This is a genomic window from Variovorax sp. YR216 (assembly GCF_900107745.1).
Classification (GTDB): domain Bacteria; phylum Pseudomonadota; class Gammaproteobacteria; order Burkholderiales; family Burkholderiaceae_C; genus Variovorax.
In genome coordinates, this window is record NZ_FNRO01000002.1 from 730059 (window position 1) to 786176 (window position 56118).

Genomic DNA, 56118 nt, shown 5'->3' on the forward strand with positions numbered 1-56118 from the left:
CGTAGCCTTCTTGAAGATGTAGAAGTTGCCGCCGCCGGTCGGCGAGCCCTTGCGCTTGTTGGCCGGGATCATGCCGACGCCGAAGTCGAACTTGGCGTTCGCCTTGATGTTGGTCAGGTTGCCGGTGGTGGTGTAGATGATCGCGGCCTTCTTCTCGAAGAAGTCCTTCGGCGTCGTGCCCCACTCGACCACGCCGGGCGGGTGCACGCCGGCCTTGCCGAGATCGACCCAGTATTGCAGCGCTTCGACCACCTTCGGGTCGTCGAACTTGACCGCGGTGCCGGCGTCGTTGGCGAGGATCGCGTCGTTCGGCGTGGTCAGCGTCTGGAAGAGCCAGTACGGGAAGCCGCTCGACGGAATCTGAACGCCCCACTGCGTGACCTTGCCGCCCGAGTCCTTCTTTGTCAGCTTGGCGGCGGCGTCCTTGAGCTCGGCCCAGTTGGCCGGGGCCTTGTTCGGGTCGAGGCCGGCTTCCTTGAACAGTTCCTTGTTCCAGTACATCACCACGGTGGAGCGCTGGAACGGAATGCCCCAGGTCTTGCCGCCGGTCTGGCTGTTCATCATGAAGGCCTTGTAGAAGCCGCCCAGCCACGCCTTGTCATCCGCGGTCTTCACGAAGTCGTCGAAGGGCACGATCGCGTCTTCGTCGATCAGCGTGAACATGTCGGTCGACAGCAGCACCGAGGTCACCGGCGGCGTGCCGGACTTGTGCGCGGTCAATGCCTTGACGATGGTTTCCTGGTAGGTGCCCGCGTAGATCGGCGTGACCTTGATGCCGGGGTTCTCCTTCATGAAGCCGGCGGCGAAGCCATCGATGATCTTGGCGATCGGGCCACCCACGGCGACCGGGTAGTAGAACTGGACTTCCACCGGCGCCTGCGCATGGAGCGTGCCGGATGCGCCGGCAAAAAGGCCGCCGGCAGCGATGAACTGGGCGGCGAGCGCCCGGACGAACGTCTTGCGTTGCATGGTCTTCTTCTTCCTCTTGGGTGTGGAGTCAACTAAATCAGTGCTTCTCGGCGATTCGTTGGAAACGCAGCGTATGAATCCGGTGCAGCCATGGCCAGGAATCCCGCGGAACCGGCTTTGCCGGGCCGCTGGGATTGCCCCCGGAGAGGGGGTGCCCGAGCCACACGAAGTGGGCGAGGCTGGGGGCGAGTGTCATAGTCGCTGTCCCGCGGCGTCGAAGCCGTGGGCATCTTCCCGGGCCCAGCGCAGGCCCACGTGATCGCCGGCGTCGGCGTGGTGCCGGCCGTCCACCCGCACCAGCAGGCTCTGCGTGCCGATCCGGCAGGCGAGGACGAGGTCGGCGCCGAGGTATTCCACGCTCTGCACCGTGGCAGGGATGCCCTGTGGATCGAGCGCGATCGCTTCGGGCCGCACCCCGAGCGTGGCCGCCTGCAGGCCGGTGTCGGCGTCGCTGCCGGCGATGCGGCTGCTTTCGAGCGCGACCAGGTTCATCGGCGGCGTGCCGATGAAGCGCGCCGAGAAAGTCGTCGCCGGCCTGGCATACAGGTCGCGCGGCATCCCGGCCTGCTCGACGCGGCCCTGGTGCAGCAGCACGACCTGGTCGGCCATGCTCATCGCCTCGGCCTGGTCGTGGGTGACGTACACGACGGTGAGGCCCAGTTGTCGCTGCAGCTCGCGCAGTTCGCGCCGCATGTCCTGGCGCAATTGCGCGTCCAGGTTGGAAAGCGGCTCGTCCATGAGGCAGACCTTGGCCTGCGCGACCAACGCGCGGCCGAGCGCAACGCGTTGCTGCTGGCCGCCGGAAAGCTGCCCGGGCTTGCGTTCGAGCAGGGCGCCAAGGCCGAGCAGATCGGCCGCGTTTCTCAGGCGAAGCGCGGTTTCGGCGGCGGGCACCTTGCGCACCGACAAGCCGAAGGTGATGTTGTCCGCCACGCTGAGGTGCGGAAACAGCGCGTAGTTCTGGAAGACCATCGCAATGCCGCGCTGCGCGGGCGGGAGCGTGGTGACATCGCGCCCATCGATCAGCACCCGGCCGGCCGTGGCCGTCTCGAGCCCGGCCACGATGCGCAGGGTGGTCGACTTGCCGCAGCCCGAGGGGCCGAGCAGCACGCAGAACGACCCGGGTTCGATCTGCAGGTTCACGGCGTGCAGCGCGGTGCTGTCGCCCCAAGACTTGGCGATATCGATCAACGCGATGGAAGACATCAAATCAGTATATGGATCGGTTGTGACACCCGGTTGCATTGAGGGGTCAGTGTTTTCCTGACGCGAAGTTGGTGAGAAACTTCGATAAAGTGACCAACGCCTGTTCAGGCTTCACCTATAAGGAACACTCATGAGCAAGAAAGTCGCATACGTCACCGGAGGCATGGGAGGCATCGGAACAGCCATTTGCCAACGCCTTCACAAGGACGGGTTCACCGTCATCGCCGGATGTGGTCCGACCCGGGACCACGCCAAGTGGCTCGCTGAGCAGAAAGCCGAAGGCTTCGACTTCCACGCGTCGGTCGGCAACGTCGGGGACTGGCAATCCACGGTCGAAGCCTTCACCAAGGCCAAGGCAGAGCACGGGCCCATCGACGTGCTGGTCAACAACGCGGGCATCACGCGCGATCGCATGTTCGTGAAGATGACCCCCGAGGACTGGAGCGCCGTCATCGAGACCAACCTCAACAGCATGTTCAACGTGACCAAGCAGGTCGTCGGCGACATGGTGGAAAAGGGCTGGGGCCGCATCATCAACATCAGCTCGGTCAACGGTGCGAAGGGCCAGGCCGGCCAGACCAACTACTCGGCCGCCAAGGCCGGCATGCACGGCTTCACGATGGCCCTGGCGCAGGAACTCGCCGGCAAGGGCGTGACGGTCAACACGGTGAGCCCAGGCTACATCGGCACCGACATGGTGAAGGCGATCCGCCAGGAAGTGCTCGACAAGATCGTCGGCACCATTCCGGTCAAGCGATTGGGCGAACCGGGCGAGATCGCCTCGATCATCGCGTGGCTCGCATCCGAGGACGGCGGCTATTCCACCGGCGCGGACTTCTCCGTGAACGGCGGATTGCACATGCACTGAGGAGGTGCGCAGCCTCGATGAAACGAAGACCCGCCCTGGCGGGTCTTTTTTGTTGGGAGGGCAGGAGCCAGACTATGGGCAAGCGCGCAGCAGTCGCGCCGATCCACAACACGCAATCAAGGAGTTCCTTCATGACCCCCGAAGCACCGGCTCGCAAGAAGCCTCCGATCTATAGATCCCTCTACGCACAGGTGATCACGGCCGTGATCGTCGGCGTGCTCCTCGGGCACTTCTTCCCGTCGGTCGGCGAATCCATGAAGCCGTTGGGCGACGCCTTCATCAAGCTGATCAAGATGCTGATCGCCCCGATCATCTTCTGCACCGTTGTGGTCGGCATCGCGGGCATGGAGGACATGAAGAAGGTCGGCAAGACCGGCGGCCTCGCGCTGCTGTACTTCGAGATCGTGAGCAGCATCGCGCTGGTCGTGGGGCTGGTGCTGGTCAACGTGTTCAAGCCCGGCGCGGGCATGAACATCGACCCGGCCTCGCTCGACACGCGGGCGCTCGCGGCCTACACCGGCCCGGGCAAGATGGAAGGCACGGTCGACTTCCTGATGCACATCATCCCCAACACCGTGGTCGACGCCTTCGCCAAGGGCGAGATCCTGCAGGTGCTGCTGATCGCCGTGCTGTTCGGCTTCGCCCTGCACCGTTTTGGCGGGCGTGGCACGCTGGTGTTCGACATCATCGAGAAGGGCTCGCACGTGCTCTTCGTGATCATCAACTACATCATGAAGCTCGCGCCCATCGGGGCATTCGGCGCGATGGCCTTCACGATCGGCAAGTATGGCATCGGCTCGCTGTTCCAACTCGGCAAGCTGATGGGCACTTTCTATCTGACCTGCCTGCTGTTCATCTTCGTGGTGCTCGGGCTGATCGCGCGTTTTCACGGCTTCAGCATCTGGAAGTTCATCAAGTACATCAAGGAAGAGCTGCTCATCGTGCTCGGCACCTCGTCTTCCGAGTCGGTGCTGCCGAGGATGATGGAGAAGATGGAGAACCTCGGCGCCAACAAGACGACTGTCGGGCTGGTGATCCCGACGGGCTACTCCTTCAACCTCGACGGCACTTCGATTTATCTGACGATGGCGGCTGTTTTCATCGCGCAGGCGACCAACACGCCGATGACGCTGATGCAGGAGGTGACGCTGATCGGGGTGCTGCTGCTGACCTCGAAAGGCGCGGCAGGCGTCACCGGCAGCGGCTTCATCGTGCTCGCGGCGACGCTCTCGGCGGTGGGCCATGTGCCGGTCGCTGGCCTTGCACTGATTTTGGGCATCGACCGCTTCATGTCCGAGGCAAGAGCACTCACCAACCTGATTGGCAATGGCGTTGCGACCCTCGTGGTCGCCAAGTGGACGGACGAGCTCGACATGGAGCGGCTCAAGGCTGGCCTCAACAACGAGACCTGGGAGGAGGCACAGGAGCCGGAAGAACTCGTGAACGCCCGCGACGGAAAAATGGCCACCTGAATCCGGGGCAAAAGCATCGCTCTGCAGAATGCAAGGCGATGCCCCACAGCGTTTCACTGATCAACACCCTCGCCGCCGGCCTCGGGCTGGCGCTGCTGCTTGGCTTCCTGGCGGTGCGGCTGCGGTTGCCGGCGCTGGTCGGCTATCTCCTCGCCGGAGTCATCATCGGGCCGTTCACGCCCGGGTTCGTGGCCGATGCGGGTATCGCGGCCCAGCTTGCCGAGATCGGGGTGATGCTGCTGATGTTCGGCGTCGGGCTCCACTTCTCGCTCGACGACCTGCTCGCGGTGCGCAAGATCGCGGTGCCCGGCGCACTGGTGCAGATCGCGGTGGCGACGGTGCTCGGCGGCGCGCTCGCGACGTGGTGGGACTGGAACCTCGGCGCCGCGCTGGTCTTCGGCCTGTCGCTGTCGGTCGCGAGCACGGTGGTGCTGCTGCGCGCACTGGAAAGCCTCGGCATCCTCGATTCGTTGACCGGCCGCATCGCGGTGGGCTGGCTGGTGGTGGAAGACCTCGCGATGGTCCTCGTGCTGGTGCTGATGCCGCCGCTCGCGAACGCCCTGGTCGGGGTCGACCCCGGGCAACGGACCGAGCCGATCTGGCAGACGCTGGGTCTCACGTTGCTGCAGGTCGGGGGCTTCGTCGCGCTCATGCTGGTGGTGGGGCGGCGCTTGTTCCCGTGGGTGCTGTGGCAGGTGACGCGCACCGGGTCGCGCGAGCTCTTCACGCTTTGCGTCGTGGCGGCGGCGGTGGGCATCGCGTTCTCGGCGGCCGCGCTCTTCGGCGTGTCCTTTGCGCTAGGCGCTTTCTTCGCGGGGATGGTGATGCGCGAGTCCGAGTTCAGCCATCGCGCCGCGCAGGAATCGCTGCCGCTGCGGGATGCCTTCGCGGTGCTGTTCTTCGTCTCGGTGGGCATGTTGTTCAACCCGATGGTGCTGGTTGAACGGCCGCTGCAGGTGCTGGCGGTGGTGCTGGTGATCGTCGTGGGCAAGTCGGTAGCGGCGTGCGCGCTGGTGTTGCTGTTCCGCTATCCGCTTGGCACCGCGCTCACGGTGAGTGCGAGCCTCGCGCAGATCGGCGAGTTCTCGTTCATCCTGGCTTCGCTCGGTGGAAGGCTGGGCCTGCTGCCGGTCGAGGGACAGAGCCTGCTGCTCGCGGCGGGGCTGATTTCCATCGCCACCAACCCGCTGTGGTTCAGTCTGATCGCGCCCATCCAGAAATGGCTGCACGCGCATTCGTCGTTCGCGCGCGGGCTCGAGGCGCGCGACGATCCGCTCGCCGAGCTGCCGATGAGCACGGCCGCGAAGTACCTCTCCAGGCAGGTCGTGCTGGTCGGCTACGGGCGGGTCGGCCGGCGCATCGCCGCGACGCTGTCCGCACACGACATTCCCTTCGTCGTCGCCGAGCAGAACCGCGAGCTGGTCGAAAAGCTGCGGGCCGAGGGCATGGCGGCGGTGTGGGGTGATGCGGCGGAGCCGGGTGTGCTGATCCAGGCCCACATTGCCCGGGCGCGCGTGCTGGTGGTGGCGACGGCGGATGCGATCAACGTGCGTCAGATGATCGAGGCGGCGCGCACGCTCAATCCGGCCATCGAGACGGTCATCCGCAGCCACAACGAGGACGAGGCCCGCCTGCTCGCGCAGGAGGTGTCAGCCACCGTGCTGCTGGGCGAGGACGAACTGGCTCAGGCGATGGCGCGTGCGGTGATCTCGCACGCTGCCTAGAGGTCCTCGATCACGAGCGTGCGGTAGCGCTGCGCGATCGAGTAGGGCACCGTCCGCACGAAGGTCATGAGCCTGTTCGCCGCCTCTTCGTTGCGGGTGCGCACGAGCAGGGCGGTGTGGCCTTCCCGCGCGAGCTTGGTGAAGGCGCGGACCGTGGCCGCATCCGTGCCGGCGGAAGGCAGCGGGTTGGCGTCGTCGCGGATCGTGGGCGTGATCTGCTCGATGATCACGTGCGGCGGGATCAGGTAGATCTCGTCGCCGCTGAAGCCGTTGTCCAGGAGCTGGTGGCCGATGCGGTTGGCGTCCTGCGCATCAGGAAACATCACCATGGAGTGACCGCTCGGGTAGAAGGCGCCTCCGACGACGGCGGTCATGTGAGGATCGAGATTGAAGTGCTTCATGTCTCCTCCTGATGGTGGATGGGACAAGACTGAGCCTAGGTTCGGCGCACGTCAAGAGCTGTAGGAAAGTTTGGTGACCGGGCCCTGCAGCCGAACATCCCTTCGCCCTCGGGGTATTCGGACTTGCCAAAAGTAAATCTAATGGTGACATTTGTGTCTAATCGTGAAATTGTGCGTAGGCGTTGTTTGAACGAGTTGACTAGCATCGGGTGTCCAACGAAGACCCGTGCCTAACCCCATGTCGCAATTGCGAAATATCGCGCTGACCGTTCAAGAACTCGAAGAGGGCGAGTTCTACTGGGTGTTGCTGGAAGCCACCGACTACGAGATGGATGACGCGCTGCCTTATCTGCCGATCGAGGCCGCGACCGACCCGTACGTCACCTATTCCAACGCCCTGGTCGCGGGTGTCGCCGCGATCCGGAAACTGTTCGGCAAGGACGGCCCGCGAAGCTGAGCGGGAAGCCGTCGATCCCGGGGGGAAGCATGCGGAAACTTGGAGGCGCGGCGATCGGGGCCGCTATCGGATGCCTGATCGTGGTGGGCTGGATCTTCCGGCCCGCGACCTCGGGCGAATGGGCCGCGTGGGTGCAGACCTTCGGGGTGCTGGTGGCCATCCTCTGGGCCGTGCGGCTGCAGGTGACGGCGTCCCGCCAGAGCCTGCGGCAGGCCGGGCAGGTTGCCGCGATGTTCGCCAGCCACATGCACTGGGTCTTCCGCGAACTCAACGACGCCTGCATCAAGCGCAGCTGGGAAGACTACAGCGTGCATCGCCGCATTCTTCAGGAAGTCCTCATGCAGGGCCGCGAGGTGACTCTGCAACTGCTGGACGGCCGATCGCTCGCGATGGTGAGCAGCCTTCGCACGATCGCGGTCGAGGCGCTCGAAAAGACCGAGGGCCATACCAACACCGGCAACTGGATGCACTTGCAGCTCTATTTCGATCGCCGCCTTCCGAGCATCGCCGCCTGGCTGTCGGCGACCGGCAACCCGCCCGAAAGCAGCGGGCCGACCGACTACGCGGGGCTTCGCACCTCGTTCGGGCCGATGGGTGATCTCTGAAGCTCAGGCGCCCGCTGGGTCAAAGCTGGAGCGCAGCGCGGCGTACAGCGACTTGAAGCGCAGGTGCCGCGCGGCGAACATGTCCGGCAGCGAAATGTTCGGTTCGAAGCGTTGCCGCACGGGCGGTTGAAGGCACACATCCGCCTCCTGGCCGCCATCCGCCAGCCACGCGAGCCGCGCCGCGCCCAGCGCACCGCCGGCTTCGCCGCCTTCGCACACTGCGAGCGGCACCTGGAGGATGTCGGCGAGCAGTTGCGCCCACCAAGCGCTGCGCGCACCGCCGCCGACCAGCATCAGGTCGCCGGTGGGCTTCTGGAGCGTGTCCAGCCCATCGCGAAGTCCGAAGCTCACGCCTTCGACCACCGCATAGGCAATCTCCGCCGGCCCGTGCGCATGCGTGAGGCCGAACAGCACGCCCTGCGCGTTCGCGTCGTTGTGCGGCGAGCGTTCGCCCGACAGGTAGGGAAGAAAGAAGGGCGCCCGTCGCCGGCCGTCCGTACTGACGGTCGCCGCCGCGGCGAGCAGCGCGGCTTCGTTGCCCAGGCCGAAGCTGCGCGCGGCCCAGCTCACCGCGCTCGATGCCGACAGCATCACCGACATCTGGTGCCACCGCCCCGGCAGCGCATGGCAGAAGGCATGCACCGCCCGCGCCGGATCGGGCGCGAAGCGGTCGCCGCAGACGAAGATCACGCCCGAAGTGCCGAGGGACACGAAGCCTTGCCCAGCCGACACCAGGCCCATGCCGACCGCGCTCGCCGCGTTGTCGCCGCCGCCTCCGGCGATCGGGATGCTGGCGGGCAGTCCCCAGCGCGCCGCCAGTTCCGGCTTGAGCCGGCCTGCGACGGCGCTGCCTTCGACCAATTCGGGCATGTGCCTGCGGCCGAGTCCGCACGCGGCGAGGATCTCGTCCGACCAGTCGCGCGCCGCGACGTCGAGCCACAGCGTGCCCGAAGCGTCGGACATGTCGCTCGCACGCGTGCCGCTGAGCATGAACCGCAGCCAATCCTTGGGCAGCAGCACCGAGGCCGTGCGCACGAACAACTCCGGCTCGTGCGCCCGCATCCACAGCAGCTTGGGCGCGGTGAAGCCTGGCATGGCGAGATTGCCGGTGATGTCGGTGAGATGCGGCACGAGCGCGGCCAATTCATCGCATTGCCCGGCGCTGCGGCCATCGTTCCAGAGGATCGCGGGGCGCAGCACCTGCCCGCTCGCATCGAGCGCGACCGCGCCGTGCATCTGCCCGGAAAGGCCGATGGCGCGCACCGCCGAAAGCGCATCCGCATTGCTGCGCCGCAATGCCGCCATCGCGGCTTCCAGGGCTTCCCACCATTGCGCGGGCAACTGCTCCGACCACAGGGGATGCGGCCGGCTCACCGCGAGCGGCGCGCGGGCGAGCGCCACGATGCGGTGGTCGTCGGCCAGCAGCAGCGCCTTCAGCTCCGAGGTGCCGAGATCGAGCCCGAGGTACACGGCGATCCTTCAGGCGTGGTTGCTATAGCGGCTGTCGCTCTGCCGGCGGAACTCGGTTGGTGTCATGCCCTTGATTTCGAGGAAGCGCCGGTTGAAGTTGGCGACGTTGTTGAAGCCGACCTGGTAGCAGATGTCCGTCACGTAGTGGTCGGTCTGCATCAGCAGATGGCAGGCGCTGTTGATGCGCACGCGGTTCACGAAGTCGGTGAAGCTGTTGCCGGTCGACCGCTTGAAGAACCGGCTGAAGCGGCTTTCGCTCATGCCCAGTTCGGTGGCGATGTCGGACATCACGATCGGCTCTGCGAGGTTCGACGTGATGCGGTTCACGATCACGTTGATCTGATCGACCTCGGCATCGCCCTCCACGCCCTGCATCTGCACGTTGGAGAGGAGCCGGTAGTCGGTGCACTTCACCAGCTCGGCCAGGTATTCGAGGAAGCGCGCGAGGCGTTGCAATCCATGCGCGGCCTTGACCGCTTCCCAGTGTTCGAGTGCGCGGTCCGCGATGCCGAAGAACTCGATGCCGTGGCGCGAGCGCTCCAGCAGTTGCAGGACTTCGCGCAGCTCGGGGATGTCCGATGCCGCGCTCTCGATCGGCTCGTGCCGGAACTGGATGACCCGGTCGCGCTCGGCCACGCCACCTTCGGGCGCATCGAGGGACAACCAGTTGTGCGGCAGCCGGGGCCCGCACAGCACCAGATGGCCGGGCTGGAAGGGGCCGATCCAGTCGCCGACGAAGGCCCGGCCGGAGGTTTCGGTGATGAGGTGCAGCTCGTACTCTTCATGGAAGTGCCAGCGCACGAGCGGGCTCGGAATGCCATGCGCAAGGCACCGCACGAGGCCGGATTCCTCCGGCGCTTCGTAGCCGAGCGAGGGCGAGCGCGTGATCTCGCGCTCCAGCTCGGGCTCGCGGTGGCGGGGCAGGTGACGTTGGCGCGCCGATGTCATGGAACGTTCCCTGGCAGGACCTTCATCAGCTCATCACGTTACCACCGTCGACGTTGAGTGTCTGTGCGGTGATGTAGCGCGCCTCGTCGCTGGCGAGGAAGACGGCGGCGCTCGCAATGTCATCAGGCAAGCCCATGCGCCCGAGGGGGACTTCGAGGCCCACCTGCCGCTTCTTTTCACCGGGCTGGAGGTTCTGGTACTTCGCGAAGAGCGAATCGACATGGTTCCACATCGGCGTATCGACCACGCCGGGCGAGATCGCGTTCACGCGGATGCCGTGCGGCGCCATCGCGAGCGCGGCGCTCTGCGTGTAGCTGATGACCGCCGCCTTGGTCGCGCAGTAGTGCGACACCAGCGCCTCGCCCCGCCGGCCGGCCTGAGAAGCCATGTTGATCACCGAGCCACCCTGCACACCCTCGTCGATCATGTGCTGCAGCACGCGCTGCATCACGAAGAACATGCCTTTGACGTTGACCGAGAAGAGGCGATCGAACGAGGCTTCGTCGCTTTGCAGCAGCGGCGCCATGTCGAAGATCGCGGCGTTGTTGATCAGCGTGTGGATCGGCCCATGTGCCGCGCGTGCCGCGAAAAGCATGCCGCCGACCGAAGGCGCCTGCGTGACGTCGGTCTCGACATAGGCGAGCGCCTCCGGATGCTTGCGGCGCAGTTGCTCCACGCCTTCTGAGGGCTTTGCCGAGAGGTCCGACAGCGTGCAGCGCGCGCCTTCGGCGAGGCAGGCCGCGGCGATCGCGAGCCCGATGCCGCCGCCGGCACCGGTGATCAGCACATGGCGTTGCGCGAGACGGCCGGTCATGACGTGCGCCCCTTGATGAAGTCCTGGACCCGCTCAAACGCCTTCTGCAGTGCCTCGATCAGTCGCGCGTCGTTGGCGGTATCGCCCCACAGCGTGCGGTTGGCGGCCAGCGCCGCGACCGGGTCGGCCGAACCGCAGATCGCATGTGCCGCGGCTTCGTCCATCCCCTGGTCCTGATAGACGTACGGCAGCACGCCCTGGTGCCAGCGTTGCAGAAAGGCGAGGAACAGCGCCGGCAGCATCGCAACGCTGCCGATGCTTTCGTTGCGCGAGAGCCGCTCGCGCACCGTCGGCGCGATGAAGCCGGGGATCTTCGAGAAGCCATCCATCGCCACCCGCTGGTTCGTGTCGCGGATCGCCGGATTGCCGAAGCGTTCGAGCACCACGTCACGGTACGCCGGCAGGTCGACCGGGCTCGGGCGGTCCGGCGAATGCAGGCAGGGGATCACATCGTCCGTCACATAGTCGAAGGCCATGCGGCGGATCTGCGCATCGTGCGTGCCTTCGTGGATGTACTGGAAGCCCGCAAGCGTGCCGGCCCATGCGATGCAACTGTGCGTGGCGTTGAGGATGCGGATCTTCGCCTCCTCGTACGGCGCGACCGACTCGACCAGTTGAACGCCGACGCGGCCCCAGTCGGGCCGGCCGTTGGCGAAGTCGTCCTCGATCACCCACTGGATGAAGCTCTCACCCGTGACTGGCGCGGCGTCGTCCCAGCCGGTGGCCTGCAGCACGCGCTGCCGCAGTTCGGGCGGCGGCCTGGGCGTGATGCGGTCGACCATCGCGTTGGGGCAGGTCGTCTGGGTGCACACCCACTCCAGTAGTCGTCTGTCGCCGGTCTTCTCGATGAAGGCGAGCAGCCCCTTGCGGAAGCGCTCGCCGTTGTGTCGCAGGTTGTCGCAGTTCAACAGCGTCACTGCGCCGCCGTTGGCCGTGCGCCGTGCGCGCAGGATCGCGCAGACAGCGCCGTAGATCGTGGTACCGGCTTCTCCGCGTCGTGCGCGATCGAGATCGGCGGCGAGATCGGCCGCGCCGAAGTCGAGCCGGTCCGTCGGGTCGAGGTAGTAGCCCGCCTCGGTCACGGTGAACGAGATCACCCGTGTGCGCGGATCGGCGCCGCGCGTGATCACGGCCGCGAGCGTGGGGTCGAAGGGCAGCACCTCGCGTATCGATTCGATGCGCTGGTAGCGGTACTCGCCGGCCGGCGACACGGTTTCGAGCGTGTAGCGGCCGCCTTGCCGGATGAGTGCGGATTCGACCTCGGCCATGTCGGTCCGCAGGTTCGCGCCCGCGAGCGACCAGCGCGTGTCGCCGGCATCGATGAGCGCTTGCAGGTAGACGGCCTGGTGCGCGCGATGAAAGGAGCCGAGTCCGAGGTGGAGCACCACGGATTCAGACGAAGCAGGGTGGGCCATTGCTGCGACTCAGGCGGCGACGGCACGGCCGTCGCGATTGAAGAAGTGGAGCACCGATGGGTCGAGTTCGACGCTGACCGCATCGCCGGGCTGGAGCGCGGTGCGCTCGTTCTGCCGTGCGATCAGCGGAACGCCATCGACGCTGACGTGGATCAGCGTGTCCGCGCCGAGCGCCTCGATGAGATCGACCTGTGCCAACGCGCCACCGCCATGGCCGTTGCGGTGCACGTGCAACTGCTCGGGTCGCACGCCGAGGAAGCCGTCTGAAGGCAGCCGCCCGCCAGTGAGCGCCGAGAAGCTCGGAATCGCGGTCGCCTGCACCATGTTCATCGATGGCATGCCGATGAACTGCGCGACGAACTGGTTCGCCGGGTGGTCGTAGAGCTCCATCGGCGTGCCGACCTGCTCGATGAGCCCGTCGCGCAGCACCACGACGCGATCGGCCAGCGTCATCGCCTCGACCTGGTCGTGCGTGACGTAGATGCTGGTCGCGCCGAGCGCGCGGTGCAGCTTGTGGATCTCCACGCGCGTGTTGCCGCGCAGCGCCGCGTCGAGGTTGGAAAGCGGCTCGTCGAAAAGGAACACCTTGGGCGCCCGCACGATCGCGCGGCCGATTGCGACCCGCTGCCGCTGGCCGCCGGAAAGCTCCTTCGGCGTGCGGCCCAGGTACTGCGTGAGATTGAGCGTCTTTGCCGCGTACTCCACCTTGCTCTTGATCACGTCCTTCGACACCTTCGCGAGCTTGAGTGCGAAGGACATGTTGTCGTACACGCTCATGTGCGGATAGAGCGCATAGCTCTGGAACACCATCGCGAGATCGCGCTTGCCCGAGGGCGTGTGCGTGATGTCCTTGCCGTCGAGCAGGAGCTTGCCGCTGGTGATCGATTCGAGCCCCGCGATCAGCCGCAGCAAGGTCGACTTGCCGCAGCCCGAGGGACCGACGAAGACGATGAATTCGCCTTTGTCGATCTCCAGGTTCACGCCCTTGATGACGTGCGTGTCGCCGAAGCTCTTCTGGATGTTGTCGAGTTGGAGGTAGGCCATCTTCATGTCCTCTCTGATTCGTTACTTCACTGCGCCGAAGGTGAGGCCTTGGACGAGTTGCTTCTGACTGAACCATCCGAATACCACGATCGGCGCGATCGCCATCACCGAGGCAGCCGAGAGCTTGGCCCAGAAGAGGCCTTCAGGGCTCGAATACGAGGCGATCATGGTCGCCAGCGTTCCGGCCTTGGCGGAGCTGAGGTTGAGCGCCCAGAAGGCCTCGTTCCAGCTCAGGATCAGGCACAGCAGGCCGGTGGAGGCGAGCCCGCCCACCGACAGCGGCAGCACCACGTGCCGGAACTCGGTCCACAGGTTCGCACCGTCCATGCGCGCGGCTTCGAGGATCTCGGGCGGGATGTCCTTGTAGCTCGTGTAGAGCATCCACACCATGATCGGCAGGTTCGACAGCGTGAAGACCACGGTGAGCGCGGTGCGCGTGTCGAGGAGGCCCGCGGTCTGCGCGATCACGTAGATCGGCACCAGCGCGCCGACGGCCGGCATCATCTTGGTGGAGAGCATCCACATCAGGATGTCGCGCGTGCGCTTCGTGCGGAAGAAGGCCATCGAGTACGCGGCCGGCGCGGCGATCGCGAGGCCGACGATCGTGGAGCCGATGCTCGTGATCAGCGAGTTCTTCGCGAACAGCAGATAGTCGCTGCGGCGCTGTACCTCGGTGAAGTTGTCGAGTGTGGGCTCGAAGAAGAAGAGCGGCGGCACGTGGATCGCCTGCAGCTCGGTCTTGAACGAGGTCAGCACCAGCCAGCCGAGCGGGAAGAACAGCAGCAGGGTGACGATCCACGCGCCGACGGTGCGCAGGATCAGGGGGAGGCGGCTTTCGTCCATGGCGTCCGTCCCTTCAATCGAGGTTCTTGCCGATGATGCGGATCAGGAAGGCCGCCACGATGTTGGCCAGCACCACCGCGAACAGCGCGCCTGCGGAGGCCACGCCCACGTCGAAGTTCATCAGCGACTGCTTGAAGATCATGTACGTGAGGTTCGTGCTCTCGTTGCCGGGGCCGCCGGCGGTGGTGATCGCGATCTCGGCGAACACGGAGAGCAGGAAGATCATCTCGATCATGATCACCACCGCCATCGGCCGCGCGAGGTGCGGCAGCGTGAGATAGCCGAAGCGCTGGACGGCGGTCGCACCATCCATGCGCGCGGCTTCCATCTGCTCGCGGTCGAGCGACTGCAGCGAGGTGATGAAGATCAGGCAGGCGAAGGGCAGCCACTGCCACGCGACCATGATGATCACGGAGAAGAGCGGCAGGTCGGTGAGCCAGTCCACCGGCTCCGCGCCGAACGTGCGCCACACGTCGGCGAGGACCCCGTAGATCGGGTTCATCATCATGTGCTTCCACAGCAGCGCGTTCACCGTGGGCATGACGAAGAACGGCGAGATCAGCAGCACCCGCACGATGCCGCGCCCCGGGAAGGGCTCGTTGACCAGCAGCGCGAGCGCGACGCCGAGCACCACCGTGATGACGATCACGCTGCCGATCAGCACCAGCGTGTTCCACACCGCGGGCCAGAAGTCCGGGTCGGTGACGAAGTAGTGGAAGTTCTCGATCCCGTTGAACGTGCGCTCGCCGGGCTGCATCAGGTTGTAGTTGACGAACGAAAAGTAGATCGACATCAACAGCGGCGCGAGCATCCACAGCACGAGGACCGCGACGGCTGGCGCCATCAACGCGCGAGGCAGCAGGCGGTTCATGGACGAGTCCCTTGGCTCGGTCGGGAGCTGCCGCGGAACCGGCTTCGCCGGTCCGCTGGCTGCGCCCCCAGCAGGGGGGTGGAGGAGCGACATGAAATGCGCGGAGCCTGGGGGGTTACTTGTAGTACCCGGCCTTCTTCATCTCGCGCTCTGCGGTGGTCTGAGAGGTCTTCAGCGCCTGGTCGACCGTGACCTTGCCCGAGAGCGCCGCGCTCATCTGCTGGCCGACCGCAACGCCGATGGCCTGGAACTCCGGAATCGCCGCGTATTGCACGCCGACGTACGGCGACTTGGGCAGCGTGCTGTCGTTCGGGTTGGCGGTGTCGATGGCCTTCTTCTCGGCTTCGGCGAAACGCGCGGCCTTGATGAACTCCGGCGTGGCGTAGGTCGACTTGCGCGTGCCGGTCGGCACCGAGCCCCAGCCCTCTTCCTTCGCAACCAGCTTGATGTAGTCCTTCGATGTCGCCCACTTGATGAAGGTCTGTGCCGCATCGACTTTCTGCGAGCCGGCCGGAATCGCGAGCGCCCAGGCCCAGAGCCAGTTCGCGCCCTTCGGCGTCACGGCGGTCGGCGCCTGCGCGAACGCGACCTTGTCGGCCACCTTCGACTGCTTCGGGTCGCTCACGAAAGAGGCCGCGATGGTCGCATCCACCCACATGCCGCACTTGCCCTCGTTGAAGAGCGCGAGGTTCTCGTTGAAGCTGTTGGCCGATGCGCCGGGCGGGCCGTAGGCCTTCATCAGGTCCACGTAGAAGCTGATCGCGTCATGCCAGGGCTTGCTGTCGATCTGCGGCTTCCAGCTCATGTCGAACCACTGGCCGCCGTTGGTGTTGACCATGGTGGTCAGCAGCGCCATGTTGTCGCCCCAGCCCGGCTTGCCGCGCAGGCAGATGCCGTAGACACCATTCTTCGGGTCGTGGATCTTGCCGGCGAGCTCTTTCACCTGAGTCCAGGTGGGCTGCTCGGGCATCTGGAAGCCGACCTTGTCCGCGAGGTCCTTGCGGTACATGAGCATCGAGCTTTCGCCATAGAACGGCGCGGCATAGAGCTTGCCGTCGGCGGAGAGGCCGTTGCGCATCGCCGGCAGCAGGTCGTCGACGTCATAGGCGGCGTCGGTGGCGATCGGAACCAGCCATCCCTTCTTGGCCCAGATCGGCGTTTCGTACATGCCGATGGTCATCACGTCGAACTGACCGCCCTTGGTGGCGATATCGGTCGTCACGCGCTGGCGCAACGTGCCTTCCTCCAGCGTGACCCATTTGAGCTTGATGTCGGGATTGGCCTGCTCGAAGAACTTGGTGAGCTTCTGCATCTCGATCATGTGGCCGTTGTTCACGGTCGCGATGACCAGTTCGGTGGCGGCATGCGCCAAGCCCGTGCCCGCAATCGCGAGCGCCAGGCCCGCCTTCAGAAAACGCTTCATGTTTGTCTCCTTGGGTTCGCGACGACGGCGGGTCGCCGTGACCGGATTCTGGAGACTGCGAATTGCGGGCTTGGTACTCGGATTGCCTCTATCGATACTCAGATGCACCGATTGATTGGTGACTTCCCTAGCACGAGCAAGCAGGGATGTACCAAAGACTCGATCGTCGGCGTCAGGCGGCTTGCAGGGAAGGCGAGCGGTCGCCCAGGCGGCTGCTCCATGCGGCCAGGGCCAGCGCGCAGAGCGTGATGGCGGCGCCTGCCCACGGCAGATCCGCCAGCGGCGTGCCGGCCGCGAGCATGCCGCTGCCGATCCAGGCGCCGGTCGCATTGCCGAAGTTGAAGGCGCCCTGGTTCAAGGTGGAGGCGAGATTGGGCGCGGCGCTCGCATGCTGGACGATGAGCGTCTGCAGGAGCGGTACGAGCGCGAAGGACAGCGTGGTCCACAGCAGCATCATCACGACCGTCGTTGCGCGCATCGGCAGCACGAAGTGCATCAGCGCGAGCACCAGCGCGTTGAGTCCCAGCACCAGCAGCAAGGAAGGCACGAGTCGGCGGTCGCCGAGCCGTCCGCCGACGGTGCTGCCGATAGTGAGTCCGACGCCGAGCAGAAGCAGGATCGGTGCAACCGCCGCCGTCGAGAAGCCGCTCACCTGCGTGAGCAGCGGCGCGATGTAGGTGAAGACGACGAAGAGGCTCGCCGAGGCCAGTGCGCTGGTCGCGAGCGCCAGCAGCACGCGGCCGTCCGCCAGCACGGCGAATTCGCTCAGGATGTTGCCCTTCTGCATCTCGATGTGCCGCGGCAGCAGTGCAACCAGCGAGACGACCGCCGCCAGTGCGATCAGCACGATGGCCGCGAAGGTCATGCGCCAACCGTAGTGCTCGCCGATGATGCGTCCGAGCGGCACGCCCAGCACGTTGGCGAGCGTGAGGCCGGTGAACATCAGCGCGATGGCCTGCGCGCGCTTGTTGGGCGCGACCAGCCCGGCGGCGACGACCGAGCCGATGCCGAAGAAAGTGCCGTGGGCGAGGGCGGTGACCACGCGCGCGGCCATCAGCAGCCCATAGTTCGGCGCCAGCGCGCACAGCAGATTGCCCAGCACGAACAGCGAGGCCAGCGCAATCAGCGTGGCCTTGCGGGGCAACCTGGCGGTTGCCACCGCGAAGATCGGCGCGCCGACGACCACGCCCATGGCGTAGCCGGTGACCAGCAAGCCCGCCTGCGAAAGCGTGACGCCGAGGTCGAGCGCCATGTCGGGCAAGAGCCCCATCACGACGAATTCGCTGGTGCCGATCGCGAAGGCCGCGGCGGCGAGCGCCAGCAGGGCGATGGGCGTGCGGGAAGAAGGGGTGGGCGGCGTCTCGGCGGGGGCGGTCATTCGGTCGGGCTAACTAGGGTTAACCCTGATTATCCCGGGAGCCGCTCCGATGTGGCTGGCAAAAGGGCATTCCGGCGGAACTCCGTTGCATAAAACAACAGCGCGACCACCGCGAAGCCGCCTCCCAGCAGGCTCAGCCCGTTCCAGCCATGGAAGGCATAGACGGCCGCTGCCAGCCCGGAGGCCACCGCCGCGCACAGAAAGATGAAAGTGAGAAAGAGCCCGTTGAGCCGCCCTCGCAGCTCGGGTGCGAGCACGTAGAGGCTGCGCAGGCTGAGCACATTGCAGAGCTGCACGGCACCATCGAGCAGGACGCCGGCCGCGACCAATGCGGTCAGCGACCTGAAATGCACGCCGACGGCGCCCAGCGCGAAGGACAGCAGCGCGGCGGTCATGGCCCAGCCGGTCGCCGGCCGCGTCAGGCCCCGATCCGCCAGGCGGCCGGCCCATGGCGCGGCAAGCGCGCCGGCCGCACCCGCCAGCGCGAAGAGCGCGATGCCGGCTTGTCCCATGCCGAACTCGTGCGCGAGCGCCAGCGGCACCGCGGTCCAGAACGCCTGGAAGCCCGCGAACATCATCCCCTGGTAGAAGGCCCGGCGCCGGAGCAGCGGCGTGCGCCAGACGATGCCCGGCAGCGATGCCATCGTGCGTGCATAGCCGAACGACGCGTGCGGCCGGCGCTGCGGCAGCGCCCGCCAGAGCACGAGGGCGAGAAGGGCAATCAGCACCGCGGAGATCGCGAACACCGCGCGCCACCCGAGCGCCGAAGCCACGACGCTGGAGAAAGGCCGCGCGAGCATGATGCCGGCCAGCAGCCCCGCCATGATGTTGCCGACCACCTTGCCCCGCGTCGCTTCGGGCACCAGATGCGAGGCCAGCGGAACCAGCACTTGCGCAGCCACCGCGCAGGTCCCGACCAGGAAGGACGCGGCGAGAAAGGTTGCCGCGGAATTCGACAGCGCGATCCCCACCAGCCCCAGCACCGCGCCGGTCATCGCGAAGATGATCAGCCGGCGGTTCTCCACCACGTCGGCGAGCGGCACCAGCAGCAGCAGGCCGGTGCCGTAGCCCAGCTGTGTCAGGGTCATGATCAGCCCCGCAAGGCCCGCATGGAGTTGCAGCGTCGCGGCGATCGGCCCGATCAGCGGTTGCGCGAAGTAGATGTTGGCGACGCAGAGGCCGCATGCCACGGCGAACAGAAGCGTGAGGCCGGTGGAGAGTCCGGCGGGGGCGGGTGCGTGGGTGTGCGGCAAGACGGGCTCTTTCGGTTCTTTTAGGGGTTAACCCGAGGGCCCGGCACCTTAGCACTTCTGTCGCCTGCGTGCAGGGCGCCGGCCGGCATACAGCGAATGGCGCATGGCTCGCCGCGGGCGACGCGGCCACACTGCGTGTGCGCCGGCGGCGGCGCATTCAGGACGAAAGGGGGCGCCTCGTGTCGAAGAACATCATCTTCTGCGCCGACGGCACATGGAATGGACTGGGACAGGGCGATGGCCAGGAGGTGCAGGCCGATGCCACCAACGTGCTGCGCCTGTTCGCCGCGCTCGACGGTGACGTCACCGCCGATTCGCTGCGCAAGCAGGACGAGCAGGAGAAGGTCGCCGCCGGTCCGGACGCCAAGGTCACGCAGATCGCCAAGTACCTGCACGGCGTCGGCGATTCGCAGAACGTCATCCGCAAGATCCTCGGCGGTGTCTTCGGCGAGGGCTTCATCGAGCGCATCGTGCGCGGCTATACGTTCATCTCGCGCAACTACGCGCCGGACGACCGCATCTACCTGGTCGGCTTCAGCCGCGGTGCCTATACGGTGCGGGCACTGGCCGGGATGATCGCCAAGATGGGCTTGCTGCCGCAGGACGCGATGCGCGGCGACGACGGCGCCTACGACCCCGAGAAGGCCTACAGGCTCGGCATCTTCGTGTGGGCGCGCTATCGCAGGCTGATGGGCAAGCAGAGCACGCTGCTCGGCTACCTGGAAGAATTCAAGTCCGAGACGATCGACCTGAACCGGCTGATGCAGAACGTCGGCATCGAGGCCGTCGCCGTCTGGGACACCGTCGGCGCGCTCGGCGTACCGACCTACGACCTGGCCGATGCCTCGAAGGTGGACATCTTCGAATTCGCGGACCGGGCGTTGTCGGTCAAGGTGAAATCGGGCTTCCATGCGCTCGCGATCGACGAGCAGCGCAGCGACTTCGAGCCGACCTTGTGGGACGACCGTGACGGCATCCAGCAGCGATGGTTCGCCGGCGCGCATGCCGACGTCGGTGGCGGCTACCCGACCTGGGACCTGGCGACCCTGTCGTTCGACTGGATGGTCGCGCGCCTGCAGGGCAGCGGCGTCGCGATGTCGCCGCAATACAAGGCGACCGACCCCTTCACCTTCGGTCCGATCCATACCCCGTATCGCGACCCGCCCTTCGACGTCCGGCCGCATGCGCCGCGCGTGCTCCCGGCGAATGCGCTGTTCCATCCGAGCGTGCAGGCGTATCTCGCGCAGTTCGCGGCCTACCAGCCGCCATCGAATCTCGCGCCGTTGCTCAATGGCCGGCAACTCGATCCGAGATTTGTCAAGGCGTAGGGAGTCGACGCCTCCATGCGTTGACTGAGGTACTTTCCGGCAACTCCATCCTGAAGGGCATCTCAATGGCCAAGTACAAGTTCGTGAACACGTTGAGCTTCGGCGACATCTTCGTGCAGGCACTGATCTGGGCCATCCTGATCGTGATCACCTTCGGGCTCGCCACGCCTTTCTTCGCCTACTACTTTTTGAAGCTGATCATCAACAACACCGAACTTCACGAGGTCTGAACGCCTCGGGCGCAGAATCCACGACCATGAAGAAACTGATCACAGCGGCCGTGCTGGCCCTCGCCGGCCTGACGGGCTCCGGGACGGCGATGGCCCAGTGGCACAACAGCCCGCAGTTCGATCGCGACCTGCATTTCTGCAGCCGGAGCCACAACTTCGAGCGCTGCATGTGGGATCGCGGCTGGCAGCGTGGCCAGGGAAGGCGCTGGGTGCGTCGCGGGCCGGGCCAGAACTGGCACCAGCCTCCACCGCCGAACTGGCACCAGCCGCCGCCTCCACGCCGCAACCAGCCGAGGCTGAGCGACATGCAGCGGCGCGCGCTGGAGAACTGCAACTTCCTGCCGCCGGCCGATCAACCGAGGTGCCGCGCCACCGTCTGGTCGACGGTGCACTGAAGGCCGATGCCGGCGAGGGCCGGCTCCGGGCTGGGACAATGCGGGGAACAAAGCGTTTTCGAGTTTCCCGATGATCGACAAGGATCAACCCAATCAACCGCTCGCCGCGATGCGTGTGAGCGTGGCGCCGATGATGGACTGGACGGACCGCCACTGCCGCTACTTCCATCGCCTCCTCACGCGCCGCGCGCTGCTCTACACCGAGATGGTGACGACGGGCGCGCTGATCCATGGCGACGTTCCGCGCCATCTGCGCTTCAACACCGAAGAGCATCCGGTCGCCCTGCAGCTCGGCGGCAGCGAGCCCGCGGATCTCGCGCAGTGCGCGAAGCTGGGGCAGGAATGGGGCTACGACGAGATCAACATCAACTGCGGCTGCCCGAGTGAACGGGTCCAGCGTGGCGCCTTCGGTGCCTGCCTGATGAACGAGCCGGACCTCGTCGCCGACTGCGTGAAGGCGATGGTCGATGCGGTGGATGTGCCGGTCACGGTCAAGCACCGCATCGGCATCGACAAGGTCGAGAGCTACGAATTCGTGCGCGACTTCATTGGCAAGGTGAGCGAGGCGGGGTGCGACACCTTCATCGTCCACGCGCGCAATGCGTGGCTCAAGGGCCTGTCGCCGAAGCAGAACCGTGAAGTGCCGCCGCTTCGCTACGAGATCGTGCATCGGCTGAAGCACGAGTTTCCGGCGCTGCGGATTTCGATCAACGGCGGGCTGAACGACAACGCCGAAATGTACGCGCACCTGCGCCTTCTCGATGGCGTGATGATCGGGCGCGAGGCCTATCACAACCCCTGGTGGCTCGCGCAGTGGGATGCAGCCTTCTTCGGCGAGGCGCCTTCCACGCTCACGCGCGAAGAAATCGAAGAGCAGATGTGCGACTACATGGTCCGCGAAGCCTCCGAGCACGGGACCCCGTGGTCGAACATCGCGCGCCACATGCTCGGGCTTCGCAATGGCCTTCCCGGTGCACGCCGCTGGCGACAGGTGTGGAGCGATCATCGGCTCAAGTCGCACGCGCCGCACGAAGTCATGGCGATCGCGCGCGAGCCAGCCGCGCAGGCGGCCTGAGGCGCGCGGTTCCGATCAGGCCGCCATGAGGTGTGCCTCGGGCACGTCTTCGATCGTGGTGCGGCGAAGTTCGCGCCGCTCGCTGATGTCGTAGCGCCGTCCGCGGTGGAGCGTGCTGCGGTTGTCCCACATCACGAGGTCGTGCACCTGCCATTCGTGGCGGTAGACATGTTCGCGCTGCGTGGCGTGTTCCAGCAGGTCCTGCAGGTACATGCGGCCTTCCGCGATCGGCCAGCCGATGATCTCCCGCGCATGCACGCCGACGAAGAGCAGCTTGCGCCCTGAGCCCGGATGCGTCTGCACCAGCGGCCACACCGCGGGCGGGATGGTCTTCTTCTGATCGTCGGTATAGGCATCGTCGCCCAGCAGGATGCGCGTGTGCAGCGCGAAATGTTCTGCGCTGAGGCCTTCGACCTCGGCCCGGGTGCGCTCGGGCAGGGTGTCGTACGCCGCGCGCAGGTCGGCGAATTCCGTGGTGCCGCCCCAACTCGGAAGAACGAGCGCATGCAGCATCGAATAGGCGGCGCGTGGGTTCTGGAACGAACTGTCGCTGTGCCAGAGCTGATTGGCGAAGTTCGAGAGGTTCTTGGGCGAATCGCGTCGCGCGACATTGCCTTGCGCGTCGACATTGGAGATGTCGATCAGGCGCTCGTCGTCGAGTCGTTCCTGCCGCTTGAACACCTTCTTGAGGCCGAGATCCAGCGGGCCGAAGGACTTGGCGAAGTCGATCTGCTGCTGGCCGGTGAGCGCCTGGCCGCGCCAGACGAGCACGGCGTATTCGTTCATGGCTGCGTTGATCTGCCGCACCTCCGTGTCGGAAAGTGGGCGCGTGATGTCGATGCCGCTGGCCTCGGCGACGAAGACTGGATGGAGGGGTTTGAGCAGGAGGGACATGGTTTGCGGAGGATTGGATCGTTGAGAGCGCTCACTCGGACTGGATGCCGGCTTCATTGATGACGCGCGCCCAACGGGTCATTTCGGATTGCACGAAGGCGTCGAACTGCTGGGGCGTGGAAGCGACGACCTCCATGCCCTGTTCCTCGATGCGCTTTCGCATCTCGGGGTTGCGCAACACTTTTTCGGTGTCCTGCTGGATCTTCTGGACGATGGTGCGCGGCGTTCCGTGGGGCGCGACGAAGCCCAGCAGTGCGTTGACGTTGAAGCCGGGGATCGTCTCCGCGACCGTCGGATAGTTGAACCCTTCGACGCGCTTCGGGCCCATCGTCGCGATCATCTTCATGCGCCCGGCCTTCACGAACGGGAGGACGGACAGGAACGGGTCGACCACGATGTCGATGCGCCCGCCCATGAGTTCCGTGTGCGCGGGAGCGCTTCCCTTGAAGGGCGAGTGGAGCATGTCGAAGCCCGCTTCGCGCTTGAGCAATTCGGCGCCGAGGTGGGTCGTGCTCCCGGCCCCCGGGGTGCCGTAGGTCAGCTTGCCGGGGTTCTTTTTGGCGTAGGCGATGAGCTCCGCCAGCGTGTTGAAGGGCGCATCCGGGCGGGCGACGATGGCCAGTTGCAGGTTTGCGATCTGCGTGATGCCCTGGAGGTCCTTGACGGTGTCGTAGGGCAGCGTCTTGCGCAGGGACGGATTCACGGCAAAGGAGGAGTTCACCATCCCGATGGTCAGGCCGTCCGGCGGTGCCTTGGCGACGAAGTCGACGCCGATCGCGGTGCCTGCGCCGGGCTTGTAGTCGACGAGCACCGGCTGGCCCCACATCTCCTGCAATTTCTGGGCGATCAGTCGGCCGACGGTGTCGGTCGGTCCGCCAGGCGCGAAGGGAATGATGATCTTCACGGGCCCCTTCGGAAAATCCTGGGCGGCGGCGTTGAATCCGATGCCCAGGCCTGCGGCCATCAGGGTGCCCGTCAGGAGGAACCCGCGACGGGATGTGGGAGTTGCTTGTCTCGTCATGATGATTTTATGGAACAGTGTTTTGAAATAATAGCGAACACTTGACCTGCGTCAACGACTTTTTGAGAAAATATGAAACATCGTTTTGAAAGATGGGTGTGCCAATGCCAATGACCGATCCTGTGGGCGGTTCCGCGAAGGACGAAGTGACCGCATTGGCGCGGGGGCTGGCCCTGCTCAAGGTCGTCGGCGACGCGGCCGGTCCGCTCAGCAACCGTGACCTGGCCGATGCAACGGGCATCCCCAAGGCCACTGTTTCGCGGCTCGCCGCAACGCTGGTGGCCAATGGCTATCTGAGGCAGTCGGCCGATACCGAGCGCTTCACTCTCGGCCCGGCGCTGCTCGACATGAGCACCCGGTACCTGCGGCACTTCGATCTGCGTTCACTGGCGCGGCCGCACCTCACCGCCTTGGCCGAGTTCGCGGGTGCCAGCGTTCACGTGGGGGTGCGCGATGAACTCGACATGCTCATCATCGATTCGATCCGGCCGCGCACGGCACTCATCACCTCGCGCATCGAAGTCGGTTCGCGCATGACGATCGCGACTTCGGCAGCGGGGCGCGCGTATCTCGCGGCGCTGCCTCCAGCAGAGCGAGACGACCTGCTCGGCCAGATCAGGCTTGCGAGCGGCGAAAACTGGGCCGAACTGGAGCCGCGGATCATGGCCGGCATCGAAGAGCACGCGCGGCTGGGGTACTGCGCTTCGTTCGGGGAATGGCACCCGCACATTCATGCGCTGGGCTTCGCGCTTCGCGGGCCGCGCGGCGAACGCTACGCGGTGAGCTGCGGGGGGCCGGCCTATCTGCTGCCCAGGGAGGCGATGGTCGGACGCATCGCGCCGCGCCTGCTCGAAACCGTGCAGCAGATCAACGCCGAGATGGGGATCGCCGCCCCCGAGGCCGGCTGATCGCGGTCAGCCCGCGGCTTCGAGGCCGTTGCGGAAGTGCTGCTGCATGCGGGCCATCGCGCTCGCCGAATCGCGTTCCTTGATGGCGGCCATGACCGCGCGGTGCTCCTTCAGCGACTCGCTGATGCGCCCCGACTTGAGCAGGGAGTTGTGGCGATTGAGCTTCATCACCTTGCGCAGGTCGGCCACCACCTGGTCGCGCCAGCGGTTGTTGGCGATCGCGAGCAGGCGCATGTGGAAGCGCTCGTTGATCGCGAAGAAGTTCTCGCGGTCCACATGGCCCGGCCGTGCCGCGGTTTCGAGCTCGGCATGGAGCGCCTCGAGTTCGTTCAGTTCGGCCTCGGTGGCGCGCTCGGCGACCACGCCGGCGGCGTCGCTCTCCAGCAGGCTCAGCAGGTGATAGACGTCGGCCAGGTCCTTGTCCGAGACCTCGGTGACATAGGCGCCGCGGCGGACCTTCATCGTTACCAGGCCTTCGGCCGCCAGGACCTTCAGTGCCTCGCGCAAGGGCGTGCGGCTGATGCCGTATTCCTCGGCCAGCTTGAGTTCGTCGATCCAGCTTCCCGGTTCGAGCTCTCGTTTGAAGATGCGCTGGCGAAGGAGCTCGGCGACTTCTTCGTAGAGCGCACGAGGGGTGAGGGTGGCGGCTGACATGGTTAGGACTGTAACCCAAATTTTGGGTTTGAATTAATAATTACGGATCGGTTAGACTCGGGTTATTCCGAGCAGCGCCACTGTGCGCGACCTCCCCCAGACCCGACCGACCACCAGAAAAACGGCGCCATGAGCAAACCCGAACCGCAATTTTCCAACGCCACCCTCGAAGCCTGGACCAAGGCCGCCACCAAGTCGGCGCCGGGCGGGGATGTGAATGCATTGAACTGGATCACGCCGGACGGCATCACCGTCAAGCCGCTCTACACGGCAGCCGATCTTCAGGGTCTGAAGTACACCGACACGCTGCCCGGTTTCGAGCCCTACCTGCGCGGCCCGCAGGCAACGATGTATGCGGTGCGCCCATGGACCATCCGCCAGTACGCCGGCTTCTCGACCGCCGAGGAATCGAACGCCTTCTACCGCAAGGCGCTCGCCGCCGGCGGGCAGGGCGTGAGCGTGGCCTTCGACCTCGCCACGCACCGCGGCTACGACAGCGACCATCCGCGCGTGACCGGCGACGTGGGCAAGGCCGGCGTGGCCATCGACTCGGTCGAGGACATGAAGATCCTCTTCGACCAGATCCCGCTCGACAAGGTCAGCGTCTCGATGACCATGAACGGCGCGGTCCTGCCGGTGCTCGCGGGCTACGTGGTCGCGGCGGAAGAGCAGGGCGTGCCGCAGGACAAGCTCAGCGGCACCATCCAGAACGACATCCTCAAGGAGTTCATGGTCCGCAACACCTACATCTTCCCGCCCGAGCCGTCGATGCGAATCATCGGCGACATCATCGAGTACACGGCCAAGAACATGCCGAAGTTCAACTCGATCTCGATCAGCGGCTACCACATGCAGGAAGCTGGTGCCAACCAGGCGCTGGAACTGGCCTTCACGCTCGCGGACGGCAAGGAATACGTGAAGACCGCGCTGGCCAAGGGCCTCGACGTGGATGACTTCGCGGGTCGGCTCAGCTTCTTCTGGGCCATCGGCATGAACTTCTACCTTGAAGTCGCCAAGATGCGCGCCGGGCGCCTGCTGTGGTGCCGGATCATGAAGGAGTTCGAGCCCAAGAACCCCAAGAGCCTCATGCTGCGCACGCACTGCCAGACCTCCGGCTGGTCGCTCACCGAGCAGGACCCGTACAACAACGTCGTGCGCACCACCATCGAGGCGATGGCTGCGGTGTTCGGCGGCACGCAGAGCCTGCACACCAACGCGCTCGACGAAGCGATCGCGCTGCCGACCGAATTCAGCGCCCGCATCGCGCGCAACACGCAGCTCATCATCCAGGAAGAGACGCACATCACGAACGTGATCGACCCATGGGCCGGCAGCTACATGATGGAGAAGCTCACGCAGGACATGGCCGACGCCGCCTGGAAGATCATCGAGGAGGTCGAGGCCATGGGCGGCATGACCCGCGCGGTCGACAGCGGCTGGGCCAAGCTCAAGATCGAGGCGGCCGCGGCCGACAAGCAGGCGCGCATCGATTCGGGCAAGGACGTGATCGTGGGCGTCAACAAGTACAAGCTCAAGGATGAGGACACGCACGACATCCTGGAGATCGACAACGTCAAGGTCAGAGAAAGCCAGATCGCGCGGCTCAACGCGATCCGCGGGAAGCGCGACGGCGCGGCGGTGCAGGCGGCGCTCGATGCGCTCACCGCAGCGGCTGAAAGCGGGCAGGGCAACCTGCTCGACCTGAGCATCAAGGCGGTGCGCCTGCGAGCCACAGTCGGCGAAGTCAGCGATGCGCTCGAAAAGGTCTATGGCCGCCATCGTGCCGATACGCAAAAGGTCACCGGCGTCTATGCGGCCGCGTACGACTCTGCCGAAGGCTGGGAAGCGCTCCAGAAAGAGATCGCCGCTTTCGCCGAAGAGCAGGGCCGCCGTCCGCGCGTGATGATCTCCAAGCTCGGGCAGGACGGCCACGACCGTGGCGCCAAGGTCGTCGCCACCGCCTTCGCCGACCTCGGCTTCGACGTCGACATGGGCCCGCTCTTCCAGACCCCCGAGGAGTGTGCGCGCCAGGCCATCGAGAACGACGTGCACGCCGTGGGCGTGAGCACGCTCGCCGCGGGGCACAAGACGCTGGTGCCGGCGATCATCGAAGAGCTGAAGAAGCAAGGCGCCGACGACATCATCGTGTTCGTGGGCGGCGTGATCCCGCGCCAGGACTACGAATTCCTGTACGACGCCGGCGTGAAGGGCATCTATGGCCCGGGCACGCCGATCCCGGCGAGCGCCAAGGACGTGCTGGAGCAGATCCGCGCGGCGGTCGCGGCCTGACATGTCGCTTCGAACACCGGTCACGGCCGAAGCGCTGGTGACGTCGGAAGGGCCTGCGCAGCGGCGCGCGATCGCCAAGACGATCACGTTGCTCGAAAGCACCCGTGCCGACCACCGCGCTCAGGCCGACGAACTGCTCACCGCCTTGCTGCCGCACACGGGCCAGTCGTTCAGGCTCGGCATCTCGGGCGTGCCGGGCGTCGGCAAGTCGACCTTCATCGAGGCCCTCGGGCTGTACCTGATCGGGCGCGGGCATCGTGTGGCGGTGCTGACGATCGATCCTTCGTCGACGGTCTCCGGCGGCTCCATCCTCGGCGACAAGACGCGCATGGAAAAGCTCTCGGTCGACGAGCGCGCCTACATCCGGCCCAGCCCTTCGTCGGGCACGCTCGGCGGCGTGGCCGAGAAGACGCGCGAGGCGATGCTGGTGTGCGAGGCCGCCGGCTACGACATCGTGATCGTCGAGACGGTCGGCGTCGGCCAGAGCGAAACCGCGGTCTCGGGCATGACGGATATGTTCGTGCTGCTGCAACTGCCGAATGCCGGCGACGATCTCCAGGCGATCAAGAAGGGCGTGATGGAGCTCGCCGATCTGGTCGTCATCAACAAGGCCGATCTCGACAAGGATGCCGCGACGCGCGCGCAGGCGCAGATCACTTCGGCGCTGCGGCTCTTCGGCCATCACGGCAATCCGGCGCATGCGCAGGTGGTCCATGGGTCGCATGGCGGGCATGGCACCACCACGCCGGAAGCCCAGTGGCAGCCCAAGGTCATCCAACTCAGCGCGCTGGTCGGTACCGGTGTCGATGCCTTCTGGGACGCCGTCCTCGAATTCAAGTCCCTGCAGACCGCCAACGGCCGACTCGCGGCGCGGCGCGAGAAGCAGTCGCTCGCCTGGATGTGGGAGCGCATCGACGCCGGCCTCAAGCAGGCGTTCCGCCAGCATCCGGCCGTGCGCGAGCTGCTGCCGCAAGCCATCGCGCAGGTCGCGGCGGGCACGCTTCCCGCGTCGACCGCCGCGCGCAATCTTCTGGCGTCGCAGGCTGGACAGGCGTAGCCTGCCGCCCATGCCCAATGCCAAGAACCCGATACCCGACAAGATCAACTCCGACCCCCATCAAGCCATGAAAGAAATCCTCGAAGAACTCGAAAAGCGCCGCGAGCAGGCACGCCTCGGCGGCGGACAGAAACGCATCGATTCGCAGCACGCCAAGGGCAAGCTCACCGCGCGCGAGCGCATCGAGCTCCTGCTCGACGACAACACCTTCGAAGAGTGGGACATGTTCGTCGAGCACCGCTCCAGCGACTTCGGCATGGCCGACAACAAGATCCCGGGCGACGGCGTGGTCACCGGCTACGGGATGATCAATGGCCGGCTCGTCTTCGTCTTCAGCCAGGACTTCACTGTCTTCGGCGGTGCGCTGAGCGAAGCGCATGCCGAGAAGATCTGCAAGGTGATGGACCAGGCCATGAAGGTTGGTGCGCCCGTGATTGGCCTCAACGACTCGGGCGGCGCGCGCATCCAGGAAGGCGTGGCCTCGCTGGGCGGCTATGCCGAGGTGTTCCAGCGCAACGTGATGGCCTCGGGCGTGGTGCCGCAGATCAGCATGATCATGGGTCCCTGCGCGGGCGGCGCGGTGTATTCGCCCGCCATGACCGACTTCATCTTCATGGTCAAGGACAGTTCCTACATGTTCGTGACCGGCCCCGAGGTGGTGAAGACGGTGACGCACGAGGATGTGACCGCCGAGGAACTCGGTGGCGCCTCCACGCACACTTCCAAGAGCGGCGTCGCGGACATGGCGTTCGAGAACGACGTCGAGGCGCTGATGATGCTGCGCCGCCTTTACAACTACCTGCCGCTCAACAACCGCGAGAAGCCGCCGGTGCGGCCGAGCGGCGATCCGGCCGACCGCGCGGACCTGTCGCTCGACACCCTGGTGCCCGACAACCCGAACAAGCCGTACGACATGAAGGAGCTGATCCTGAAGGTGGTCGACGACGGCGACTTCTTCGAACTGCAGCCCGACTACGCGAAGAACATCGTGATCGGCTTCGCGCGCATGGAAGGGCAGAGCATCGGCATCGTCGCGAACCAGCCGCTGGTGCTCGCCGGGTGCCTGGACATCAAGTCGTCGATCAAGGCGGCGCGCTTCGTGCGCTTCTGCGATGCATTCAACATCCCGGTCGTCACCTTCGTGGACGTACCCGGCTTCATGCCCGGCACCAGCCAGGAGTACGGCGGCATCATCAAGCACGGCGCGAAGCTGCTCTATGCGTACGCCGAATGCACGGTGCCGAAGATCACCGTCATCACGCGCAAGGCCTACGGCGGCGCGTACGACGTGATGGCCTCGAAGCACCTGCGCGGCGACGTCAACCTCGCCTGGCCGCGCGCCGAGATCGCGGTGATGGGCGCGAAGGGTGCGGTGGAGATCATCTTCCGCGAAGACAAGAACGACCCCGAGAAGCTCGCCGCGCGCGAAGCCGAATACAAGGCGCGCTTCGCCAATCCGTTCGTGGCTGGCGCTCGTGGCTACATCGACGACGTGATCCTGCCGAGCGAAACCCGCAAGCGAATCTGCCGCAGCCTCGTGATGCTGCGCGAGAAGAAACTTGAGAACCCGTGGCGCAAGCACGGCAACATTCCCCTCTGAGCGTGCGAGAGAGAAAGAACATGTTCAAGAAAATTTTGATCGCCAACCGCGGAGAGATTGCCTGCCGCGTCATCAAGACGGCGAAGAAGATGGGCATCCTCACGGTGGCCGTCTATTCCGATGCCGACAAGGAAGCGCGCCACGTCGAACTGGCTGATGAGGCGGTTCACATCGGCGCCTCGCCGAGCCGCGAAAGCTACCTGCAGGCCGACCGGATCATCGCGGCCTGCAAGAAGACCGGCGCCGAGGCGGTGCATCCCGGGTACGGCTTCCTGTCCGAGAACGAAGCCTTCGCGCGCAAGGTGGAAGAGGAAGGCATCGTCTTCATCGGCCCCAAGCACTATTCGATCGCAGCCATGGGCGACAAGATCGCTTCCAAGAAGCTTGCGGGCGAAGCCAAGGTCAACACGATCCCCGGTTGGAACGATGCCATCGACTCGGCCGAACGCGCGGTCGAGATCGCCAAGGACATCGGCTACCCGGTGATGATCAAGGCATCGGCCGGCGGCGGCGGCAAGGGCCTGCGCGTGGCCTTCAACGACAAGGACGCGTTCGAGGGCTTCACCTCGTGCCGCAACGAGGCGCGCAACAGCTTCGGCGACGACCGCGTCTTCATCGAGAAGTTCGTCGAGGAGCCGCGGCACATCGAGATCCAGGTGCTCGGTGATGCGCACGGCAACGTGATCTATCTGAACGAACGCGAGTGCTCGATCCAGCGCCGCCACCAGAAGGTGATCGAGGAGGCACCGTCGCCGTTCATCAGCGATGCGACGCGCAAGGCCATGGGCGAGCAGGCGGTGGCGCTGGCCAAGGCCGTGAAGTACCAGAGCGCGGGCACGGTGGAGTTCGTGGTTGGCAAGGACCAGAGCTTCTACTTCCTCGAAATGAACACGCGGCTGCAGGTGGAGCATCCGGTGACCGAGGCCATCACCGGCCTGGACCTGGTCGAACTGATGATCCGAGTCGCCGCGGGCGAGAAGCTGCCGCTCGCGCAGCAAGATGTAAAGCGCAACGGCTGGGCGATCGAATGCCGTATCAATGCGGAAGATCCGTTCCGCAACTTTTTGCCGTCGACGGGGCGCCTGGTGCGCTTCCAGCCGCCGAAGGAGACGATGTTCTCGGCCGACACCGAGCACCTGTACGGCGTGCGGGTCGACACCGGCGTGTACGACGGCGGCGAGATCCCGATGTTCTACGACTCGATGATCGGCAAGCTGATCGTGCACGGGCGCGACCGCGCGCACGCGATCTCGATGATGCGCGAGGCGCTCAACGGCTTCGTGATCCGGGGCATCAACAGCAACATCCCGTTCCAGGCGGCGCTGCTGGCACATCCGAAGTTCGTCAGCGGCGACTTCAACACCGGCTTCATCGCCGAGCACTACAGCAAGGGTTTCCATGCCGAAGACGTGCCGCATGACGATCCGGACTTCCTGGTCGCGCTCGCCGCCTACATGAACCGCCGCTATCGGGCGCGCGCCTCGGGCATCAGCGGGCAGCTCGAAGGGCACGGCGTCAAGGTCGGCGAGCAGTTCGTGGTGGTCGTGCTGGACGAGAGCGGGAAGCACGTGCACAAGCCGGTGTCGGTCACCGATTTCCACGGACAGACGGGTTCGAGCGCGGTCACCGTGGGGTCCAACACCTACAAGATCGACAGCAAGGCTGCGCTTGGCAGCATCCGCGTCGAGGGCACGGTCAACGGCCGTGCCTTCACGGCGCAGGTGGAGCGCGGCGCGGGCAAGAACCCGCTGGCACTTCGCATTTCGCACAACGGGACACAGATCGACGCGATGGTGCTGTCGCCGCTCGGCGCGCGCCTGCTCGAACTGATGCCCTACAAGGCACCGCCGGATCTCAGCAAGTTCCTGATGTCGCCGATGCCGGGGTTGCTTGTCGAGGTGTCCGTGCAGCCGGGCCAGCGGGTGCAGGCCGGCGAGAAGCTTGCGGTGATCGAGGCCATGAAGATGGAGAACGTGCTTTTCGCGGCCCAGGATGGCGTCGTGGGCAACATCGCAGCCGCCAAGGGTGAATCGCTCTCGGTCGATCAGGTGATCCTGGAGTTTGCGTGATGGATCGGCCGTTCAAGGTGCTGGGCGTCCAGCAGATTGCGATCGGCGGGCCAGACAAGCTGCGCTTGCGCAAGCTATGGGTCGAGATGCTGGGGCTCGAAGTCACCGGCACGTTCAAGAGTGAACGCGAGAATGTCGATGAGGACATCTGCGCGATGGGCAAAGGCCCCTTCAAGGTCGAGGTCGACCTGATGCAGCCGCTGGATCCCGAGAAGAAGCCCGCTGTTCACACGACGCCGCTGAATCACGTGGGCTTGTGGATCGACGATCTGCCTCGTGCGGTCGAATGGCTCACGGCGCAAGGCGTTCGCTTTGCGCCGGGAGGCATCCGCAAGGGAGCGGCAGGCTTCGACATCTGCTTCCTCCATCCCAAGAGCAACGAGGAATTTCCCGTTGCCGGCGAGGGTGTCCTGGTCGAACTGGTTCAGGCGCCACCGGAAGTGGTCAAGGCTTTCGCGGCGCTGGCCGCGGCGTGAGGATGCGCGCAGGTCAGGCGCCCGGGCGGCGCCAGACCGCCAACGTGGCTGCCAGCAGCCACATCCCGCCCGCACAACCGCGATTGAGCATGCGCAGGCTGCGCTGCGACAGCCACCGCACCGCCTGCGTGCCGGCCGTCGCGTAGCCGAGCATGACGCAGGTGTCGATGCCGACGAAGACGGCGCCGAGGATCAGGTACTGCATGCCCTGTGGCCGCCCCGTATCGACGAATTGCGGCAGGAAGGCCGCGAAGAAAAGCAGCGATTTCGGGTTGGACAGCGCCACGGCCAGGCTGCGCAGCAGGGCCAGCCGACCGCGCAGCGGTTGAGCCGCGGCTGCGGTCAGTTCGGAGGCAACATCCGGCGGCTGGGCGCGCCAGAGCTTGACGCCAAGCCACACCAGATAGGCGACGCCGAAGATTCGGATCGCGTTGAAGAGGTATTCGGAAGCGGCGAGCAAGGAGCCCAGGCCGAGCGCCACCGTGCCGATGACGATCGAACTGCCAAGCGAAGCGCCTGCGATGCCCCAGGCGGCAGCCCGCATGCCACCTGCGATCCCGTTCGACATCGCCAGCAGCATGGTCGGACCCGGCGTGACGGCGAGTGCGAACGAGGCAACGATGAAGAGGAGCAGGGCGTCGAGGCTCATGGCTTGCTGGTTTCGGTCTGCGACTTGCCGGCACGTGCGCGAGCCAGCACCGCTTCGATGATCGCGCGTTTGCGGTCTACCGGGGCGGCCGGTGCCCTTTCGGTGGCGGGTTCCGGCTTTTCGCGTCGACGCTGGCGAGCCTCGTAGCGCTGGCGTGCATGGTCGGCCTGCCGCTGCGACCACGCGTGCCAGCCGGTCTGTCCGGGTGTCGCTGTTTCGAGAGAGATGCAGTCGACGGGGCAGACCGGAATGCAGAGCTCGCAACCCGTACAGTGCGGCTCGATCACCGTGTGCATGCGCTTGTTGATGCCGACGATCGCATCGGTCGGGCACGCGTCCAGGCAGAGCGTGCATCCGATGCACCAGGCTTCGTCGATGACGGCCAGCATGCGCGGCCCTTCGATGCCGAAGTGTGGGTTGACCGGGCCAGCAGGCCGGCCGGTCAATTGCGACAGGCGAATGACGCCTTCCGCGCCGCCGGGGGGGCATTGATCGATGCCGGCGTCGCCGGCTTCAATGGCCTTCGCATATCCCGCGCAGTCCGGGTAGCCGCAACGCGTGCATTGCGTTTGCGGCAGCGCCTCGAGGACGCGCGCGGCCAGCGGGATCACGGCATCAAGGCGACTTGCGCGCGGATGTGCGGGCCCGGGGCGCGCTGGTCTTGCGTGCGGCGGCCGAGGTTGCGCGCTTCTTCGCTCTCGACGGGGCCGGAACCGCGTCCTCCTGGGCCAGCACCGCCTGCGGCGCGCGCGTTTGGGGCTGATCGTGCTCGAGGATGAAGGCCTTGACCTCCGGATAGACCTTCTCGCGCCAGCGCCGTCCGCTGAAGATGCCGTAATGGCCGGCGCCCTTGATTTCAAGATGGCGCTGTTCGTCGGAAACGATGCCGGTGCACAGCTCATGGGCGGCACGCGTCTGGCCGGCCCCCGAGATGTCGTCGAGCTCGCCTTCGATGGTGAGCAGTCCGGTGGAGCGGATGTCCTGCGGACGAACCAGTTCCTGCGCGCCTTCCGGACTCTTCACATCCCAGGTGCCGTTGACCAGATCGAACTCCTGGAACACGGTGCGGATGGTTTCCAGGTAGTAGTCCGCATCCATGTCGAGCACCGCGTTGTACTCGTCGTAGAAGGTTCGATGCGCTTCGGCGCTCGCATCGTCGCCCTTGATCAGGTTCTTGAAATAGTCGTAGTGGCTGCTGGCGTGGCGGTCCGGGTTCATTGCCACGAAGCCGGTGTGCTGCAGGAAGCCCGGGTACACGCGTCGGCCCACGCCCGGAAAGCCGTCAGGCACGCGGTAGATCACGTTGTTCTCGAACCATTCGAAGCTCTTGTTCATCGCCAGGTTGTTGACCGCGGTCGGCGATTTGCGGGCGTCGATGGGGCCGCCCATCATGGTCATCGAGAGCGGGGTCTTCTCGCCGCGGCTCGCCATCAGCGACACCGCCGCCAGAACCGGCACAGTGGGCTGGCACACGCTGATGACGTGGCAGTTGCCGTACTCGCCCTGCAGGTAGCGGATGAATTCCTGGACGTAGTTGACGTAGTCGTCGAGATGAAATTCGCCCTTGGAAAGCGGCACCAGCCGGGCATTGACCCAGTCGGTGATGTACACCTTGTGGTCCTGCAGCATGGTGCGGACCGTGTCGCGCAGCAGCGTCGCATAGTGACCCGACAGCGGGGCGACGATCAGGACGACCGGCTGACTCTTCAGTGTCTGAAGTATTTTGGGTTCATCGGTGAAACGCTTGAAGCGACGGAGCTGGCAGAACGGCTTGTCGACTTCGATGCTTTCGTGGATGACGACGTCGCGCCCGCCGACGTTGACGGTCTTGATGCCGAATTCCGGCTTTTCATAGTCCTTCCCGAGACGGTAGAGAAGGTCGTAGCCGGCGGCCATGCGCTGCGCGATGGGCGTCTGGCCGAACACGGCGCCCTGGCCATAGAGTTTGGAAGCTGCCTGTGCGAAGTCCGCAAAGGGCTCCATCAGGGAGCGTTGCGCTTCATAAAGTTGGTAGAGCATCGGAGGGCCCAATTAGTTATTGCGATGCAATATATCAGCAGCTCTGCGCTCGAAATAGAGTGTGCGCCCCACTTGGAAGCCACACATGTGACATTGAGCCGATGCGAGCGTTTGCAACGCGGGTGCGAATGCTCCAGATGCTGTCAGCCGCGGCCCTCGGACGGCGTGGTTCGCCGCCTGGGGCCGGGAACTGGATGAAGCGGCACCGCTGGTCGTCCCGCGGCGCCGCTCGAGTTCAGAGCACTTTGGCGATGCTCTGGCAAACGTAGTCGATGTTCTTGCTGTTGAGCGCCGCGACGCACATCCGGCCGGTATCGGTGCCGTAGACGCCGAATTCCTCGCGCAGGCGAACCATCTGGTCCTTGGTCAGGCCGGAATAGCTGAACATGCCGATCTGCGCGGTGATGAAGCTCATGTCCTGCTTCACGCCGGCAGCCTTGAGGCCGTCGACCAGCTTCTGGCGCATGGCCTTGATGCGCACGCGCATCTCGGCGAGCTCTTCTTCCCACACGGCGCGGCGTGCCGGATCGTTGAGCACCGCGGCCACCACGGCGCCACCATGGATTGGCGGGTTGCTGTAGTTGGTACGGATCGCGATCTTGAGCTGCGACAGCACCCGCGCGGCCTCGTCCTTGTCCTTGCACAGCACCGACAGGGCGCCGACGCGTTCGCCGTAGAGGCTGAAGCTCTTGGAGAAAGAGGTCGAGACGAAGAAGGTCAGCCCCGCATCGACGAACTTGCCGATCACCGCGCCGTCTTCGGCGATGCCGTTGCCGAAGCCCTGGTAGGCCATGTCGAGGAAAGCGGTGAGATTGCGCGCCTTGACGGCGGCGATGACCTGGTCCCACTGCGCGGGGGTGATGTCGTAGCCGGTCGGGTTGTGGCAGCAGGCGTGCAGCACGACGATGGTGCCGGCGGCGGCGGTCTGCAGCGCGGTCAGCATGCCGTCGAAGTTGATGCCGCGCTTGGCGGCGTCGTAGTACGGATAGGTTTCGACGGTGAAGCCGGCGTTGGTGAAGAGGGCGCGGTGGTTTTCCCAGCTCGGATCGCTGATCAGCACCTTGGCCGACGGGGAAAGCTTCTTGAGGAAGTCCGCGCCGACCTTGAGGCCGCCCGTGCCGCCGATGGCTTGAATCGTGGCGACGCGGCCCGACTTCACGGGTTCGCTGTCGGCGCCGAAGACGAGGCCCTTGACGGCGTTGTCGTAGGCGACGATGCCGTCGATCGGCAGATAGCCGCGCGCGCTGGGCGCCTTCATCATGTCTTCTTCGGCCGCCTGGACGCACTTCAGCAGCGGCAGCTTGCCGTTGTCGTCGTAATACACGCCAACGCCGAGGTTGACTTTTTGCGGGTTGCTGTCGGCAGCGTATTGCTCGTTGAGGCCCAGGATCGGGTCACGGGGCGCCATCTCGACGGCGGTGAACATAGACATGGAGAAATCCTTTGGGGGTGGTCGGTTCGCGTGAATCCGGGGCAGCGTTTAAGCTTTCCGGTTCGCTTGAATTTTACCGGCCGCGCCCGCACCTTTCCGAGTCCACCCCATGCCAGAAGCCTCCCAAGCCATTCCAGAGTCGCCGCACGCCGAGTCCATGGGGCCGGTGAAGCAGGGCGAGTTCGTCAGGTTTCCGGGTTCGCCATTCGAGCTCTATCAGCCCTACCCGCCGGCGGGCGACCAGCCCACGGCGATCGCGGGCCTGGTCGAAGGCATTCAGGATGGCGAGGTCTTCCAGACGCTTCTGGGCGTGACCGGCTCGGGTAAGACCTACACGATGGCGAACGTGATCGCCCGCCTGGGACGGCCGGCGATCGTCTTCGCGCCCAACAAGACGCTGGCGGCGCAGCTCTACAGCGAGTTCCGGGAGTTCTTTCCGAAGAATGCGGTGGAGTACTTCGTCAGCTACTACGACTATTACCAGCCGGAAGCCTACGTTCCCCAGCGCGACCTGTTCATCGAGAAGGACAGTTCCATCAACGAGCACATCGAGCAGATGCGCCTGTCGGCCACCAAGAGCGTGCTGGAGCGGCGCGACACGGTGATCGTCGCGACCGTGAGTGCCATCTACGGCATCGGCACGCCCGAGGACTACACGCAGATGCGATTCATCATGCGGCAGGGCGACAAGATCGGGCAGCGCGACGTGATCGGGCGGCTGATCCGCATGCAGTACACGCGCAATGAACAGGACTTCGCACGCGGGACCTTTCGTGTGCGCGGCGACACGATCGACGTCTTCCCCGCCGAGCACAGCGAGCTGGCGATCCGTGTCGAGCTGTTCGACGACGAGATCGAATCGCTGCAGCTTTTCGACCCGCTCACGGGGCGCATCCGCCAGAAGATCCCGCGCTTCACGGTCTACCCGTCGAGCCACTACGTGACGCCGCGCGACAAGGTGCTGCGCGCTGTCGAGACGATCAAGCTCGAGCTGGACGAACGGCTCAAGTTCTTCCTTGCGGAAGGCAAGCTGGTCGAGGCGCAGCGGCTGGAGCAGCGCACGCGCTTCGACCTCGAGATGCTGGCCGAGATCGGCCACTGCAAGGGCATCGAGAACTACACGCGGCATCTTTCGGGCGCCGCGCCCGGCGATCCGCCGGCCACCCTGACCGACTACCTGCCGAAAGACGCGCTGATGTTCCTCGACGAGAGCCATCAGATGATCGGCCAGCTCAGCGCCATGTACAACGGCGACCGTGCGCGCAAGACCACGCTCGTCGAATACGGCTTCCGGCTTCCGTCGGCGCTGGACAACCGCCCGCTCAAGTTCGAGGAGTTCGAGCACCGGATGCGGCAGTGCATCTTCGTCTCCGCCACGCCGGCGCAGTACGAGAAGGACAACGCCGGCAACGTCGTGGAGCAACTGGTCCGGCCGACCGGACTGATCGATCCCGAGGTCGAGGTCCGTCCCGCAACCCATCAGGTGGACGACGTGCTGCAGGAAATCCGCCTGCGGGTCGAGAAGAGCGAACGGGTGCTCATCACCACGCTGACGAAGCGGATGGCCGAGCAACTCACGGATTACCTCGGCGACAACGGCGTGAAGGTGCGCTACCTGCACAGCGACGTGGACACGGTGGAGCGGGTCGAGATCCTGCGCGACCTGCGTCTCGGCGCGTTCGATGTGCTGGTCGGCATCAACCTGCTGCGCGAGGGGCTGGACATTCCCGAGGTGTCGCTGGTGGCGATCCTGGATGCCGACAAGGAGGGGTTCCTGCGAGCGGAGCGTTCGCTGATCCAGACGATCGGGCGGGCGGCGCGCAACCTCAACGGCAAGGCGATCCTGTACGCTGACAGGGTCACCGACTCGATGAAGAAGGCGATCGACGAAACCGAGCGCCGCCGGGTGCGCCAGATCGCCTACAACGAGGCGCACGGCATCACGCCGCGGAGCATCGTGAAGCAGGTGCGCGATCTCATCGACGGGGTCTACAGCGAGAAGTCGAGCAAGGAATCGGCAAAGCGCGACCTGGAGCGCGCCAAGGTGGAGGACATGTCCGAGAAGGACATCGCGCGCGAGATCAAGCGCCTCGAAAAGACGATGCTGGAGCATGCGCGCAACCTCGAATTCGAGAAGGCGGCGCGGGTTCGCGATCAACTGGCGTTGCTGCGCGAGCAGGCCTTCGGCGGTCCGGGACACGACAACATCGGCCCGGGCGAATCGGCCGCCTGAGACCGTCTGGGACTGCAATCGGGTTTACCCGAGCGCGCGGCAGGGGCTTCTGGTATACTTGAGCGAAATACTCAACAAACAAGAAACTTCGCGATGAAGGGCCGACTCCCATTGACTGGTTCGCCAGTCGAGCAAGGGTCGGGCAGGGCGGAGACGACGTCACCCAGGCCCTTGGCCGCGGTGTCATTTCAACGGTAAGCACTCAAGGAGCTTGCGATGCGTCTCACTACCAAAGGCCGCTTTGCGGTGACGGCCATGATCGATCTGGCGCTGCGCCAGAACACCGGTCCGGTCACGCTGGCCGCAATCAGCCAGCGGCAGCAGATTTCGTTGTCCTATCTGGAGCAACTGTTCGGCAAGCTGCGCCGCCATGAGCTGGTCGAATCGACCCGCGGTCCCGGAGGCGGCTATTCGCTGGGCCGCAAGGCTTCGGATATCACCGTGGCCGACATCATTGTTTCCGTCGATGAGCCCATCGATGCCACCCAATGCGGCGGCAAGGAAAACTGCCTCGGCGAAGCCGGGCGCTGCATGACGCACGAGCTCTGGGCATCGCTGAACCAGCGCATGGTCGAGTTCCTCGATTCGGTCACGCTGCAGAAGTTGGTGGACGACCAGATCGCCAAGGGCGTGCAGATCGAGAACAAGCCCGCCGTCAAGCGCGCGATCTCGAGCCAGCCGGTCGTCAAGCCGATCCGGGTCAATGCGCCCAATTCGGTGTTCGCGCTGGGCAACGCCTTCGCGAAATCCTGAACTCGAAGGCGCCTCCGGGCGCCGATTCGCCGCACACAAAGAACCAAACCCCACGACAGCCCGAGCCAGCCATGGACGTCACTCCTCACTTCCCGATCTACCTTGACTACGGCGCGACGACGCCGGTCGACCCGCGCGTTGTCGACGCGATGATTCCGTGGTTGCGCGAGCACTTCGGCAATCCGGCGTCGCGCAGCCACGCGTGGGGCTGGGAAGCTGAAGAGGCCGTCGAAAAGGCGCGCGGCTACGTGGCGGAACTGATCGGTGCCGATCCGCGCGAGATCGTGTGGACGTCGGGCGCCACCGAGTCGAACAACCTTGCGCTGAAGGGTGCCGCCCATTTCTACAAGGGCAAGGGCAAGCACCTGATCACGGTGAAGACCGAGCACAAGGCCGTGCTCGACACCATGCGCGAACTCGAGCGGCAGGGCTTCGAAGTCAGCTACCTGGACGTGCAGGAAAACGGCCTGCTCGACATCGAGGCCTTCAAGGCGGCGATCCGGCCCGACACGATCCTCGCGAGCGTGATGTTCGTGAACAACGAGATCGGTGTGGTTCAGGACATGGTGGCGCTCGGCAACATCTGCCGCGAGAAGGGCGTGATCTTCCACGTCGACGCGGCGCAGGCCACGGGCAAGGTCGAGATCGACGTCAAGACGCTGCCGATCGACCTCATGAGCCTGGCCTCGCACAAGACGTATGGCCCGAAGGGCATCGGCGCCCTGTACGTTCGTCGCAAGCCGCGCGTGCGGCTCGAAGCGCAGATGCACGGTGGTGGACATGAGCGCGGCATGCGCTCCGGCACGCTGCCCACGCACCAGATCGTGGGCATGGGCGAAGCCTTCCGCCTCGCCAAGCTCGAAATGAAGGAAGACATCGCCAAGGCGCGGGCGCTCCAGCAGCGTCTTCTGGACGGCCTGAAGGACGTCGAGCAAGTCTTCATCAACGGCGACCTCGAGCACCGCGTGCCGCACAACCTGAACATGAGCTTCAACTACGTCGAAGGCGAGTCGCTGATCATGGGCATCAAGGGGCTGGCGGTGTCCAGCGGCTCCGCCTGCACTTCGGCGAGTCTCGAACCCAGCTACGTGTTGCGCGCGCTGGGCCGGAGCGACGAACTGGCTCACAGCAGCCTGCGCATGACGATGGGCCGCTTCACGACCGAGGAAGAGATCGACTATGCAATCTCGACGATCAAGCACAACGTTGCCAAGCTTCGCGAATTGAGCCCGCTCTGGGAGATGTTCCAGGACGGCATCGACATCAGCACGATCCAGTGGTCGGCTCACTAGAAATCCAAGAGGTACCCCATGGCTTATTCATCCAAGGTCATTGACCACTACGAAAATCCCCGCAACGTCGGCTCTTTCGAAAAGGGCGATTCGACGGTGGGCACCGGCATGGTCGGCGCACCGGCTTGCGGCGACGTCATGAAGCTGCAGATCAAGGTCAACCCGGAGACGGGCGTGATCGAGGATGCGCGCTTCAAGACCTATGGCTGCGGTTCGGCGATCGCCTCGTCCTCGCTCGTGACCGAATGGGTCAAGGGCAAGACGCTCGACGAAGCCGCTGCACTGAAGAACGCGCAGATCGCCGAGGAACTGGCGTTGCCGCCGGTCAAGATCCACTGCTCGATCCTCGCGGAAGACGCGATCAAGGCGGCAGTCAACGACTACAAGGCCAAGCACGGCGCCGCCACGAAGGCGGCGGAGGCTGCTCACTGACATGGCTGTGACCCTGACCGAATCCGCCGCGCGCCACGTCACCCGCTACCTCGGCAAGCGAGGCAAGGGCGTGGGCGTGCGGCTGGGCGTCAAGACCACCGGGTGCTCGGGGCTGGCCTACAAACTCGAGTACGTGGACGAGCTTTCGCCCGAAGACGTGGTGTTCGAAGACCACGGCGTGAAGGTGCTGGTCGACCCCAAAAGTCTTGCCTACCTCGACGGAACGCAGCTGGACTTCGTTCGGGAAGGCCTCAACGAGGGCTTCAAGTTCAACAACCCGAACGAACGCGACCGCTGTGGTTGCGGCGAGAGCTTCCGCATCTGATTTCACCCGGCCTCGAGCCCGAGCCGCCACCATGTCATGTGCTGGCGGCTTTTTAGCGCCATGAACCTGACCGACACCGATTTCGACCTGTTCGCCGTCCCGGCGACCTTCGCGCAGGACCGCGCCGCGCTGGATGCCCGTTGGAAGGAGCTTCAGCGCGAGGCGCACCCGGATCGCTTTGCCGCGCAGGGCACGGCGGCGCAGCGGGTCGCCATGCAGTGGTCTGTGCGCATCAACGAGGCCTACCAGCGGCTCAAGGACCCGGTCAGGCGCGCGACCTACCTTTGCGAGCTGAATGGCGCGCCGATCAATGCCGAGAACAACACGGCGATGCCGCCCGAGTTCCTGATGCACCAGATCGAATGGCGCGAGGAACTCGAAGAGGCGGAAGACGATGCCGCGATCGAAAAGCTCCGCGAGGAAGTCGAGGCCGGCCGCGCCCGTGCGCTGTCGTCGCTCGACTGGCTCATCGACGAAAAGGGCGACTACCCAGGCGCGGCGAAACAGATCAGAGCCCTCATGTTCATTGAGCGCTTTGCCCACGACATCGAAATGAAGTCGGACCAGTTGGGACAATAGAGTGATGAACCACCCCCACGCTCATTACTTCGTGTATTCGCTGCCCCCCGGGGGGGCGCAGGCCTCCCTTGCGGCGGCCCGGCGGGAGGCCTGATGGCATTGCTTCAGATTTCAGAACCTGGCCAGGCGCCCGATCCGCACCAGCGTCGCATCGCCGTCGGCATCGACCTCGGCACCACGCATTCGCTGGTCGCCGCGGTCCGCAATGGGGTGGCCGAGTGCCTGCCCGATGGGGAGGGGCGCGTGATCCTGCCGTCGGCTGTTCGCTACCTCGACAAGGACCGCCGCCAGATCGGCTTCGACGCCCTCGCAGCGCGCGCCCAGGATCCCGCGAATGTGATCACCTCGGTCAAGCGGCTGATGGGGCGCGGCGTCCAGGACATCGGCAATCGCGATGCGATGGCCTACCACCTCACGGACGAAGCCGGCATGGTTCGCGTCCTGACTGCCGCGGGCGTGAAGTCGCCGATCGAAGTCAGCGCCGAGATCCTCGCGACGCTGCGTTACCGTGCCGAAGACACCTTCAACGATGACCTGTACGGTGCGGTGATCACCGTCCCCGCGTACTTCGACGAAGGCCAGCGCCAGGCGACCAAGGACGCCGCGCAGCTTGCCGGACTCCATGTGCTGCGGCTGATCAGCGAGCCCACGGCGGCGGCGATCGCCTACGGGCTCGACAACGCGAGCGAAGGCGTCTATGCGGTCTATGACCTCGGCGGTGGCACGTTCGACATTTCGATCCTGCGGTTGACGCAAGGCGTTTTCGAGGTGATCGCGACCGGCGGCGATTCGGCCCTCGGCGGCGATGACTACGACGATGCGCTGGCCGAGTTCGTCCTCGCTCAGACGGGCCTCAAGGCGATCAGCGATGCAGACAAGGCCGCGCTGCTGGTGGCCGCCAGGGCGACCAAGGAAGCGCTTTCCTCGGCCGACTCGGCGGTTTTTTCCGCACGTCTCGAGGCGGGCAACATCCACTTCGAAGTGCGGCGCGAGCAGTTCGAGCTCGCGACGGAAAAGCTCACTGCGCGCACGATCGCATCGGTCCGCAAGGCGCTGCGCGATGCGCGGCTCCAGCCGGCTGAACTCAAGGGCATCGTGCTCGTCGGCGGCGCGACGCGCATGCCGCAGATCCGCAACGCGGTCGGCAAATTCTTCGGCCGCGATCCGCTCACCAACCTGAACCCCGATGAGGTCGTGGCCCTCGGCGCTTCGATCCAGGCCAATCAGCTGGCTGGCAATGGCGGCGCCGATGACCTGTTGCTGCTCGACGTGATTCCGCTCTCGCTCGGAATCGAGACCATGGGCGGTCTGGTCGAACGCATCGTTCCGCGCAACCAGACCATCCCGACGGCGATGGCGCAGGACTTCACGACCTATGTCGACGGCCAGACGGCTTTGGCGCTTCACGTCGTGCAGGGTGAGCGCGATCTCGTCGCCGACTGCCGCAGCCTTGCCCGTTTCGAATTGCGCGGCATTCCGCCGATGGCGGCCGGCGCGGCGCGGATCCGCGTGACTTTCACCGTCGACGCCGATGGATTGCTGAGTGTCAGCGCGAAGGAGCAGGGCAGCGGTGTGGAGGCGAGCGTCACGGTCAAGCCTTCCTACGGGCTTTCCGACGACCAGATTGCCACCATGCTCCAGGAAAGCTTCTCCACTGCGCAGCAGGACATGCAGGCCCGGGCGCTCGTGGAAGCCCGTGTGGACGCCGACCGCATGCTGCTGGCGACGCAGAGCGCTTTGGATGCCGACGGTGCTCTCCTTTCCTCGGACGAGCGCGAAGGCATCGACACGCTGATGGATGCGCTGCGCCGCGCGCAGTCGTCGGGCGACGCCGGCGTGATCGAGGCCGCCACCAAGGCGCTCGCCGACGGCACCGAGTCCTTTGCTGCCCGGCGCATGAATGCCGGCATCACGCGCGCGCTGGCGGGCCGCCAGATCGAGTCCCTCTAAAGAACACTCCATGCCCACGATCAAGATCCTTCCCCACGCCGAGTACTGTCCCGAGGGCGCCGAAATCACCGCGCCAGCCGGCACCTCGATCTGCGAGGCGCTGCTCGAGAACGACATCCACATCGAGCACGCCTGCGAAATGAGCTGCGCCTGCACCACCTGCCACGTGATCGTGCGCAAGGGCTTCGAGTCGCTGAACGAGGCGGAGGAAGAGGAAGAGGACCTGCTCGACCGCGCCTGGGGCCTGGAGCCGCAATCGCGCCTGAGCTGCCAGGCGATCCTTGCACAATCGGACCTCACGGTGGAAATTCCGAAGTACTCCATCAATCACGCCAAAGAAAATCATTGATGACCCGGCAGATCGTCCTCGACACCGAAACCACTGGCCTCTCCGCCGAGAACGGCGACCGCATCATCGAACTGGGATGTGTCGAGCTGTTCAACCGCAAGCTCACCGGCAACGACCTGCACATCTATTTCAACCCCGAGCGCGAAAGCCATGAGGACGCGCTCAAGGTGCACGGCCTGACTACCGACTTCCTGCGCGACAAGCCCAAGTTCGGCACGCTGGCCAACGACATCGTGGAGTACCTTCGCGGTGCCGAGCTGATCATTCACAACGCGGCGTTCGACGTCGGCTTCCTGAACAAGGAGTTCGAGCTTGCGGGGCTGCCGCCGCTGCGCAACTTCGTCCCGGAGGTGACCGATACGCTGGCGATGGCGAAATCGGTCTACCCGGGCAAGCGCAACTCGCTGGACGCGCTGTGCGATCGCTTCGGCGTGGACCGCTCGAACCGGACCTTCCACGGCGCAAAGCTGGATGCGCAACTGCTCGCGGATGTCTACATCAACCTGACGCGCGGACAGGATGCACTGCTGATCGACGTGGCAGCCGACGAGCCCAAGCAGGGCGCCGTGGTGATCGTCGACCTGCGCACTTTCGAGTTGCCGGTGCTGGTTGCCGCGGAGCATGAACTGGCCGCGCACGAGGAAGTTCTGGCGCAGCTCGATAAAAGTAGCAACGGTCGAACTCTATTTCGCAAAATCGGCGAAATGACTGTGGCATAATCGCAGGCTTCGCACCAAACGGTACGAAATTCAAGACAGCGCAGGCATCCACGCCGGCGCTTCGGGCGGTTAGCTCAGGGGTAGAGCACAGCATTCACACTGCTGGGGTCCGGGGTTCGAAACCCTGACCGCCCACCAATTTTCCCCTTTCGGTTTTTGATCCTTCCGGCGCGCAGCTCCGCGTTTGCGGAGCAATTGGCGTTTGCCCGCCCGCGGGCGGGTGCTTGGCCTGTTGCATGGCGCCTTTACCTCCCGTAGAACGACGGTTGTGGTTGAAGGAGAACCGCCATGGCGACCAGTCCCGATCTTCCGCCTCCCATCTCGCCCGACCCGCCGGACGTTCCTGAGCTGCCCGTCGAGCCTGACCAAGGACCGGCGACGCCGCCCGGCGATCTTGCGTTTCCGAAGACTGCTTCGGCAGGCGCGCCGGCGTGACCTGCGGCCGCCCGCCGCTATGCTCGCGCCATGGATGAATTCGATTGCGCCGTCATCGGCGCCGGCGTGGTCGGTCTGGCCGTGGCGCGGGCCCTGGCATTGCAGGGGCGCGATGTCATCGTGCTGGAGGCCGAGGGGGCCATCGGCACCGGCACGAGCTCTCGCAACAGCGAGGTGATTCACGCGGGCATCTACTACCCGAAGGGCTCGTTGAAGGCCCGGCTGTGCGTGGAGGGCAAGAAGCTGCTCTACGCCTATGCCCACGACCGCGGCGTGCCGCACCGCCGCTGCGGCAAGCTCATCGTGGCGACCTCCGATCCTCAGGTCGAACAGCTCTCCGGAATCATGGCCAAGGCTGCGGCCAACGGTGTGGACGACATGGTCCTCCTCTCCGGTGAAGAGGCGCGTTCGCTCGAGCCGCAACTGGCGTGCACCGCAGCGCTTCTTTCACCCAGCACAGGCATCGTCGACAGCCATGCGCTCATGTTGAGCCTGCAGGCCGATCTGGAGCATGCCGGAGGCGTCGTCGCTCTCAAGTCGGCTGTCACAAGCGCCGCGTGCACGAAGGATGGGATCGTGCTGGAGTCCGAGGACGGCACCCGCCTGCGCTGCAAGAGCGTGGTGAATGCGGCGGGACTCGCGGCCCCGCTGTTGGCGCGCCGCTTCGAAGGGCTTTCTCTGGAATCGGTGCCGCAGGCCTTCTATGCGAAGGGAAATTACTTCACCTTGTCAGGCCGGGCGCCTTTCAGCCGGTTGATCTATCCCGTGCCGGAGACGGCGGGTCTCGGGGTGCATCTCACGCTCGACCTCGGCGGCCAGGCCAAGTTCGGACCGGACGTCCAATGGGTGGATCGTCCGGACGACCTTGTGGTCGATCCCGCACGGGGCCTGGGCTTCTACGCAGAGGTTCGCAAATACTGGCCCGGCTTGCCCGATGGGGCGCTCCAGCCTGGCTATGCGGGCATGCGTCCCAAGATCTCCGGGTCGGCCGAGGCGGCGGCCGACTTCATGATTTCCGGGCCAGTCGACCACGGCGTGCCCGGGCTGGTCAACCTGTTCGGGATCGAATCGCCGGGCCTGACAAGTAGTCTGGCCATTGGCCGTCAAGTGGCCGAACTGCTGTCGTAGACGCGCGCAGGCATGTACCATGCGGCGGTGCGTCGTTTGTCGGCGTGAGTTGCCGGCGCGGTGCCGGCGCCTTGAGGAGGACCTTTTTCAATGACTGCAACCACTAACCTCGAAGCGGCGGCCAACGCCGTGGCCGAAGACATCGCGAGCGACGTGCGTGGCGTCCTCGCCAGCAAGGATCTCGATTCGGTTCCCCACATCAAGGCGCTTCGCCAGCGCATCGACAGCAAGCTGGCGATCGCGCGCGAGTTGGCCGCAGAGAAGAGCCGCATTGCCGCCAAGAAGGCGCGCGAGGCCGCTACCAGTGCCAATGCCTACGCTCATGACGAGCCGTGGCAGATCGCCGGCGCTGCGCTGGCGGTGGGCGTGCTGGTGGGCCTGCTGCTTGGCCGCCGCTAAGTTCGTCGGCCTTCGCGCCTCGGGGAAGTGGGGCCGCAGCGGTGTCTGCTGCGAGCCTTGCGAGGCCGGCGCATGAGGCTGTCATCGCTTTTCGGGATCAAGTCCCAGCTCCGGCGGCTGCGCATCCTGATCGGCGAGGGCGCCTTGGCCGCCGAAGACCGGGCCGAGCTGCTTCGCTACGCCTGGGAGGACGAGAAGAAGCGTTTGCGGTGGATGCTCGGGCTGGTCATTGCGGTGGTCGGGCTCACCACGATCGCGATCGCACTGCTGTCCGTGGCCATCGTCGTCCACTTCTGGGACACGCCGCATCGCTCCGTCGCGGCGTGGCTGGTCGCAGCGGTCTGGGTGGCGCTTTGGCTGGCCTCGGTGGTCGCACTTCTGTCGATGACAGGCAAATCGTCGGCGGCTTTCGAACCGGTCCTGCGCGAATTTGAGCGCGATCGCGAATGGCTGCGTCAAAGCCTCGGAAAGGGAAAGCCGGGCGCCGCCCCGCGCGAACCCCGGCCCCTCAGCCGCGAGGAATTGCTGGTGCGCATCGAAAAGCAACGCGTGCGCATTGCGACGCTCGAAGCTGCTTCGTCGCACAAGGGCGAGGCGCCCGTCCCGAACGAGACGCCGAGCGCCGCCGCGATGCGCATTGCGCGCGAGCACCCGGTCGCGACTGGCGTGGCTGCTGCGGCGGTGGTTGCGGTCCTGGGGCCGCGCCGCATCGTGCGCTGGGCCAGCGTGATCGTGCCGGTCCTCTGGCGGATGCGCTGACGCCAGCCGCTCAGGCGTCGCCGCGGCGCAGCGCCTGGGCTACTTGCCGGACCAGCCCCGGCCCCCGATAGATCAGACCGGTGTAGATCTGCACCACGTCCGCACCGGCATCGATCTTCGACTTGGCATCGGCCGCGCTCAGCACGCCGCCGACGCCGATGATCGGGAACTTGCTTCCCAGGGCGGCCCGCAGTTGGGCGATGACGCGGTTGCTTGCTTCCCTGACCGGTGCGCCCGACAGGCCGCCAGCCTCCTCGGCGTGCTGCAGGCCGGCCACCGCTTCACGCGACAGCGTCGTGTTGGTGGCGATGACGCCGTCCATCCCATGACGCAGCAGCGTGGCCGCGATGACCTTGACCTGGGCCTCGTCGAGATCGGGCGCGATCTTCACGAACAGGGGCACTCGTTTGCTTTGCCGCGCGGCGAGCGCCTCGCGCTTGTCGGCCACGGCGCCAAGGAGCGCATCCAGGGCTTCATCGCTCTGGAGCGAGCGCAGGTTTGCGGTATTGGGGCTCGAAATGTTGATCGTCACGTAGTCGGCATGCGGATACACGCCGTCGAGGCCGATCAGGTAGTCGTCCACGGCGCGCTCGATCGGCGTGGCGGCGTTCTTGCCGATGTTGAGGCCGAGGAGCATCGGCAGCTTCGATGTGTCGCGACGGAAGCGGGCGCGTTGCACGTTCGCGATGAAGGCTTCGAGGCCCTCGTTGTTGAACCCCAGGCGGTTGATGAGTGCATCGCGCTGCGGCAGCCTGAACATGCGCGGCTTGGGGTTGCCTGGCTGCGCCTTGGGCGTGACCGTGCCGACTTCGACAAAGCCGAAGCCCATCGCGGCAAAGGCGTCGATGCAGCGGGCGTTCTTGTCGAGGCCGGCCGCGAGTCCGACCCGGTTCGGAAAGGTCAGTCCCGCGAGTGTGATCCGGTCTTCCACGCGCGGGGCGGCGTAGACGCAGGCGAGCGGCGTGTTCTGCGTGCGCGCAAGCGCATCCAGGGTGAGTTCGTGGGCATGCTCGGGATCGATACCGAACAGGAAAGGACGGGCAAGTCCATAAAGCGACGAGGGCAACAGCAGGGGCATCGGATAATTCTCGACTTCAATCAGCCAAGGATTTTCCCCGATGACTTCCCCCGCCCCGGCTCCGGCCCTGACCCAGGACGAACTCAAGGCGCAGGTCGGCCTTGCCGCGCTGGATTACGTTGTCAAGGGCGAGATCGTCGGGGTCGGCACCGGCTCGACGGTGAACAAGTTCATCGACGCGCTCGCGGCCCTCAAGACGCAGATCCGGGGGGCGGTCTCCAGCTCGGTGGCATCGACCGAGCGTCTTCAGGCACTGGGCATCCCGGTCTTCGACAGCAACGAGGTCGAAGAACTGGCGGTCTACATCGACGGCGCCGACGAGATCGACGGCCGCGGCTACATGATCAAGGGCGGCGGCGCGGCGCTGACGCGCGAGAAGATCGTGGCGGCGCAGTCGCGCCGGTTCGTCTGCATCGCCGACTCGTCCAAGCTGGTCAATACGCTCGGGGCGTTCCCGCTCCCGGTGGAGGTGATCCCCATGGCGACCCAGCGCGTGATCCGCCAGTTCGCGCGCCTCGGCGGACAGGCACAGGTGCGGCTCAAGGAGGGGGCGCCGCTGGTGACCGACAACGGGCAGCACATCGTCGACGTGACCGGACTGCGTATCACCGATCCGCTCGGTTTCGAGACGGAGGTGAACCAATGGCCCGGGGTGATCACGGTGGGGGTCTTCGCTCGCCAACGCGCCAGCGTGTGCCTGTTGGGCACATCGTCCGGCGTGCGGACGATGCGGTTCGGCTGAGGCCGGGGGGGGCCTCGGGGCCCTTAGAACTTGATGCCGGCGGGATTGCTCGGCGACGGTTCGTTGGACGATGCGGCAGGTGCCGGAATCGCGGCAGGCGCCGGCGCCACAGCGGGGGTGGGTTGTGCAGTGGGCGCCAGCGCCACCAGGGGCTGGGCCGGCGGATTCTGGTAGCCCGCGGGTAGCTGCGTGCTTTTCGGATAGCCCGCTGCGTCGAGATACTGCGACCACTCGCCGTCCGAGAAGCCCTTGAGCTGCTGGGAGCCGATGGTGAGCAACGGCAAACCGTTCTGTCCGCTCAGGCGCTGCAGGGCGGCGATGTCCTCGTTGCTCTTGACCGTGCGTTCGCTGAAAGGCACGCCGCGCGTGATCAGCAGCGAACGCGCGGCCGCGCAGGGGCCGCACTCGTCCCCGGTGTAGAGCGTGACTGGATAGCGCTGGGCCACCTGCCGCAACTCGTAGGGCAGGCCTGCGGCTGAACTGACGGTGTTGCCCGCGCGCGGCGTGGCGGGCTGCGAAGACGCCGTCGGGGGCTGGTCGGAGAAGGTGACGCGCCCGTCCTTGTCGACCTGGCGGTAGACCGCCTGGGCGAAGGACGAGGTGGCGACCAGCAGCAAGGCAAGGCTGGCGATGGCGGAGCGGTGTTTCATCGAGGTCTCCCGGAATCGGATGACGCCGAGTATCTCAGGCTGCGCCCAACGCCTGCCTCAGGCCGGCTGCGGTTCCGCCATCCCCTGGTGGCGCAGCAGCGCGTCGATCCGTGGTTCGCGGCCGCGGAAGGCCTTGAACGATTCCATCGCGGTGCGGCTGCCGCCCGCTTCGAGAATGGCCTGCCGGTATTTGCGGCCCGTCTCGATGCTCGGCTCACCGTTGGCGCCGGCGGTCTCCTCGAAGGCCGCGTAGGCGTCGGCGCTCAGCACCTCGGCCCATTTGTAGCTGTAGTAGCCGGCCGCATAGCCGCCAGAGAAGATGTGGCTGAACGTATGGGGCGTGCGGCTGAACGCCGGCGACGGCATGACCGCCACTTCCTGGCGCACCTTGCCGAGCAGCGCCATCACGTCGCCCGTCGTGGCGGTCGTGGCGTCGTAAGCGGTATGGAGCAGCATGTCGAACAGCGAGAACTCGATCTGCCGCAGCGTCTGCAGACCGCTCTGGAAGTTCTTGGCCGCCGTCATCTTGTCGAACAGCGCGCGCGGCAGGGGCTCGCCGGTGTCGACATGCGAGGTCATGTGGGCAAGCACGTCCCACTCCCAGCAGAAGTTCTCCATGAACTGGCTTGGCAGCTCGACCGCATCCCACTCCACGCCGCTGATGCCGGAGACATCGCGCTCGTTGATCTGCGTGAGCATGTGGTGCAGGCCGTGCCCGAATTCGTGGAAGAGCGTGGTCACGTCGTCATGCGTGAGCAGTGGCGGCTTGCCGTCGACGCCTTCGGCGAAATTGCACACCAGCTGTGCGACCGGCGTCTGCAGCGCGCCATTGTCGGGGCGCAGCCACCGTGCGCGGACGTCGTCCATCCAGGCGCCGCCACGCTTGGCCGCTCGCGCGGACGGGTCGAGGTAGAACTGACCGACCTTCTGTCCGTTGCGTTCGATTCGATAGAACTCGACGCTCGGATGCCAGACCGGCGCCTGGTCGCGGCGGATCGACACCTCGAACAATGACTCGACGATCTTGAACAGCCCCGCCATGACCTTCGGCGCGGTGAAATACTGCTTGACCTCCTGATCGCTGAAGGCATAGCGCGCTTCCTTGAGCTTCTCGCCGATGTAGCTCCAGTCCCAGGGCTGCGGATCGGTGATTCCGAGCTGGTCGGCCGCGAAGACACGCAGGTCAGCCAGATCGCGTTCGCCGTACGGCTTGGCCTTGGCCGCCAGATCGCGCAGGAACTTGATGACCTGGTCGGCGGATTCAGCCATCTTCGGGACGATCGAAAGCTCACCGAAATTCGGGTAGCCGAGGAGCTTGGCTTCTTCCTGGCGCAATTCGAGGATCTCGCGGATCAGCTCGGTGTTGTCGAAGGCCGGATCGCCCAGTTCGCTCGCGCGGGTGACGTAGGCGCGATAGAGTTGTTCGCGCAGCGCGCTGCTCTTGGCGAACTGCATCACCGGCAGGTAGGACGGCATCTTCAAGGTGAGCTTGTAGCCTTGCTTGCCTTCAGCCTCGGCGGCCGTACGTGCGGCGCTGATCACATCTTCCGGCAGCCCTTCGAGTTCCCCGGGCGACGCGTAGTAGGCGAAGGCATCGGTGGCGTCGAGCGCGTGTTCGCTGAACTTCTGGCTGAGCTCGGCCTGCCGTTCCTGGATCTCTGCGAAGCGAACCTTGGCGGCGCCCTGCAATTCGGCACCGCCCAGAACGAAATTGCGGATCGCGTTGTGGTGCGCCTGGCGCTGCTCTGCATTGAGCGTGGCGGGATCGATCGCCTTGTACTTGGCGTAGAGGCGCTCGTCGGAGCCGAGGCGCGTCCAGAAGGCGGTCACGCGTGGCATCGCCTCGTTGTAGGCGGCGCGCAGCTGCGGCGTGTCGGCAACCGCATTGAGATGGCCCACCGCGCCCCATGCGCGGCTGAAGCGCTCGGACGCCACGTCGAGCACCCGGGAGATCGCCAGCCAGTCCGCCGGGAACTCCGGTGCGGTCACGGCCTGCAGCGCGGCTTCGGCCTCCGCCAGCAGGGCATCGACCGCCGGCGAGACGTGCGCCGGCCGGATCCGGTCGAACAGCGGCAGATCGGCGAAGTCGAGAAGCGGGTTATCAGTCATGTCAATTCCTGGTCGAGCGAAGCGAAGGCCATTCGGGAGTCACCGCGGAACCGGCTTTGCCGGGCCGCCGGTGGCGCCCCTGGAGGGGGAGGCGGCTACACGCAGTGAGCAAGCAACGGGGTGGTTCTTATCTTGCGGCGCGTTCGGCGGCTTCAAGTGTGTTGGCGAGCAGCATGGCGCGCGTCATCGGCCCGACGCCGCCGGGCACGGGGGTGATCCAGCTCGCGACTTCCTTGACGCCGTCGAAATCGACATCGCCCGCGAGCTTGCCATCTTCCTTGCGGTTCATGCCGACGTCGATGATGACCGCACCGGGCTTGACCATGTCCGCCGTCAGGATGTTGCGCTTGCCCACGGCGGCAACCACCACGTCGGCCTGCCGCGTGAGGGCGCCGAGATCCTTGGTGGCGCTGTGGCAGATGGTGACCGTGGCGTTCTTGGCCAGCAGCATCATCGCCATGGGCTTGCCCACGATGTTGCTGCGCCCGATGACCACCGCATGCTTGCCGCGCAGGTCGTAGCCGATCGATTCGAGCATCTTCATGCAGCCGTGCGGCGTGCAAGGCCAGAAGCCAGGCTGGCCGACCATGAGTGCCCCGGCGCTCGCGACGTGGAAGCCGTCCACGTCCTTGGCGGGAGAGATCGCCTCGATGACGCGGTGGCTGTCCATGTGTGGCGGCAGCGGCAACTGGACCAGGATGCCGTGCACCGTGGGGTCTTCGTTGAGGGCGTGGATGCGGTCCAGCAGTTCGGCTTCGGTCATGCTCGCCGGATAGCGCTCGAGGTTGGCGGAGAGGCCGGTCTCGCTGCTGTCGTTGACCTTGTGCTTGACGTAGACCTGGCTGGCCGGATCGTTCCCCACCAGCACGATCGCGAGCGTGGGCTCGACGCCGCTCGCCTTGAGCGCCGCGATGCGGCCAGCGACATCGGCACGGATTTTTCGGGACAGCGCGTTGCCGTCAATCAGTTGGGCTGTCATCGTTTTCCAGTCTTCCAAGTAAAAACGCCCGCTTGCGCAGGCGTGGGATGCGAGAGGGTAGCCAGCCGGGCTGCTAGGCCTTGGCGGGTGCCGCCTGGCCGAGTGCGATCTTCAGCAGATCGGCCACGGTGTTGGCGTTGAGCTTTTCCATGATGTTGGCGCGGTGCGCCTCGACCGTCTTGATGCTGATGCCCAGGTCGTCGGCAATCTGCTTGTTGAGTCGGCCCGCGACGATGCGTTCCAGGACCTGCGCCTCGCGGCCGGTGAGCTTCGACAGCAGGGCGTCCCGGCTGGCGGATTGCTGATGCTGGGCGAAGGCGCCGCGGGCGTGTTCGAGCATCCGTTCGACCAGCGCGACCAGCGCCTCGTCGTTGAAGGGCTTCTGGATGAAATCCATCGCGCCCTTCTTCATGCTGTCGACCGCCATCGGCACGTCGCCGTGGCCGGTGATGACCACGATGGGCAGGGGAGAGCGGCGTTCGATCAGCCGGTCCTGCAGTTCGATGCCGGACATGCCGCCCATGCGGATGTCGACGATCAGGCAGGCGACTTCGCGCGGGTCGTAGCGGGAGAGGAACGACTCGGCCGAGTCGAAGCAGCGGACGCGATAGTCCTTGCCTTCGAGCAGCCATTGCAACGAATCACGAACCGCTTCGTCGTCATCAACGACATACACAGTGCCCTTCTTGGGAATCAAACTCATGCAGGTACCTTCGCCTCGTTGCTTGCTACGGAATCGATAGCGTCTAACACCGGTATCCAGAAGGAAAAACGGCATCCGACCACATCCGGACCATTGTAGATGTTCTCCGCTTGCATTCGACCCCGGTGGGACTCGACGATCGTGCGGCAGAGGTTCAGCCCGATGCCCATGCCTTCGGGCTTGGTGGAGAAGAAGGCTTCGTACAGCCGATCCATGACTTCGGGCGACAGGCCCATGCCGGTGTCCTGGACCGAGAACTCGACCGCGTTGTGGCCGTCGATGATCTTCGGCAGCACCCGCAACTCCACGCTGCGGCGCGCCAGCGGGCGGTTGGCGAGGTCGATGGATTCGGCGGCGTTCTTCAGCAGGTTGACCATCACCTGCTCGATCAGGATCGGGTCGACGCGCAGCACCGGCAGGCGCGCGGCGACGTAGTGGTTCAGGCGCACGTTGCGGCGGCGCAACTCGATGCCCGCCAGTTCGACCGCTTCGCTGACCATCAGCGCTACTTCGGCCGGCGTACGGTTGGGCTCGCTGCGCTTCACGAAGGACCGGATGCGCTGGATGATCTGGCCGGCGCGCTGGGCCTGCTTCGAGGTCTTGTCGAGTGCCGCGAGCAGGGCGTCGGAATCGATCTGGTTCCCCTTGATCCGCGACATCATGCCGTTGCAGTAGTTGGAGATGGCGGTCAGCGGCTGATTGAGTTCGTGCGCCACGCTGGAGGCCATTTCGCCCATCGTGATCAAGCGGCTCGCGGCATGTGCGCGGTCGGCCTGCGCCGCTGCCAGATCCTCTGCATCGCGGCGCGGCGTGATGTCGGTCGCGATCACGAGTTGCGCGAGGCGGCCGTCGACCCAGGTCAGGTAGCGCGAACGCACCTCCAGCCACTTGCCGAGCTCGGGCACGAAGATCTCGTTGTTCGCCGGCTGGGCCGCGGTGAGCTGGTCGATCGGCAGCCCGGCGAAGGGGTCCACGTCGTCGAGTTCCTCGTCGCGGGCATGCGAAGCCGGGACGCCGGCCTGCGCCACCATGTTCAGGTGGCCGACGGTGTTGGAGCCGAACCAGAGGCGGTAGAGCTTGTTCGCGAACACCAGCTCTTCGCTGCCGAGCGGCGCGACCGAAACCGAGGCGTCCAGCGCTTCCAGCACCGTGGTGAAGCGCTCGTAGGAGGCCGACAACTGCTCGCGGATGCGCGTCGGCTCGGTGATGTCGGTCATCGAGGTCATCCAGCCGGTCTGGTGTCCGCG

At 65.6% G+C, this 56118-nt stretch carries 55 protein-coding genes and 1 tRNA gene (2 of these 56 running past the window's edge); 30 read left to right on the forward strand and 26 right to left on the reverse strand.

Annotation, left to right across the window (positions count from 1 at the left end):
* Together BLW05_RS08440 and BLW05_RS08445 are read right to left on the reverse strand one after the other, a co-directional pair.
* Positions 1–969, reverse strand: partial view of an ABC transporter substrate-binding protein gene (locus BLW05_RS08440; RefSeq protein ID WP_093161725.1) — the 5' portion only. The gene continues 336 nt to the left of window position 1, outside the view; the window shows 969 of its 1305 coding nt (coding positions 1–969); the start codon lies at positions 967–969; the stop codon falls past the left edge of the window.
* A gap of 192 nt (positions 970–1161) precedes the next feature.
* Positions 1162–2175 carry an ABC transporter ATP-binding protein gene (locus BLW05_RS08445; RefSeq protein ID WP_093161726.1) on the reverse strand — a complete coding sequence of 338 codons (1014 nt, stop codon included), beginning with the start codon at positions 2173–2175 and terminating at the stop codon, positions 1162–1164.
* A gap of 130 nt (positions 2176–2305) precedes the next feature.
* Here BLW05_RS08445 and phbB point away from each other — a divergent pair, with 130 nt between their 5' ends.
* The 3 genes from phbB to ybaL all read left to right on the forward strand — a co-directional run bounded on the left by phbB (position 2306) and on the right by ybaL (position 6239).
* Positions 2306–3043 (forward strand): acetoacetyl-CoA reductase, encoded by a 738-nt coding sequence (gene phbB / locus BLW05_RS08450; protein ID WP_093161727.1) that lies wholly within the window; start codon positions 2306–2308, stop codon positions 3041–3043.
* 131 nt (positions 3044–3174) lie between these two features.
* Positions 3175–4515 (forward strand): dicarboxylate/amino acid:cation symporter, encoded by a 1341-nt coding sequence (locus BLW05_RS08455; RefSeq protein WP_093162138.1) that lies wholly within the window; start codon positions 3175–3177, stop codon positions 4513–4515.
* 38 nt (positions 4516–4553) lie between these two features.
* Entirely contained in the window at positions 4554–6239 is a 1686-nt protein-coding gene (gene ybaL, locus BLW05_RS08460; protein WP_093161728.1) for a cation:proton antiporter domain-containing protein, read from the forward strand.
* Here the strand turns inward: ybaL and BLW05_RS08465 are convergent.
* Positions 6236–6640 carry a hypothetical protein gene (locus tag BLW05_RS08465; protein WP_093161729.1) on the reverse strand — a complete coding sequence of 135 codons (405 nt, stop codon included), beginning with the start codon at positions 6638–6640 and terminating at the stop codon, positions 6236–6238. The genes ybaL and BLW05_RS08465 overlap by 4 nt on opposite strands.
* Positions 6641–6866: 226 nt before the next feature.
* Between BLW05_RS08465 and BLW05_RS08470 the strand changes: the two genes are divergently transcribed.
* Together BLW05_RS08470 and BLW05_RS08475 are read left to right on the forward strand one after the other, a co-directional pair.
* A complete protein-coding gene (locus BLW05_RS08470; RefSeq protein WP_256330113.1) occupies positions 6867–7097 on the forward strand; it encodes a hypothetical protein in 231 nt (76 codons plus the stop codon).
* Between the two features lie 29 nt (positions 7098–7126).
* Positions 7127–7702: a hypothetical protein gene (locus BLW05_RS08475; RefSeq protein WP_093161731.1), complete on the forward strand. Its 576-nt coding sequence runs from the start codon at positions 7127–7129 to the stop codon at positions 7700–7702.
* 3 nt (positions 7703–7705) lie between these two features.
* Here BLW05_RS08475 and xylB read toward each other — a convergent pair whose 3' ends face one another.
* From xylB to BLW05_RS08525, 10 genes are all read right to left on the reverse strand, one after another.
* Positions 7706–9172, reverse strand: coding sequence for a xylulokinase (xylB, locus tag BLW05_RS08480; protein ID WP_093161732.1), 1467 nt, complete (start codon positions 9170–9172; stop codon positions 7706–7708).
* 9 nt (positions 9173–9181) lie between these two features.
* Positions 9182–10120, reverse strand: a complete 939-nt coding sequence (locus BLW05_RS08485; protein ID WP_093161733.1) for an AraC family transcriptional regulator — start codon at positions 10118–10120, stop codon at positions 9182–9184.
* A gap of 25 nt (positions 10121–10145) precedes the next feature.
* The gene (locus BLW05_RS08490) at positions 10146–10934 is read right to left on the reverse strand and encodes an L-iditol 2-dehydrogenase (RefSeq protein WP_093161736.1); all 789 of its coding nucleotides are present in this window, start codon (positions 10932–10934) and stop codon (positions 10146–10148) included.
* On the reverse strand, positions 10931–12349 hold the full coding sequence (gene dalD / locus BLW05_RS08495; RefSeq protein ID WP_177142592.1) for a D-arabinitol 4-dehydrogenase: 1419 nt from the start codon (positions 12347–12349) through the stop codon (positions 10931–10933). Before dalD ends, BLW05_RS08490 begins: the two co-directional genes overlap by 4 nt.
* Positions 12350–12358: 9 nt before the next feature.
* The gene (locus BLW05_RS08500) at positions 12359–13393 is read right to left on the reverse strand and encodes an ABC transporter ATP-binding protein (RefSeq protein WP_093162141.1); all 1035 of its coding nucleotides are present in this window, start codon (positions 13391–13393) and stop codon (positions 12359–12361) included.
* Between the two features lie 21 nt (positions 13394–13414).
* Positions 13415–14236, reverse strand: a complete 822-nt coding sequence (locus tag BLW05_RS08505; RefSeq protein ID WP_093161737.1) for a carbohydrate ABC transporter permease — start codon at positions 14234–14236, stop codon at positions 13415–13417.
* A gap of 13 nt (positions 14237–14249) precedes the next feature.
* Positions 14250–15107, reverse strand: coding sequence for a carbohydrate ABC transporter permease (locus BLW05_RS08510; protein ID WP_093161738.1), 858 nt, complete (start codon positions 15105–15107; stop codon positions 14250–14252).
* Between the two features lie 115 nt (positions 15108–15222).
* The gene (locus BLW05_RS08515) at positions 15223–16530 is read right to left on the reverse strand and encodes an ABC transporter substrate-binding protein (protein WP_093161739.1); all 1308 of its coding nucleotides are present in this window, start codon (positions 16528–16530) and stop codon (positions 15223–15225) included.
* A 172-nt stretch (positions 16531–16702) separates the two neighbouring features.
* Positions 16703–17908 carry an MFS transporter gene (locus BLW05_RS08520; protein WP_093161740.1) on the reverse strand — a complete coding sequence of 402 codons (1206 nt, stop codon included), beginning with the start codon at positions 17906–17908 and terminating at the stop codon, positions 16703–16705.
* A gap of 29 nt (positions 17909–17937) precedes the next feature.
* Positions 17938–19161 (reverse strand): MFS transporter, encoded by a 1224-nt coding sequence (locus BLW05_RS08525; protein ID WP_093162142.1) that lies wholly within the window; start codon positions 19159–19161, stop codon positions 17938–17940.
* A gap of 179 nt (positions 19162–19340) precedes the next feature.
* Here BLW05_RS08525 and BLW05_RS08530 point away from each other — a divergent pair, with 179 nt between their 5' ends.
* From BLW05_RS08530 to dusA, 4 genes are all read left to right on the forward strand, one after another.
* Positions 19341–20489 (forward strand): DUF2235 domain-containing protein, encoded by a 1149-nt coding sequence (locus BLW05_RS08530; protein ID WP_177142593.1) that lies wholly within the window; start codon positions 19341–19343, stop codon positions 20487–20489.
* 65 nt (positions 20490–20554) lie between these two features.
* Positions 20555–20719: a DUF6693 family protein gene (locus tag BLW05_RS35895; RefSeq protein ID WP_177142594.1), complete on the forward strand. Its 165-nt coding sequence runs from the start codon at positions 20555–20557 to the stop codon at positions 20717–20719.
* A 26-nt stretch (positions 20720–20745) separates the two neighbouring features.
* Positions 20746–21114 (forward strand): hypothetical protein, encoded by a 369-nt coding sequence (locus BLW05_RS08535; protein ID WP_093161742.1) that lies wholly within the window; start codon positions 20746–20748, stop codon positions 21112–21114.
* A gap of 70 nt (positions 21115–21184) precedes the next feature.
* Positions 21185–22189: a tRNA dihydrouridine(20/20a) synthase DusA gene (gene dusA / locus BLW05_RS08540; RefSeq protein ID WP_093161743.1), complete on the forward strand. Its 1005-nt coding sequence runs from the start codon at positions 21185–21187 to the stop codon at positions 22187–22189.
* Positions 22190–22204: 15 nt separating this feature from the next.
* Here the strand turns inward: dusA and BLW05_RS08545 are convergent, their stop codons facing one another.
* Complete coding sequence (locus tag BLW05_RS08545; protein WP_093161745.1) at positions 22205–23083, reverse strand: TauD/TfdA dioxygenase family protein; 879 nt, start codon at positions 23081–23083, stop codon at positions 22205–22207.
* A 31-nt stretch (positions 23084–23114) separates the two neighbouring features.
* Positions 23115–24104: a tripartite tricarboxylate transporter substrate binding protein gene (locus BLW05_RS08550; RefSeq protein WP_256330114.1), complete on the reverse strand. Its 990-nt coding sequence runs from the start codon at positions 24102–24104 to the stop codon at positions 23115–23117.
* Between the two features lie 110 nt (positions 24105–24214).
* Here BLW05_RS08550 and BLW05_RS08555 point away from each other — a divergent pair, with 110 nt between their 5' ends.
* Positions 24215–25012 (forward strand): IclR family transcriptional regulator, encoded by a 798-nt coding sequence (locus BLW05_RS08555; RefSeq protein ID WP_093161747.1) that lies wholly within the window; start codon positions 24215–24217, stop codon positions 25010–25012.
* Positions 25013–25018: 6 nt separating this feature from the next.
* On the opposite strand, the gene BLW05_RS08560 is transcribed toward BLW05_RS08555, so the two are convergent.
* Positions 25019–25666: a GntR family transcriptional regulator gene (locus BLW05_RS08560; protein ID WP_093161748.1), complete on the reverse strand. Its 648-nt coding sequence runs from the start codon at positions 25664–25666 to the stop codon at positions 25019–25021.
* A 129-nt stretch (positions 25667–25795) separates the two neighbouring features.
* Here BLW05_RS08560 and scpA point away from each other — a divergent pair, with 129 nt between their 5' ends.
* The 5 genes from scpA (at position 25796) to BLW05_RS08585 (ending at position 33157) form a co-directional block, all read left to right on the forward strand.
* Positions 25796–27955: a methylmalonyl-CoA mutase gene (gene scpA, locus BLW05_RS08565; RefSeq protein WP_093161749.1), complete on the forward strand. Its 2160-nt coding sequence runs from the start codon at positions 25796–25798 to the stop codon at positions 27953–27955.
* Between the two features lies 1 nt (position 27956).
* Positions 27957–29012, forward strand: a complete 1056-nt coding sequence (gene meaB, locus BLW05_RS08570; RefSeq protein ID WP_093161750.1) for a methylmalonyl Co-A mutase-associated GTPase MeaB — start codon at positions 27957–27959, stop codon at positions 29010–29012.
* 67 nt (positions 29013–29079) lie between these two features.
* Positions 29080–30612, forward strand: a complete 1533-nt coding sequence (locus BLW05_RS08575; protein ID WP_093162144.1) for an acyl-CoA carboxylase subunit beta — start codon at positions 29080–29082, stop codon at positions 30610–30612.
* A 20-nt stretch (positions 30613–30632) separates the two neighbouring features.
* Positions 30633–32681 (forward strand): acetyl-CoA carboxylase biotin carboxylase subunit, encoded by a 2049-nt coding sequence (locus BLW05_RS08580; RefSeq protein ID WP_093161751.1) that lies wholly within the window; start codon positions 30633–30635, stop codon positions 32679–32681.
* A complete protein-coding gene (locus BLW05_RS08585; RefSeq protein ID WP_093161752.1) occupies positions 32681–33157 on the forward strand; it encodes a VOC family protein in 477 nt (158 codons plus the stop codon). Before BLW05_RS08580 ends, BLW05_RS08585 begins: the two co-directional genes overlap by 1 nt.
* Positions 33158–33170: 13 nt before the next feature.
* Here BLW05_RS08585 and BLW05_RS08590 read toward each other — a convergent pair whose 3' ends face one another.
* The 4 genes from BLW05_RS08590 to BLW05_RS08605 all read right to left on the reverse strand — a co-directional run bounded on the left by BLW05_RS08590 (position 33171) and on the right by BLW05_RS08605 (position 37257).
* A complete protein-coding gene (locus BLW05_RS08590; protein ID WP_093161753.1) occupies positions 33171–33806 on the reverse strand; it encodes a LysE family translocator in 636 nt (211 codons plus the stop codon).
* Positions 33803–34417 (reverse strand): RnfABCDGE type electron transport complex subunit B, encoded by a 615-nt coding sequence (locus tag BLW05_RS08595; protein WP_093161754.1) that lies wholly within the window; start codon positions 34415–34417, stop codon positions 33803–33805. The genes BLW05_RS08590 and BLW05_RS08595 overlap by 4 nt, the downstream gene beginning before the upstream one ends.
* Positions 34418–34421: 4 nt before the next feature.
* Entirely contained in the window at positions 34422–35825 is a 1404-nt protein-coding gene (locus BLW05_RS36385; RefSeq protein WP_093161757.1) for a polyhydroxyalkanoate depolymerase, read from the reverse strand.
* A gap of 235 nt (positions 35826–36060) precedes the next feature.
* The gene (locus BLW05_RS08605) at positions 36061–37257 is read right to left on the reverse strand and encodes an amino acid aminotransferase (protein WP_093161758.1); all 1197 of its coding nucleotides are present in this window, start codon (positions 37255–37257) and stop codon (positions 36061–36063) included.
* Between the two features lie 109 nt (positions 37258–37366).
* Between BLW05_RS08605 and uvrB the strand changes: the two genes are divergently transcribed.
* The 14 genes from uvrB (at position 37367) to BLW05_RS08670 (ending at position 48610) form a co-directional block, all read left to right on the forward strand.
* Positions 37367–39490 (forward strand): excinuclease ABC subunit UvrB, encoded by a 2124-nt coding sequence (uvrB, locus tag BLW05_RS08610; RefSeq protein WP_093161759.1) that lies wholly within the window; start codon positions 37367–37369, stop codon positions 39488–39490.
* 216 nt (positions 39491–39706) lie between these two features.
* On the forward strand, positions 39707–40243 hold the full coding sequence (iscR, locus tag BLW05_RS08615; protein WP_088957541.1) for a Fe-S cluster assembly transcriptional regulator IscR: 537 nt from the start codon (positions 39707–39709) through the stop codon (positions 40241–40243).
* A 71-nt stretch (positions 40244–40314) separates the two neighbouring features.
* Positions 40315–41535 (forward strand): IscS subfamily cysteine desulfurase, encoded by a 1221-nt coding sequence (locus tag BLW05_RS08620; protein WP_093161760.1) that lies wholly within the window; start codon positions 40315–40317, stop codon positions 41533–41535.
* Positions 41536–41553: 18 nt separating this feature from the next.
* On the forward strand, positions 41554–41967 hold the full coding sequence (iscU, locus tag BLW05_RS08625) for a Fe-S cluster assembly scaffold IscU (protein WP_093161761.1): 414 nt from the start codon (positions 41554–41556) through the stop codon (positions 41965–41967).
* A gap of 1 nt (position 41968) precedes the next feature.
* A complete protein-coding gene (gene iscA, locus BLW05_RS08630) occupies positions 41969–42292 on the forward strand; it encodes an iron-sulfur cluster assembly protein IscA (protein WP_093161763.1) in 324 nt (107 codons plus the stop codon).
* 60 nt (positions 42293–42352) lie between these two features.
* Positions 42353–42871, forward strand: a complete 519-nt coding sequence (gene hscB / locus BLW05_RS08635; protein WP_093161764.1) for a Fe-S protein assembly co-chaperone HscB — start codon at positions 42353–42355, stop codon at positions 42869–42871.
* A gap of 93 nt (positions 42872–42964) precedes the next feature.
* Entirely contained in the window at positions 42965–44821 is a 1857-nt protein-coding gene (gene hscA / locus BLW05_RS08640) for a Fe-S protein assembly chaperone HscA (RefSeq protein WP_093161768.1), read from the forward strand.
* A 10-nt stretch (positions 44822–44831) separates the two neighbouring features.
* On the forward strand, positions 44832–45170 hold the full coding sequence (fdx, locus tag BLW05_RS08645; protein ID WP_093161770.1) for an ISC system 2Fe-2S type ferredoxin: 339 nt from the start codon (positions 44832–44834) through the stop codon (positions 45168–45170).
* On the forward strand, positions 45170–45889 hold the full coding sequence (gene dnaQ / locus BLW05_RS08650; protein ID WP_093161772.1) for a DNA polymerase III subunit epsilon: 720 nt from the start codon (positions 45170–45172) through the stop codon (positions 45887–45889). Before fdx ends, dnaQ begins: the two co-directional genes overlap by 1 nt.
* Positions 45890–45952: 63 nt before the next feature.
* Positions 45953–46027: transfer RNA gene (locus BLW05_RS08655), tRNA-Val, on the forward strand.
* Between the two features lie 150 nt (positions 46028–46177).
* Positions 46178–46324: a stereocilin gene (locus BLW05_RS35335; RefSeq protein ID WP_143044797.1), complete on the forward strand. Its 147-nt coding sequence runs from the start codon at positions 46178–46180 to the stop codon at positions 46322–46324.
* 30 nt (positions 46325–46354) lie between these two features.
* Positions 46355–47452: an NAD(P)/FAD-dependent oxidoreductase gene (locus tag BLW05_RS08660; RefSeq protein WP_093161774.1), complete on the forward strand. Its 1098-nt coding sequence runs from the start codon at positions 46355–46357 to the stop codon at positions 47450–47452.
* A 90-nt stretch (positions 47453–47542) separates the two neighbouring features.
* Entirely contained in the window at positions 47543–47851 is a 309-nt protein-coding gene (locus BLW05_RS08665; RefSeq protein ID WP_093161775.1) for a glycine zipper domain-containing protein, read from the forward strand.
* 72 nt (positions 47852–47923) lie between these two features.
* The gene (locus tag BLW05_RS08670; RefSeq protein ID WP_093161777.1) at positions 47924–48610 is read left to right on the forward strand and encodes a phage holin family protein; all 687 of its coding nucleotides are present in this window, start codon (positions 47924–47926) and stop codon (positions 48608–48610) included.
* A 10-nt stretch (positions 48611–48620) separates the two neighbouring features.
* On the opposite strand, the gene BLW05_RS08675 is transcribed toward BLW05_RS08670, so the two are convergent.
* Positions 48621–49688, reverse strand: a complete 1068-nt coding sequence (locus BLW05_RS08675) for a quinone-dependent dihydroorotate dehydrogenase (RefSeq protein WP_093161779.1) — start codon at positions 49686–49688, stop codon at positions 48621–48623.
* A gap of 40 nt (positions 49689–49728) precedes the next feature.
* On the opposite strand from BLW05_RS08675, the gene rpiA reads away from it, so the two are divergent.
* Complete coding sequence (gene rpiA / locus BLW05_RS08680) at positions 49729–50430, forward strand: ribose-5-phosphate isomerase RpiA (protein ID WP_093161781.1); 702 nt, start codon at positions 49729–49731, stop codon at positions 50428–50430.
* Positions 50431–50453: 23 nt separating this feature from the next.
* Here the strand turns inward: rpiA and BLW05_RS08685 are convergent, their stop codons facing one another.
* The 5 genes from BLW05_RS08685 to BLW05_RS08705 form a co-directional block, all read right to left on the reverse strand.
* Positions 50454–51080: a glutaredoxin family protein gene (locus BLW05_RS08685; protein ID WP_093161782.1), complete on the reverse strand. Its 627-nt coding sequence runs from the start codon at positions 51078–51080 to the stop codon at positions 50454–50456.
* Positions 51081–51137: 57 nt separating this feature from the next.
* On the reverse strand, positions 51138–53189 hold the full coding sequence (locus BLW05_RS08690; RefSeq protein ID WP_256330115.1) for a M3 family metallopeptidase: 2052 nt from the start codon (positions 53187–53189) through the stop codon (positions 51138–51140).
* A gap of 127 nt (positions 53190–53316) precedes the next feature.
* Positions 53317–54168 carry a bifunctional methylenetetrahydrofolate dehydrogenase/methenyltetrahydrofolate cyclohydrolase FolD gene (gene folD / locus BLW05_RS08695; RefSeq protein ID WP_093161786.1) on the reverse strand — a complete coding sequence of 284 codons (852 nt, stop codon included), beginning with the start codon at positions 54166–54168 and terminating at the stop codon, positions 53317–53319.
* Positions 54169–54241: 73 nt separating this feature from the next.
* Positions 54242–54871 (reverse strand): response regulator transcription factor, encoded by a 630-nt coding sequence (locus BLW05_RS08700; protein ID WP_028253580.1) that lies wholly within the window; start codon positions 54869–54871, stop codon positions 54242–54244.
* Positions 54868–56118: the 3' end of a PAS domain-containing sensor histidine kinase gene (locus BLW05_RS08705; protein ID WP_093161787.1), read on the reverse strand. 1293 nt of this gene lie beyond the right edge of the window; the window shows 1251 of its 2544 coding nt (coding positions 1294–2544); its start codon lies beyond the right edge, outside the window; it ends in the stop codon at positions 54868–54870. Before BLW05_RS08705 ends, BLW05_RS08700 begins: the two co-directional genes overlap by 4 nt.

Bases quoted from the DNA above. Each gene is read 5' to 3' on its own strand.
- BLW05_RS08445 (WP_093161726.1), bottom strand. From the start codon at position 2,175: ATGTCTTCCATCGCGTTGATCGATATCGCCAAGTCTTGGGGCGACAGC.
- phbB (WP_093161727.1), top strand. From the start codon at position 2,306: ATGAGCAAGAAAGTCGCATACGTCACCGGAGGCATGGGAGGCATCGGA.
- BLW05_RS08455 (WP_093162138.1), top strand. From the start codon at position 3,175: ATGACCCCCGAAGCACCGGCTCGCAAGAAGCCTCCGATCTATAGATCC.
- ybaL (WP_093161728.1), top strand. From the start codon at position 4,554: ATGCCCCACAGCGTTTCACTGATCAACACCCTCGCCGCCGGCCTCGGG.
- BLW05_RS08465 (WP_093161729.1), bottom strand. From the start codon at position 6,640: ATGAAGCACTTCAATCTCGATCCTCACATGACCGCCGTCGTCGGAGGC.
- BLW05_RS08475 (WP_093161731.1), top strand. From the start codon at position 7,127: ATGCGGAAACTTGGAGGCGCGGCGATCGGGGCCGCTATCGGATGCCTG.
- BLW05_RS08485 (WP_093161733.1), bottom strand. From the start codon at position 10,120: ATGACATCGGCGCGCCAACGTCACCTGCCCCGCCACCGCGAGCCCGAG.
- BLW05_RS08490 (WP_093161736.1), bottom strand. From the start codon at position 10,934: ATGACCGGCCGTCTCGCGCAACGCCATGTGCTGATCACCGGTGCCGGC.
- dalD (WP_177142592.1), bottom strand. From the start codon at position 12,349: ATGGCCCACCCTGCTTCGTCTGAATCCGTGGTGCTCCACCTCGGACTC.
- BLW05_RS08500 (WP_093162141.1), bottom strand. From the start codon at position 13,393: ATGGCCTACCTCCAACTCGACAACATCCAGAAGAGCTTCGGCGACACG.
- BLW05_RS08505 (WP_093161737.1), bottom strand. From the start codon at position 14,236: ATGGACGAAAGCCGCCTCCCCCTGATCCTGCGCACCGTCGGCGCGTGG.
- BLW05_RS08510 (WP_093161738.1), bottom strand. From the start codon at position 15,107: ATGAACCGCCTGCTGCCTCGCGCGTTGATGGCGCCAGCCGTCGCGGTC.
- BLW05_RS08515 (WP_093161739.1), bottom strand. From the start codon at position 16,530: ATGAAGCGTTTTCTGAAGGCGGGCCTGGCGCTCGCGATTGCGGGCACG.
- BLW05_RS08520 (WP_093161740.1), bottom strand. From the start codon at position 17,908: ATGACCGCCCCCGCCGAGACGCCGCCCACCCCTTCTTCCCGCACGCCC.
- BLW05_RS35895 (WP_177142594.1), top strand. From the start codon at position 20,555: ATGGCCAAGTACAAGTTCGTGAACACGTTGAGCTTCGGCGACATCTTC.
- BLW05_RS08535 (WP_093161742.1), top strand. From the start codon at position 20,746: ATGAAGAAACTGATCACAGCGGCCGTGCTGGCCCTCGCCGGCCTGACG.
- dusA (WP_093161743.1), top strand. From the start codon at position 21,185: ATGATCGACAAGGATCAACCCAATCAACCGCTCGCCGCGATGCGTGTG.
- BLW05_RS08545 (WP_093161745.1), bottom strand. From the start codon at position 23,083: ATGTCCCTCCTGCTCAAACCCCTCCATCCAGTCTTCGTCGCCGAGGCC.
- BLW05_RS08550 (WP_256330114.1), bottom strand. From the start codon at position 24,104: ATGACGAGACAAGCAACTCCCACATCCCGTCGCGGGTTCCTCCTGACG.
- BLW05_RS08555 (WP_093161747.1), top strand. From the start codon at position 24,215: ATGACCGATCCTGTGGGCGGTTCCGCGAAGGACGAAGTGACCGCATTG.
- BLW05_RS08560 (WP_093161748.1), bottom strand. From the start codon at position 25,666: ATGTCAGCCGCCACCCTCACCCCTCGTGCGCTCTACGAAGAAGTCGCC.
- scpA (WP_093161749.1), top strand. From the start codon at position 25,796: ATGAGCAAACCCGAACCGCAATTTTCCAACGCCACCCTCGAAGCCTGG.
- meaB (WP_093161750.1), top strand. From the start codon at position 27,957: ATGTCGCTTCGAACACCGGTCACGGCCGAAGCGCTGGTGACGTCGGAA.
- BLW05_RS08575 (WP_093162144.1), top strand. From the start codon at position 29,080: ATGAAAGAAATCCTCGAAGAACTCGAAAAGCGCCGCGAGCAGGCACGC.
- BLW05_RS08580 (WP_093161751.1), top strand. From the start codon at position 30,633: ATGTTCAAGAAAATTTTGATCGCCAACCGCGGAGAGATTGCCTGCCGC.
- BLW05_RS08585 (WP_093161752.1), top strand. From the start codon at position 32,681: ATGGATCGGCCGTTCAAGGTGCTGGGCGTCCAGCAGATTGCGATCGGC.
- BLW05_RS08590 (WP_093161753.1), bottom strand. From the start codon at position 33,806: ATGAGCCTCGACGCCCTGCTCCTCTTCATCGTTGCCTCGTTCGCACTC.
- BLW05_RS36385 (WP_093161757.1), bottom strand. From the start codon at position 35,825: ATGCTCTACCAACTTTATGAAGCGCAACGCTCCCTGATGGAGCCCTTT.
- BLW05_RS08605 (WP_093161758.1), bottom strand. From the start codon at position 37,257: ATGTCTATGTTCACCGCCGTCGAGATGGCGCCCCGTGACCCGATCCTG.
- uvrB (WP_093161759.1), top strand. From the start codon at position 37,367: ATGCCAGAAGCCTCCCAAGCCATTCCAGAGTCGCCGCACGCCGAGTCC.
- iscR (WP_088957541.1), top strand. From the start codon at position 39,707: ATGCGTCTCACTACCAAAGGCCGCTTTGCGGTGACGGCCATGATCGAT.
- BLW05_RS08620 (WP_093161760.1), top strand. From the start codon at position 40,315: ATGGACGTCACTCCTCACTTCCCGATCTACCTTGACTACGGCGCGACG.
- iscU (WP_093161761.1), top strand. From the start codon at position 41,554: ATGGCTTATTCATCCAAGGTCATTGACCACTACGAAAATCCCCGCAAC.
- iscA (WP_093161763.1), top strand. From the start codon at position 41,969: ATGGCTGTGACCCTGACCGAATCCGCCGCGCGCCACGTCACCCGCTAC.
- hscB (WP_093161764.1), top strand. From the start codon at position 42,353: ATGAACCTGACCGACACCGATTTCGACCTGTTCGCCGTCCCGGCGACC.
- hscA (WP_093161768.1), top strand. From the start codon at position 42,965: ATGGCATTGCTTCAGATTTCAGAACCTGGCCAGGCGCCCGATCCGCAC.
- fdx (WP_093161770.1), top strand. From the start codon at position 44,832: ATGCCCACGATCAAGATCCTTCCCCACGCCGAGTACTGTCCCGAGGGC.
- dnaQ (WP_093161772.1), top strand. From the start codon at position 45,170: ATGACCCGGCAGATCGTCCTCGACACCGAAACCACTGGCCTCTCCGCC.
- BLW05_RS35335 (WP_143044797.1), top strand. From the start codon at position 46,178: ATGGCGACCAGTCCCGATCTTCCGCCTCCCATCTCGCCCGACCCGCCG.
- BLW05_RS08660 (WP_093161774.1), top strand. From the start codon at position 46,355: ATGGATGAATTCGATTGCGCCGTCATCGGCGCCGGCGTGGTCGGTCTG.
- BLW05_RS08665 (WP_093161775.1), top strand. From the start codon at position 47,543: ATGACTGCAACCACTAACCTCGAAGCGGCGGCCAACGCCGTGGCCGAA.
- BLW05_RS08670 (WP_093161777.1), top strand. From the start codon at position 47,924: ATGAGGCTGTCATCGCTTTTCGGGATCAAGTCCCAGCTCCGGCGGCTG.
- BLW05_RS08675 (WP_093161779.1), bottom strand. From the start codon at position 49,688: ATGCCCCTGCTGTTGCCCTCGTCGCTTTATGGACTTGCCCGTCCTTTC.
- rpiA (WP_093161781.1), top strand. From the start codon at position 49,729: ATGACTTCCCCCGCCCCGGCTCCGGCCCTGACCCAGGACGAACTCAAG.
- BLW05_RS08685 (WP_093161782.1), bottom strand. From the start codon at position 51,080: ATGAAACACCGCTCCGCCATCGCCAGCCTTGCCTTGCTGCTGGTCGCC.
- BLW05_RS08690 (WP_256330115.1), bottom strand. From the start codon at position 53,189: ATGACTGATAACCCGCTTCTCGACTTCGCCGATCTGCCGCTGTTCGAC.
- folD (WP_093161786.1), bottom strand. From the start codon at position 54,168: ATGACAGCCCAACTGATTGACGGCAACGCGCTGTCCCGAAAAATCCGT.
- BLW05_RS08700 (WP_028253580.1), bottom strand. From the start codon at position 54,871: ATGAGTTTGATTCCCAAGAAGGGCACTGTGTATGTCGTTGATGACGAC.